Raw genomic sequence first — 57,671 nt, 5'->3', positions numbered from 1 at the left:
TGCTTACTATTCAATTCGACTTGCTGTCAAAACCAGTCGACCCCATTTTTATTTTAAAAAAAAATTGAATTTTGAATTTGCAAAGATATGTTTTTTTTGTCGATTTTTTGGTTAGAATTTTAGATAAAAATGGTAAACTCAAAAGCTATTCGTCTTCCAATCGAAATGGATAATCACCAAATAATACAGACAATTTTCGGATATTGTAGGTGTTTCTTGTAAATTTATTAGACAAAGCAATTAGCGTTACTTTTTCTTTTGGTAAAGTTATAAATGCCGAAGTGTTACCATGCCACCATCCATTATGAAAATAAAAATTTTGTCCTGTGTCCCAGTTTATCATTCTAATTCCAAGTCCGTAATTCTTTGTGCCTTTGCGTTCGTTACTGTAACCTTTGTAAACTTGGGCAAGTAGTGCTGGTTCTAAAAACGATGGAGAATATCGTGCTCTGTCAAATTTCAGCAAATCACGAGGAGTGGAATAAATGTTTTTGTCACCATAAATAGCATCAAGATAATCCATTCCAATTTCCACTTTATTGCCTTTGTAGGATGGAGCAACTGTTTTTCTATCGGTATCATAATCCATTACAAAGGTATTTTTCATGCCGAGTGGCTTGAAAATAATTTGCTTCATCGCTTCTTTGTAGGTAAGTTTGGTGGTTTTTTCTATAATCAAAGCCAACATGGCATAATTAGTATTACAATAGGTAAAACGTGAGTCGGTTTTATATTCTAAAGCTATTTTTTTTGTGGCCATGATGGTCAATAAATCTTGATTAGTAAGTATTTTATGACTGTCCCAAACTTGGGGATCGCGATCTGTAAAATAAGCATAACTGCGCATACCGCTTCTATGATTGAGTAGTGTTCGTATAGTTACATCTGGATAAGGAAACTCCTTGAGAATGGTAGTTACTTTTTGGTTTAAATCGATTCTTTTTGCGTTAACCAATTTTAGAATTGCTGTTGCAGTCAGGACTTTGCTGACCGAAGCTATATGTAGTGGAGTTTTGCTTGTGATACGAGTTTTGTCTCTAAAGTTGGCATAACCTTCATATTTTTCGTAGATAATTTGACCGTTTTTTGCCACGAGAAAACTACCATTGGCACTATTATTCCAGTTTTTTGTATAAAAAGAATCGATACTTCTTTTTTTAGAGTCGATGTAATCGGCTGTAAGTTTGGGAGTTTCATTCTGTAAAGGTTTCATTTTTGGCAATGCATTTTTTGGAAGTTGAGCATCGCTTAAAGCCACTTTTTTCTCTTTGGAACAAGAACTAAAAACCAAAATCAATACGAGTATTTGTAGTATATTTGCGCTTTTTATAAAATTCATTTTTTTGTAGGTCTAAAAAAACAAATATATTGAATCAATCCTTCTTGGGTAATGTTATTTATAATTTTAAACACTATTTTATTAACATTAATAAAGGGTTTATTGACATTTTCTTTTTTTATAATTATTTTAAAATATTATTTCTAATTCATTAAAAATGTTATATTTGTAACAATAATTACATTTAAAGTTATATTAAAATAAAAAGTAGTACAAAAAATGAAATTCGGAATTATAAAAGAAAGAAAAAGTCCACCAGATAGACGAGTTGTTTTCTCTCCAGACGAATTGGCACGATTGAAACAGCAATACCACGAAGCGATAATAAAAGTAGAGAGTTCCGATATTAGAGTTTTTACAGATCAGCAATACAAAAGTTTTGGTATTGAAGTTACAAATGACATTTCGGATTGTGATATTTTATTTGGAGTAAAAGAAGTTCCAATTGCCGATTTGATTCCTAATAAAGCGTACTTCTTTTTTTCGCATACCATAAAAAAGCAAACTCACAACAGAAAATTGTTGCAAGCTATTTTAGAAAAAAACATTGACTTGTACGATCATGAAACCATAGTTGATGCGCATAATCGCAGGCTTATAGGTTTTGGGAAATATGCTGGAATTGTAGGTACATACAATAGCATTCGTGCTTTTGGAATAAAATTTGAATTATTCAAGCTGCCAAAAGCAGAAACACTTTCCGGGAAAGAAGCTTTGATTGTGCATCTGAAACGAGTTGTACTTCCACCATTAAAATTTGTAATCACAGGAACTGGAAAAGTGGGCAACGGTGTAAAAGAAATGCTTGACGCGATGAAAATTAAGGAAGTCTCGGTCGAAAATTATTTGGCAAAAAATTACACGCAACCGGTTTACACGCAAATTGATGTTTTAGAATACAACAAACGAGTTGATGGAAAAGTATTGGATTTCAATGATTTTTATCAAAACCCGCAGGAATACACCTCTGATTTTGAGCGATTTACAAAAGTTTCAGACATTTATATCACGGGTCATTTTCATGCCAATGCAGCACCAGCAATTTTGACTCGAGCAATGCTTCAATCCAAAGATTGCAAAATAAAAATTGTTGCTGATATTTCTTGTGATGTCAACGGACCAATCGCCTGTACCGTAAGAGCATCCACAATTGCAGAACCTTTGTACGGTTATTTGCCGAGCGAAAATAAGGAAGTAGATGTGTTTCATCCAGCAGCATTAGTAGTGATGGCGGTTGATAATTTGCCCTGTGAACTGCCAAAAGATTCTAGCGAAGGCTTTGGCGAAATGTTTATGGAACATGTAATTCCAGCTTTTTTTAACGGCGACAAAGACGGAATTCTGCAACGTGCTAAAATGACCGAAAACGGTAAGCTTACCAGTAATTTTTCTTATTTGCAGGATTATGTAGACGGAAAATAATTTAATTTTTTATTATAATCGAAAGCTTCTGCATGGTCAGGGGCTTTTTTTTTATATGATTTATATTCAAAAATTGTGATTATATTTGAAAATAAATCCTCACAATTTGAAAACCAAACAATTTATAGTATTCCTTTTTGGCTTGATGACACTTCAGTTATATTCACAGGAGTTGCTTCCTTTTGTTGAGAATTATAGCAAATCAAATTACCAGGGTGATAATCAGATTTGGAATGTTGCACAAGGAAATGATGATGCGATGTATTTTGCTAACAATCATTATTTGTTGCGGTATGATGATGTGAAATGGGAAAAATACCTGTTGCCGAACAAAACCATAATTCGTTCTATACTGATTGATGGCGACAAGATTTACTCTGGTTCTTACAAGGAATTTGGATATTGGTTTCGAAAGGACGGAAAGATGGAGTATGTTTCTATTTCGGATAAAACCAATGTTTTTGACGAGAACGAAAATGAGGAAATTTGGAAAATTTTTAAGCTCAATAACAAAATTTATTTTCAATCCTTTAATGAAATTTTTCTGTACGACGGAAAAAAAATAAAGAAAACCACACTTCCGTTTCTTATTTCCTATTGCTTTGTTGTTGATAATCAACTCTTGATTGCATCGGTTGGAAGTGGAGTTTATAAAATGAATAATTTGAAACCTGAAAAGGTAAAAGGCTGGGAAATTTTAGAAAATAATATTATACATGCCATAGAAAAACATGAAAACCAAACATTTGTTTTTACTCAAAAAAACGGCATTTATATTGCAAAAAATGGTACTTTGAGTACTTGGAATAATCCATTAAACGAAATTTTAAAAAAAGGGATTATCAATGTTGCTAAGTTTATAAAAAACGATAAACTTGTAATTGGTACAGCGAGCAAAGGAGTTTTTATTTTTGATTTAAATAGCAATACTTATAAAAACATCAACAGAAATAATGTGTTGATGAACAACTCCATATTAAGTATTTGTCAAGACAAAGAAAATGATTTATGGCTGGGTTTAGACAACGGTATTGCTCATGTTGAGGTCAATTCTCCTATCTCTATTTTTTATGATAATTCTGGGAATTTAGGCTCTGTATATTCGGTAGCAACTACTCCAAAAGGCTATTTGATGGCTTCTAATCATGGTATTTTTGAATACGATAATCATAGCCTTTCCTTGATTTCAAATACACAAGGACAAGCTTGGAATATTAGCAAAATAAACAGCAAATATCTCATAGGTCACAACGAAGGCACTTTTGTTTATGATAACGGTTCATTCTCAAAATTGAATACGGTAAATGGAGGATGGAATTTAACAAAAAGCAGCATCAATAATTCTTATTTGCAAGCAACTTATAGTGGTGTTTTAATTTATAATGATAGTAATGATTTATCTCAAAAAATAGTTGTAAAAGGACTTTTGAAACCCATAAAATATGTCGCTCAAAATCGAAAAAATGAAATATGGGCAGCCGATAATTACCGAGGTTTGTATCGAATTTTATATAATGACAATTACGAAACTACTAAAGTAGAGAATGTTACACAGCGTTGTAAAATCACGAATGATTTTAGCGTAAAAATATTTGAATTCCGCAATGAAGTTCTTTTTCTAATACATAATTCTTGGTACACTTACAATCCGATTACCAATCAATTAGTAGAAAATCAATTGTTTAACACCAATTTTAAAAACGTTTCGGATATTGTTTCTATTGATGAAAATCATTTTTTGGTACAACAAGAAGGGCTTTTGTATCATATTTATGCCAATGAAAACAAGTTTATTTGGAACAGCATTCAAGAGAAATATTACAAAGGAAAAATCATTAATGACAATTTAAAAATTTTCAAAAATCGAGATAATTATTTGCTAAATTTAGATGATGGCTTTATTTCGATTCAATCAAAATATAAAAATAAGCAAAGCACGAATATAAAAATTGAAGCTTACAATAACGATAATTTAGTTCAAAACAAATCAAAAATTAGCTACAATTCAGAGTTGCGGATAAATGTAATTTCAGGAATATTTGGAGCTACAAAACCCAATTTGTTTTATAAAATAGATGATGGTACAGATTTTATTTCTGTAAAAGAAGGCTTAATCGTTTTAAACAACTTGAGCAATGGTTCGCATGATGTCGCTATTTTTTATCACGATGGATTGAGCTACACAAAAATTTCAAATTTCAAATTTACAGTGGCAAAACCTTGGTATTTTTCATTTTGGATGATTCTGCTCTATCTCGTCGTTATTGGAGTGATTTTATACCTTTATTATAAATGGAATAAAATGCGTTACATTCAAAAATTAGAATTGCGTGAGGAAGAATTAAAACATCAGAAAAAAATTCTAGAAATGGAGTTGAAAGCCGAAAATGAATTGAATACTCAAGAATATGAAAAGCATATTCTAGAAATCGAAATACAATCAAAATCATCAGAAGTTGCGGGTAAATCGCTCTCGATAGCAAAGCAAAGCGAAATGATTGAGAATATTCAAGGAATTTTAGACAATGAAACCGACTTCAATAAGCTAAAAAGTGAAATTAAAAAAGCCATAAAAATTAACGCTGTAAACAAGCATGAATGGGAAACTTTTGAAACAAATCTGAATCAAATTCACAATGAGTTTATAATCAATCTTTCTAAAAAATATCCAAACCTAACCTCAAAGGATATTAAACTTTGTATCTACCTAAAAATGAATCTGTCTTCGAAAGAAATTGCACCAATGATGAATATTTCTTTTAGAAGTGTAGAGTTACACAGGTATCGTTTGCGCAAGAAATTAAACCTTGTTCAGGATGAAAACCTCTCTAAATTTTTATTAACTGTATAAATAGGTGGTTTTTTTTATGGATACTATTTTTTTTCTAGTAGTTTATTGCAGAATCACAACACATCATTACTACATCATTTAGTCAAACTACATCATTTTAGTACAGCTTAAAACACCTTAAATCATTGATTTTATCAATAATTTCGGTACTTTGATGTATTTATGTAGTAACTGTATTTAACATGTAGCAACGCAGTAATACTATAACTTCGTTCTACTAACTTTAACAAATTATTAATTTATGAGAAATTTTATTTTTAGCTTTTTAGCACTCATTTTACTTCCAGCCTATATGTCTGGTCAAGTAATTAAAGGAAAAGTATTAGATTCCAAAGGCATAGGAATTCCTGGCGCAATTGTCGTTGCAGCAGATTCTAAAACTACGGCTGATACCGATTTTGATGGAAATTTTAATATCAATGCCAAAGTGGGAGAAGTATTAAAAATTAGCATGATAGGTTTTGATACTTTATCTGCAACCGCATCTTTGGACGCAATAACAATAACGTTGCAAGAATCTAAAGACATGGAATTGAAAGAAGTGGTTGTCATTGGGTACGGAACACGAAAGAAAGCTGACAACACTGGAGCAATTTCGCAACTTTCGGCTGCAGATATAACTAAATCTAAAGTCCTCAATGCCACACAAGCCATACAAGGTAAAGCGGCTGGTGTCCAAGTTATTGGAACCGATGTTCCAGGAAGTTCACCGTCACTTATTATTAGAGGAATTGGAACTTATGGCGCAGATAGAACACCACTATATGTTGTTGATGGTATACCAACCAAAAATATTGGAAACATAAATTCTAATGATATTGCGTCATTTGATATTTTAAAAGATGCTTCCTCGTTAGCTATTTATGGAAATCAAGCTGCAAATGGAGTTGTGATTATTACTACCAAAAAGGGAAAAGGAGATAAAACTACTGTTGAATATGATGGTTTCTACGGAGTGAGAACGCCACTTAAAACAGTTAAAATGGCTGGCTCAAATCATTTTGCTTACTATTCTGATGTTGCTGAACAAAACACTAGATTCTCTACAGATCAATTGTATAATACAAATTGGTTCGACGAAATCACTAGATTAGGTACATATTCATCAAACAATTTGTCATTATCTGGTGCTTCCGAAAAAATCAACTATTTGTTTAGTTTGAATTATTATGACGAAAAAGGAGTTCTTGACGGATTGAATTTTCAACGTTTTACTTTTAGAAACAACAACGATTACAAAATTTCTGATAAGTTTAAAATAATGCAAACCGTGAGTGTATCTTTCTCTAAATCTACACCAAAACCATTATCAGCTTTTACAGCTGCTTACAAACAATCGCCTTTAGTTCCTGTTAGATATCCTAACGGAAGATGGGGAATGCCTATTATTGGTACAGATGGACAAGCTTCTACAACTGGTGCTTTGTTTAACAATGTAGGAAACCCAGTAGCGCAATTAGAATATTTTACTGAAGAACAAAAAAGTTTATTATTTCAAGGAAGCCTTGGTGCTGAATACAAAATCTTTAAAGAATTGAAATTCACCTCAAGACTAGGTGTTGAGTATAATAATTGGAAAAAATTTGCTTACACACCATCACGTGAACTTTGGTTAGCGGCAGATCCAACAAGAGATGTGGCAAATTATTCTGCTTCTGAACCTACAAACGAATTGGCAACTGCAAGAAGTGATTATTTCAATTGGAATTTTGATAACTTTTTGACTTATAATAAAAAATTTGCTGACATTCACGACGTTGAAGTAACACTAGGTATGTCTGCTCAAGAATGGGGAAGTAAGGAAGAATTAGAAGTAAAAGGAAGAAATGTTCCTGAAAATTCTAATTATTGGAATTTGAATTTATCAAACTCTCCGTCTAATAATGTAGTTACCAAACACGTTATTGGAAACCAAAAAAACTTAATTGGTTATTTTGCTCGTTTTCAATATTCATTAATGGAAAAATACCTTTTGACTGGGACAATTCGTAGAGATGGTTCTTCACAATTTGGTGCTGATAACAAATGGGGTAATTTTCCGTCATTTGGTTTAGGCTGGGTTGTTTCTAAAGAAGATTTCTTGAAAGACAGCAAAGCAATAAACTACTTAAAACTTCGTGGAGGTTGGGGAAGATTAGGAAATCAAAATGTGCCTATTAATCAACAAACATTTAGTACAGGCAACGGATTAGGATATGATTTTGGAGGATCACTTTACTCCGGAACGACTATTGGTGCTTTTATTGACCCTACTTTGGGTTGGGAAATCACCCAAGAAACTTCAATAGGTTTAGACTTTAAAACAGTAAATAATAAATTATCGGGATCAATTGATTGGTATGATAAAAACACATCAAATGTAATTCTAAATGTTACACCGCCACTTACTGTAGGTACAGGTTCAACTCCAGCACACGCAGGTGAAATTACAAATACAGGATTTGAAGTTGCCTTGAGATGGGACGATAAAATTGGCGAAGATTTTAAATATTGGGTTGGTGCTAATTATTCTAATAATAAAAATGAAGTTTCTAATGTTTACAATCCATTAGCAATAAAACAACAAGGCGGAGGAATAGGTAACGGACAATATACCAAGCAACTAGCAGAAGGACAACCATTAGGTAGTTTTTATTTATGGGAAGTAGCTGGATACGATGCTTCGGGAAATTTTACGTATTATGACAAAGACGGTGTTATCACTTCTACACCAGCTGAAACAGATAGAAAATTCTTTGGTTCCTCTTTGCCAACCTATTATTATGGTGTAAATCTAGGTTTCCAATATAAAAATATCGATTTCTCTGTAGATGGATATGGAGTTGGCGGAAACAAAGTTTATAATGGCAAAAAAGCACAACGTTTTGGTAACGAAAACATCGAGGCTGCTATTGCTACAGATTTTTGGACCACTACAAATACCAATGCAGGAAATCCAGCACCATTTAATTCAGTTCCATTATCGTCAAATTATTATTTAGAATCTGGCGCTTATTTTAGAGTAAACAACATCACTTTAGGCTATACTTTACCAAAAGTATCAAGTGCTATCTCTTCTTTGAGAATATATGCCAGTGCTATAAATCCATTTATTTCTCAAAAATTCACAGGATATTCACCAGAACTGAATAATGATGGCGACCCAATGGGAATGCAAGGAATAGAGCTTGATGCCTATCCTACATTGAGTTCATTCATTATTGGTGCTAACTTAAAATTTTAATATCATGAAAAAAATATTCATACCCATAACTTTAGTAACTATTGCACTATTTTCAAATAGTTGCTCTAATGATTTCTTAGATGTTCCTCCAACGGAGAACATAGCCGAATCTGATTTATTAACTATTTATAATAATGATGCTGGTGCAAAAAGTTTTGTGACCGCTATTTATAGCAAATCACTCGACTGGAACATGAGTTCGTTCTCATGGAACGGATTATCAAGTATGACCTCTGACGATGCTGATAAAGGATCAGATCCAGGTGATACTGGAGCAGATAAAGACAAATGCGATGCACTAACTCTAGATGCAACTTCACTATCTGCACAGGAAGTTTTCGAGGCTAATTATCAAGGAATTAGTAGAGCAAATATTGCTTTATTATACCTTCCAAAATTAGATAAAGCTAACGCTGCTCTAAAAACAAGATTAACTGGTGAAGCAAAATTTCTTCGCGCTTTGATGTACTTTAATTTGGTAAGATGTTTTGGCGGTGTTCCTATTGTGGATCACGTTCCAGTACCATCTTCTACCGAAGATACTGATATGACACTTACTCGTAAATCTAAAGAAGAAGTGTATGCATTTATTGTAGCTGATTTATTAACAGCTATCGATGCGTTACCTGAAAAATCTGGATATACAGTTGCAGATTTAGGTAGAGCGACTAAAGGTGCTGCACATGCTTTACTAGCAAAAGTATATTTATATCAAGGCAATTGGCAAGGAGTTAAAGCACAATGTGCATTAGTAACAGGATATAATTTAACACCAAATTATGCTACAATTTGGAGAGAAGCTGGAGAAGACAATATAGAATCTATTTTCGAAATTCGAGGTTACGGTGGAAACCCTTCTCAAGGAATAGAAGGTTATATGGTTTCACAAGGAGCAAGAGGAACAAGTGGTTGGGGTTGGGGTTTCAATACACCAACAGCAAATTTGGCTAATTCTTATGAAGTTGGCGATCTTCGAAAAGATGCCACCATTGTTTTTGCTGGAGAAACCATGTGGGACGGAAGAGTAGTTTCGCCACTTGTTGCCAATCCAATGTACAACGAGAAAGCTTATGTTAGCAATACTGCAGAAGCGTTCAATGGTGACTGGGAAACAACAAAAAACATTCGAGTTTTGAGATATGCTGAAGTATTATTGATGCAAGCCGAAGCTGCCAACGAAAGTGGTTCTGGAGATGTAATTGGCCCTTTGAATACTATCAGAAACAGAGCTGGTTTAGCAAATACAACTGCTACTGGTCAAGTAGGATTAAGAACTGCAATTAGAGCAGAACGAAGACACGAATTGGCTTTTGAACACGACAGATGGTTTGATTTAGTGAGAACTGGTCAAGCACAAAGTGCTATGGCTGCTGATGGAAAAACTTTTGTAGTTGGAAAACATGAATTATTCCCGATTCCTCAAAAATTCATTACTCAAGCCGCAGGAAAATCAACTCAAAATCCAGGTTATAATTAAAAGGCCAACAACTTCAACCCTTTTTTTAAGGGTTGAAGTTTAAGGCAGTTTGGTTTAAATATTATAAAAATAGAATCCAAAAATGATTAAAATATCAATCTTATTTGCATTTTTCCTATTTACTGGTTGCGATTCTTCTGGGTCGAAGCCAAGTGGGCCAGTTGTTGTTCCTCCAGTAGAAGTTCCTGTTGTAAAACTCACAGACGAAGAACTGATGGATTTAGTACAAAAACAAACCTTCGCTTATTTTTGGAATTATGCGCAACCCAATTCTGGAATGGCACGAGAGCGATACCATCCTCAAGACCCAACTTATGACGAACATATTGTTACAACAGGTGGTTCAGGTTTTGGTTTAATGGCTATAATTTCGGCAATGTCTCGAGGTTATATCAGTAGAGATCAAGGCACAGAAAGGCTCAATAAAATTGCTAATTTTTTGGCAACTGCTGATCGTTTTCATGGAGCATGGTCACATTGGATAAACGGAAACACAGGACAAGTTATCCCTTTTGGAACTAAAGATAATGGTGGCGATTTAGTTGAAACCTCATTTTTAGTAGCTGGAATGATAACCGTTCGTGAATATTTAAAAAATGGCACAACCAGCGAAAAAGCTTTGGCTCAAAAATTCGATGATCTTTATAAAGGAGTCGATTGGCAATGGTACACTAACGGTCAGAATAAATTATTTTGGCATTGGTCTCCCAATTATGCTTGGCAAATGAATTTTCCGCTCGAAGGCTATAACGAATGCTTGATAACCTATGTCATGGCTGCAGCTTCGCCAACACATCCAATTGCACCTATTGCTTATCACGAAGGTTGGGCGAGAAGTGGCGCGATAGTTTCGGCTAGAACTAAATACAATTTGCCATTGATTTTAAAACACAATGGTGCAGAAGAATTTGGTGGTCCATTGTTTTGGGCTCATTATTCGTATTTAGGTTTAGACCCACATCAATTAACTGATCAGTATGCTAATTATTGGGATTTAAATTCAAATCAAGTCAAAATTGATTATTTGTATTGTGTTGCAAATCCTCTAAGCTACAAAGGTTATGGCGCAAATTATTGGGGATTATCTGCATCATATTCTAGAAATACTGATGGAACAATAGGGTATGACTCACACATGCCAAGCAACGACAAAGCAGTTATTTCGCCAACAGCGGCAATAAGTTCGATTGTTTATACACCTATAGAATCTAAAGCGCTCATGCGTAATTTATATGAAAATTATAATAAAGATACTTGGGGAGTTGCTGGATTTTATGACGCACACAGTCAGCAATACAATTGGTCAGCACAACGCTATTTAGCTATAGACCAAGGACCAGAAATGGTCATGTTAGAAAATTACCGATCCGGTTTAATTTGGCAATTATTTATGAATGCTCCAGAGGTAAAACAAGGTTTGATTACTCTTGGATTTCATTCTGGTAAATACGGATTTTAAAAAAAAGTAACTATTAATTATTAATTATTAAAAATTTAAAATATGAAAAATAGTATAAAAATAAGCTGTCTAATGGCAGTGATTTCTTTGCAGTTATTCACAAGTTGTTCCGATAATGTTGACAGCAATGAGCCGTTACCTTATCCGCCAATTGGTGGATATGAGACTTCTGATGATATTGCAAAATCTAATTTAATTGTAAAATTAGGTTTTGAAGACAACATTAATGATGCTTTTAATGGTGCTACTGGCGGAGTTGCAACGAATGTTACCTATGTAGAAGGCGTAAAAGGAAAAGCATATAATGGTACTTCAACAAGCTTTGTGGGTTATAGCGCATCAAGTGCAAAACTTATTGGTTTAAAAAGTATAACTAGTTCAATGTGGATTAAAACTTCGCCTGGTTCTGGCGCTCAATGCTTGTTTATGTTACCAAAAACATCCGATTTTTTTGGTAATATTTTTGTGTTAATTGATGGTTCTAGTAACGGAAACATGAATTTAAAAGTTCATATTCAAAAAACGGGTGCTGATTGGAGTGGTCAATGGATGGAACATGTTGGCAATAATGCTTTACCAAATATGTATGGGGAATGGAAACAATTAGTTTGGACTTATGATGCCACAACATCTAAATATAAAATGTATGTAGACGGAGAAAAATTAAACCTTTCGGATGGATTTACAAATAGATATGCAAGTGATCCATCAAACGGAGGATTGCCTTTAGGAGGTTTAGTTAATTCGGATGCTTCCAAATTTGTTATTGGAGGTTTTCAACAGCATTTAGGAGCACCATGGGGAACTCCAGAACCTTGGATGATACCATACACGGGTCTAATGGACGAATTTAGAATTTATGATATAGCACTTTCTGATGTAGAAGTTAGATTTTTGTATAAACTAGAAAAAAGTAAAAGATAGTATTTTAACTAAAAACAGACAGCCAAATTCGTTACTATCTGTTTTTAAAAGAAAATAAAAAATGAAAAACGGACTCATCATAGCTCTTTTATGCTTTTCACTTATTGGCTACAGCCAAAAAAAAGCTACCAAAAAAGAAATTAAAATAAAGCCAAAAGCCGAATTCGTAGCCGAATTAATGTCAAAAATGACTGTGGACGAAAAGATTTATCAAACCGTTCAATTCACTTCGGACGGAACAGTTACGGGTCCAAAATCTGGCGATAATTACATTACCCGAATCCAACAAGGAAAAGTGGGTTCTATTCTTAATGCTACTGGTGCCAAAGCAACTAGAGAAATCCAGCGCATTAATCTAGAAAACTCAAGATTAAAAATTCCGTTGCTTTTTGGTCACGATGTCATTCACGGTTACAAAACGATTTTTCCTATCAATCTTGGTATGGCTTCTTCTTGGGATCCAAAAGCAGTAGAACTTGCCGCTCGTGTAGCCGCTACCGAAGCTTCGGCTGGCGGTGTTCATTGGACATTTGCACCCATGGTAGATATTTCAAGAGACGCCAGATGGGGAAGAGTTTCCGAAGGTTCGGGCGAAGATAGTTTTTTAGGAATTCAAATGGCTGTTGCCAATGTCAAAGGTTTTCAAGGCGATGATTTGTCAAAAAACAACACCATTTTGGCATGCACTAAACATTTTGCTGCTTATGGTGCAGCCGAAGCAGGTAGAGACTACAACACCGTTGATATGTCCGAAAGAGTTTTGCGAGAAACCTATTTACCCGCTTTCAAAGCTACGGTTGATGCTGGTGTAAAAACTTTTATGACATCGTTCAACGAAATTGCTGGTGTGCCATCAACTGGTAATAAATTTTTGTTGCGTGATGTCCTAAAGGGAGAATGGGAGTTCGACGGAATGGTCGTTACGGATTATACAAGTATCAACGAAATGGTAGCTCATGGTTTTGCTTTAGACAATAAAAATGCTGGTGAGTTAGCTATGAATGCTGGTGTCGATATGGATATGGTTGGTGGTGTTTACATGAATTATCTAAAACAATCGTATGATGAAGGCAAAGTTACATTAGCCGAAATTGATGATGCTTGTAAGAGAATTTTAGACGTAAAATACGATTTAGGTCTTTTTGAAGATGCTTATCGATATTCTGATGAGAAAAGAGAAAAGGAAACAATTTACAAACAGGAGTTTTTAGATGCAAGTCTTGAAGTGGCTAAAAAATCATTGGTTTTATTAAAAAACAGCAACCAGATTTTACCTTTAAAAAACAATCAAAAAATTGCATTCGTTGGGCCATTAGTTAGTGATGAGTTTAATATTATAGGTTCTTGGGCAGCACTTGGCGAGCGTGATGGTTTTGCAACAAGTGTCAAAGAAGGTGTTACAAATTTTCTTGGAAAGACTGCAAATATAACATTTGATGAAGGTGTAGAAATTCAAAGTTCCAACAGAGATTTGATGCAAAAAGCACTCGAAAACGCAAAAAAAGCCGATGTAATTGTAGCCGTAATGGGCGAAAGAGAAAACATGAGTGGCGAAGCAGGTTCGCAAACCAATATTGATTTGCCAGGATTACAAAAAGAGTTTTTAGCCGAATTAAAAAAACTTGGAAAACCTATAGTTTTGGTTTTAATGAACGGAAGACCACTCACATTGACTTGGGAAAACGATAACATGGATGCCATTCTTGAAACTTGGTGGTCAGGAACTCGTGGTGGTGATGCCATTGCACAAACTCTTTTTGGAGCCAATAATCCTAACGGAAAATTACCTATTACGTTCCCTAGAAACGTGGGGCAAATACCTTTGTATTACAATCATAAAAACACGGGTCGCCCGTATTTAGGGATTTCTGACCCAGAGCAAAAATACAAATCTAGATATACAGATGTTGATAATAGTCCACTATATCCTTTTGGATTTGGGTTGAGTTATACCACTTTTGAGTATTCAAATTTGAAAATTTCTTCGGATAAAATCAAGTTTAACGAGAAAGTAAAAATTACTGTAGATGTCAAAAACACTGGAAATTACGATGGTCAAGAAGTAGTGCAACTTTATGTTAGAGATTTAGTGGGTTCAGTAACAAGACCAGTAAAAGAATTAAAAGCTTTTGAAAAAATTGATTTAAAAAAGGGAGAAACACGAACAATAACGTTCGAGATTTCTTCCGAAGATTTAAAATTTTATACTATTAATATGAAAAACGAAGCCGAAGCGGGTCAATTTGATGTGTTTGTGGGAGGAAGTTCGAGTACCAATAGTAAGGTTAGTTTTGAGTTGAAATAAATTTGGTTTATTTGTAGTTGTCCCTTCGGTATTTATGTGGTTATTTATGCCGAAGGGTTTTTTTTGCAAAAAAGTAGATTTGTTAAACATTATACTATTAATAAGATAAGATTTTAGTTATATTCGTTAGTTTTAAAAAAGTCAAATACCATGAAACATTTTTTTTATCTTTTTTTTGTTTTTGCAATAAGCTTCGGTTATTCGCAAAGCATTCAATCGCCATCAAATACCATTTCGGTAAATTTTAAGTTATCAGCTTCTGGACAACCTTCTTATGCTGTTAATTACAAAGGAAATCCAGTAATTTTAGAAAGTACCATGGGTATAAAACTAAAAGGCAAATCAGCTTTGGATGCTAATTTTGAGATTGTAGATTCAAAAACAAGCACTTTTAATGCCTCTTGGAAACCCGTATTAGGAGAACAAGCCAGTATTGTAAACCATTACAATGAATTAATCATCGCGCTTCATCAAAAGGAAACCAATGTGAAAATCAATATTATTTTTAGAGTTTTTGATGAAGGAGTTGCTTTTAGATATGATTTTCCAAAACAAATGGAATTAAATTATTTCATTATTTCGGATGAGGTTACTCAATTTAATTTGACCGATAATCACAAAGTTTTTTGGATTCCAGGTGATTTTGACAGTAATGAGTATGTTTATAATGAAACTAAATTTTTGGAAATTGACAACGAAAAAATAGAAATGAACAACGGTATTGGAGTAAAATCAATACCCGGAAAATATGTGGTGCAATCGCCATTAATGATGAAGTCAGCCACAGGAATATACCTTAATGTTTTTGAAGCTGCGGTGGTGAATTATCCCGTAATGCACTTAAACGCAGATGTTACAAATTATAAATTGACTGCCAATTTAGTTCCAAACGCTATTGGCGATAAAGCGTATTTGCAAACGCCTTGTGTGTCGCCTTGGAGAACGATTATGGTTAGTGATGATGCGAGAGATATTGTTAGTTCTAAAATGATTTTGAACCTAAACGAACCTTCAAAAATAGACGACACTTCTTGGATCAAACCAATGAAATATGTGGGAATCTGGTGGGAAATGCACGTAGGAAAATCAACTTGGGATTATGCAGGTACACAAAACGCCACGAATTTTTCTACAATACCTGTAGCTTCTGGAAGACACGGAGCAACAACCGAAAACACAAAGCGATACATTGATTTTGCTGCCAAAAATGGTTTTGATGGTGTACTTGTAGAAGGTTGGAATACAGGTTGGGAAGATTGGAATGGTAACTGGAAAGAAGAAGTTTTCGATTTTATAACACCTTATCCTGATTTTGATTTAGCAGGAATTACGGCTTACGCCAAAGAAAAAAACGTTAAAATGATTATGCATCATGAAACATCGGGTTCCGTTGCAAATTACGAACGCCATTTAGACCGCGCATTAGAATTGATGAAAAAATACAATTATCCTGCTGCAAAATCAGGTTATGTGGGCAAAATTATTCCGCGAGGCGAATTTCATGACGGACAAACTATGGTCAATCACTTTAATTTTGTTGCCAGACGATTTGCAGATTACAAACTAATGGTCAACTCACACGAGTCTTCAAGACCAACAGGTTACAGCAGAACCTATCCAAATTATATCGCAGCCGAAGCAGCGCGCGGTAATGAATTCAACGCTTGGAGTAATGGAAATCCACCTATGCACGAAACTATTTTGCCATTTACAAGACTTCTTGGCGGACCAATGGATTACACACCTGGTATTTTTGAAATAAAACGAAGCTACTATGACAAAACCAAAACAGAACAAGTTCATACTACGCTAACAAAACAATTGGCGTTGTACATAACAATGTATTCGCCCCTGCAAATGGCAGCTGATTTAATAGAAAATTACGAAAAATACCCGGATGCTTTTCAGTTCATCAAAGACGTTGCTGTAGATTGGGACGAAAGCAAATACATAGAAGCAGAACCTGGAGATTATCTCACCATTGCCCGAAAAACTAAAGGTGCGGCAACTTGGTTTCTTGGAGCAATCACAGATGAAAATGCTAGAAAATCAGAAATAAAATTAGATTTCCTTACCAAAGGTCAAAAATACAAAGCCATTATTTATGAAGATGCAAAAGATGCCGATTGGGAAAAAAACCCAATTGCTTACAAAATTCGCACTATTGAAGTAACTAATAAATCAAAAATCAATTTAAGCTTAGCTCCAGGCGGAGGAACAGCAATAAGTTTTGAACCAATAAATTAAAACCCAAATCAATCAAAATACTATGAAAAAAACTTTTTTTGCACTCCTATTTTTAAATGGATTTTTACTATTTGCTCAAACAAATGACGAAAAAATCATCAAGGAAATCTATAAATCCGCTTTGACAAATTCAAAATGTTACTCTTGGCTGGATTATCTTTCTAACAACATAGGTTCTCGATTATCGGGTTCCGCAAGTGCCGAAAAAGCAGTTTATTACACTAAAGCTGAACTTGAAACTTTGGGCTTTGATCGCGTTTTTCTTCAAGAAGTGATGGTCCCAAAATGGGTTCGTGGAGAGAAAGAAGTCGCTTATATTTTAGACAATAAAATTAAAACTAACATTCCTGTTTGTGCACTTGGTGGCTCAATTGCTACTTCAAAAAACGGACTTACTGCCCAAGTTATTGAAGTAAAAAGTATTCAAGAATTAGAAAGCCTTGGCGATAAAATAAAAGGAAAAATCGTGTTTTTCAACAGGCCAATGCAACCAGATAATGTTGAAACATTTGTTTCTTATGGTGGATGTGTCGATCAAAGATATGCTGGAGCAAAAGAGGCATCTAAATTTGGAGCCGTAGCTACAATTGTGCGATCCATGAATATGCGTTTAGACGATTTTCCGCATACAGGCAATCAAAGTTATGGTGATATTCCAAAATCGCAATATATACCAACAGCAGCAATTAGTACAAATGCTGCTGAATTGTTGAGTAAATCTTTAAAAAATAATCCCAATTTAAAATTCTATTTAAAACAATCATGCCAGCAAATGGATGATGTTTTGTCCTATAATGTTGTAGGAGAATTAAAAGGAAGCGAACATCCTGATAAAATTATGGTTGTAGGCGGACATCTTGATTCTTGGGATCTTGCCGATGGTTCTCACGATGATGGAGCAGGCGTAGTGCAAAGTATGGAAGTAGTAAATATTTTTAAAAACATGGGTTATAAACCAAAAAACACGCTTCGAGTAGTGCTTTTTATGAATGAAGAAAACGGTTTAAGAGGCGGAAAAAAATATGCAGAACTATCAAAAAGTAATAATGAAAATCACATTTTTGCATTAGAAAGTGATTCGGGTGGATTTTCCCCAAGAGGATTTTCTTTTGAATGTGATGCAGCTAAACTAAATAAAATTTCGAGTTGGAAATATCTTTTCGAACCCTTCTTAATACACAGTTTCACTATAGGACATAGTGGTGCGGATATTGAGCCAATTGCTTCAAAAAACATTATAAAAGCAGGATTACGCCCAGACTCACAACGCTATTTTGACCATCATCACGCTGCAAACGATACATTTGATGCCGTGAATAAAAGAGAATTAGAGTTAGGTGCTGCAACAATGGCTTCATTACTATATTTGATAGATCAATACGGAATAGAATAAGATTTCTTAATTTGTATAAAAAACAGCCTTTAGAGATTATATTTCTAAAGGCTTTTTTATTTATAGTGAAATCATTTATCTAAAAGTATTACTTTTTAAAGGGATATTTTTTCAAATAACTCAAATATCTCCAACCCCATTCTAATGGTCCGAAATGAAAATATTTCAACCATATTGGACTTAAAATCAATTGGAAAATCCATATAGAAAATACGACATACAAAAGTTCGTGTCTTTGTAGTTTTCCAAACATTCCGAAACCAACACCTGTAAAAATAAATATTGTAAAAACAGAGTGCATAACGTAATTCGTCAATGCCATTTTACCCACAGCAGCGAGACTTTGTTTTAGCCAATTTAAAATGGTTAGTTTGCATAAAATCATTATTGAAGCTACGTGTCCAATAGCGACAGTTGTCTTTCCTAAATAATAGGTTAGATATGATTTTGAAAATCCCATATATGAAAAGTTACTTTTAATGATTAAGTTGATTTCGTAATAATTAATCATCAATCCAATACCATAACTAAGTAAAGCCATTAGACTATAAAAAGTAAAAGATTTCTCTGCAGATAATATATTCAATTTAAAGAATGCTATTCCTAAGAGCATCATGCTCAATACATCCCAAACATCATATCTATAAGGGTCATTTTCATTAGAATCTGTGATTATAGGAGCCAAAAAAGCAACAACATCAAAATAACCTTTATGCATGTTGGTTTCATTTTCTTTAATAGCTTCAGGAGATTTTTCATATTCTATTTTTCCCCATTTATCACTAGCTTCTTTTAGTTCTTTGGTTAACTCTTTCCCTTCCAATTTATACTGTTTTGCAACAGCAACTTGATCTACTAATTTTAAATCATCATTGTATCTGCTAAATTCCCATAAAGTACCAATTGAAATTAATAGAGCTGAAATGAGTATTAATTTTTTAGGGGCCATTTTTCTGAAAGAAAATAACAAAAAACCCATTAATGCATAGTTGTATAAAATTTCACCAACCCACAATAATAAATAGGAATGAATCAAACCAAAAACCAATAGCCAAGTCAATCTTCTAAAATAGATATTGGCAGCTTCGATTCCTGCTCCTTTTTTTTCAAGACGATTGAGGAGTACAAACATTCCTACACCAAACAATAATGAGAATAAAGAACGCATCGTACCTTCAAAAAACATATTGGTAGTAATCCAAGTATAAAGATCCCAACTTGTAGCTCCGCCTGAAACTGTTGGATTATCGTAAGCTCCTGAAAGCCCCATTCCATTAATATTCATTAGTAAAATGCCAAATAGAACAATGCCTCTCATTACATCTAAGGAATAAATCCTGTCGGAGAGTTGTAACGGTGTAAATAAACTTTCGGTTGTTGTCATTGTTTTTTATTTAGATAGTTGTTATAATTTAACCCGTTGGGTGTAATTAGTTTTTAATGATAATTTTACGTCTCCCGAAGCTTCGGGACGAGTGATTTTCTCCCGAAGCTTCGGGAAGAAAATCGTCCTTCGGCTAGCTCAGGATGACAGAACTAGAAAAATTTCGTTAAAAACGATTCTCGATACCTGCCTGTGGCAGACAGGCATTTTTTGTTCCGTTTTACTCCCGAAGCTTCGGGACAAAAAACACTCGAATAGACGTTTTTAATAATTGCACCCAACGGGTTATAATTTAGTCTTTTCATTGTAATTTTTTAATTTTAACATGGGTTGCTTTTTGGCGTAAGTCAGACTTCGCCATACCCATTCTATGGGTCCAAAATTAAAATACTTGAGCCAAATTGTACTTCCAATGATTTGAACGATCCAAATAAAAAATCCAAATAGGGTATAATATACCGTTCCAATTTGTCCCATATAACCCATTCCTGCTCCAAGGAAAACAAAATTTCCTATTAGTGAATGAAAGATATAATTAGTAAATGCCATTTTGCCAACAGGGGAAATAAGTAATAATACTTTGTGACCAATAGTGGTTTGAAAACTCATCATTAATAAGCCAACATAAGCCAATGCTAATGGAACTACTCCAATTGCATAAAAAATAGTTTCAAACCAACCATTTATTTTTAAATCGAAATAATCATCCTCAAAATTTGACATATAAAACGCCAATTGATAATTTGCTGGTAATCCAATGAGTAATCCTAGACCTATAACCCAATAGATTATTTTTTTGTTTTGCTGTACGTTTTTGTAAAAATCAGTCCGTCCAATTAAATATCCAATCAGGAACATGCCCAATACTTTTGGAATTCTACTCACAAATAATAAATAGCCGTAGCGATAAAAGAAACCAGCCATATTCCTTTTGAGATGATCAAACCAGCCAGCGTGTTGCATAAATTCCATTCGTTTGACTTTACCGTCAATTTCTGTTAGTTGTTCTCGTATGGTATTACCAGTTTGATATAATATTTGGGTAGGAAAAGTCAGCACCGGAAATAACATTTTTAACCCATACAATACTATTGGTGATAAAATGAGAAGCACACTTGTAATAAGTATTGTTTTATTTGAAAATTTCCGAAAAAGTAATAAAATGAAACCTATTAAAGCATAAAAGAAAACGATATCTCCCATCCAAATAAGTAGGTGCATTGCCCCAAGTAATAACATGAAGTACAGTCTCCTTCTAATTGTAGAAACCGGATTTACACCAATTTCAGCTCCTCTTTTTAACTGTAAAGCAATTCCCCAACCAAATAATAAACTGAAAATAGTATAGAATTTCCCTTCGATAAACATATGGTGCAAAAACGTCATGGTGTTATCCCAACCTTCCAAAATCCATGCACTTGAAATTTTAGCGCTTTCATCAAAAAAACTAAAGCTTCCTAAATTTGCAATGAATATTCCAAGGATGGCAAATCCTCGCAACGCATCTAAAAATATTTCGCGTTCATGAGTTTTAATTGGGGTGTTATTTGTTGTCATTACTACTCTTTTTGTTATTAGACTTTATCCATAAAAACAAAGGATATGAAAGTGCTGTGATAATGCAAATGGTTACAAAACTTTTTTGGTCACTGTAAGCAAACCCACAAAACAGCACAATTGAAAACAATAGCATCACTATAGAAGTATAAGGATAACCCCAAGATTTGTGTGGTCTTGGCAAATCAGGTTCTGAGATTCGGAGTTTAATTAAGGCGCAATACACCAAACCCCAAACAATAACTGCCATAAATGTTCCTAATAAAAACAGCACTTCAAACGAACCAATTAGAATCAAAAATAAAGTAAAAGTAGCAGAAATTAAAAGTGCCACAATTGGAGTTCCTCCTTTGTTTACTGTAGTCCCTTTTTGAATAAAAAAGCCATCCCGACTTAATCCAAATAAAATTCTAGAAGGGATCATCATAAAAGCATTCAGAATACTTATTAACGAAAATATAGCGATAATAGTTACAATGATGGCGCCATTTTCTCCAAACACAACTTTGGCAACATCCGAAGCGGCTAATGGCGAATTGGCTAATGAAGCTATTGGCATTACATATAAAAATGCCATATTAATAAGTACATAAATCAACATGACAATTATAGCACCAGTATACAATGATTTCGGAATGTTTTTACTTGGATTTTCGTCTTCTTCGGCAAAAAAACTTCCTGCATACCAACCATCGTAAGTACCTAAAACCATTTGAAGGGATTTGAAAAAACCAATGATTCCTCCAATTTGTAAAGCTGTAGCGTTTTTTTCAATAGGATTTATTTTCACACCACTATACATAAAACAGGCTACAATCAATGCTACAAATAAAACCACTTTGATAACACTCGTTATTTGTTGCATTATACTTCCGTTTTTTATACCGCTAGAATGAAGGATGGTAAAAGCAATTAAAAAGGCAATAGCGATAACAGTAGTTTGGTTTTCCAAATTTGGAAATAAAATAACTAGGTATTCACTTATTACGATACAGAAAAAAGCAGGTGCAATAGCATTGGCAATGTAATCAAACCATCCCGTTACAAAACCCGCGTAATCTCCAAAAGCACGTTTGACATAATTGTAAGAACCTCCTGCTTTGGGTAGCATCGTAGCCAATTCGGCATACGAACCTACACCAATCAAGACGTATATTCCACCCAGAATCCAACACCCAATGATGAGCCAATAATTATCGAGCAATCCTGCGATGGCTCCAGGAGTTCGTAGAATACCAGCGCCAATAGTACTTCCTACCATAATGGCGATTCCAAAACTAAATCCGAGTGCTTTTTTTAATTGGTTGGGTTTTGTGTTTTTCATAGTGTTTGTTTTTGGCTAAAGTCAGTTTTTATTAACCCTAACAGGGTTTAAAACCCTGTTAGGGTTCTGTTGTTTTACAAATAACTCAACCACCATTTTTCTTTGTGTGATTGTTTATAATTATCGAATTTTTTACACAACGGATAAAGCAATACTATAACAATAATCCAAACGAGATACACCGTTATTAAATTAAATCCATACCCTTTCAAAGCTTCTACTCGTGTAATAAATTTAGGCAACACCAGAGCTTGCCAACCAAATCCTGTAAAATAGGCAGCAAAAGCGGCAAATAAATGTATCAGATAAATGTGAATGATATAATAGAAAAAAGGAACTCTCCCAAACACACAAAAGAAATCGACTACCTTACCTTTTAGTTTTTCAGCATTCGCTAAAAAGAGAAATGTTCCTCCTAATGTGATTAATAAATATAATAACGATGGCGGATATTTACTGATATTGAAAATTGACATTAGTGTTTTTGATGTATTGCCGTAATTAGTCCATTTCACCGGATCTCCATACGAATTGAGAGCAATAAGTATAAAAAAAAGTGCAAGACTGCCTAATCCTAAAGCATTTAATAGTCGCTTTCTTTTTTGAGCATCAAACGAACTATCGTAAAGTGAACCAAAACAATATCCCAACGACATCACGGCAATCCAAGGCAATAACGAGTAGGCAAAAATAACCGTATGTCCTTCTATAAATTCAAACTTTTGTCGTTCGTGAAGGATTGCCCAAAAGTAACTACCACCAAAATGGATGTTATCTAACAAATTGTGTCCAAAAATAATGACCAAACTAAACGCCAGAATTAGTTTTTTAGGAAGATGAATTAAACCCGCCAAAACAATCATACTGATACCTAAAGACCATATTACTTGCAAACCAATATGGGTGAAATTTAAATCGAATTTCCAGCCGAAATTGATGATTACAATTTCAATAAAAACCAACCAAAGTCCGCGTTTGAATAAAAAACTTGATAACTCATTCAAAGGTTTTCTTTTCCCAATCATAAAAGCCGAAGTTCCAGCCAAGAAACTAAAAGCCGGAGCACAAAAATGCGTTATAAAACGTGTCAAATAGATTGGCCATGTGGTTTGCTCAGGATCAGTAGCGTCAAAAAAGAAAGCCGAATAATGAAAATAATCTCTTACGTGGTCGAGCGCCATAATAACCATTACCAAACCTTTTAATAAGTCAATGGATTGTATTCTAGGTTTTGTAATTGTTGTCATAATTGATTTATTAGAATTATTTTGGTTGTGTAATTTGTCGCTATAGGATTGTATTTATTCCGAGTTTTATTTAAATTTTCACCGGAGTTTATATCGATACAGGCAACTCCCACCATTCTCAGAAGGAAGTTTTCCAGCAGTCCAGTACAGGTAGTCGCCATTGTCATCAATAGCTGTATTCGAAGTAAATTCTGGAGTTTGAATGTGAGCTAATAAAAGCCCTTTTGGAGAAAAAAACCAAACTCCACCGCAACCCGCAGCGATTATTACACCATCTTTAGAAACGGCCATTCCATCCCAAGCCTTTGAACCAAGTTTAGTTGAAGGAATCATATGATCATATACTTTCTGGATGTCAAAAAAGTTAACGGATTTAACTATATCCCCATTATTATCTAGTTCATAGCACAACAAACTTTGCCTATTAGTTACGTATAGGAATTTGTCATTTGGTGCTATTCCAATCCCATTAGGTCGGCTCAACGTGTCAATTAGTAGTTTTGCTTTTCCTTTTTCATATTTAAAAACCCCATTAAAGGACAACTCTTTTTCGGTATCTGAATCACCATCTTTCAACCCCAAAGGTGGGTCTGTAAAATAGATTATTCCCTTAGAGTTGATGGCAGCATCATTTGGACTGTTAAATTTCTTCCCTTCGTAATTTGTTATGAAGTCGGTTATTTTTTTATTCGATTTAGGATTAACTATTTTACCAATCTGTCTTTTTGTTTCATTAGTTACATTAACATTCCCCTGCATTAAAAGCAAATTACCATTCGCATCAAGCAATAATCCATTTGCATATCCAGAAGGCTCAAACCACAGGGAAAGCCCTTTCTTTTTATTCCAGAAATAAATTTTGTTTTCATTCATTTCAGTGAACAAAAGACCGTTTAAAGCTTTTACCCAAACTGGTCCTTCTAGAAATCTTTTGTCTGACACTATTTTTTCGATTTTGTTTTTACTTGAAAAATAATTTTCAAATTCCTTCGAAAAAACCAAAAGTTCAGGAAATGTGAGATTCTCTTTTTGCCTTACAGAAGCTATATCTTGAGCAAAAGCACTTTGCATACTGATACAAAAACAAATGATCGGTATTATTTTTTTCATTTTAAAAATTGTTTTTTAATAAAAATAAACTAGAGACTAAAGGTATATGTAAATTTTACAAATAACTCAACCACCATTTTTCTTTGTGGTTTTGCGAATACACCTCACAATTAACCTGTGCAATACTGCTTAAGGTTGTAGTGAAGAATATATTAATCAAAACAACTACTTTTTTATTCATACCCTTTGTTTTTTATCTTTTATTAACCAATAAAGATTGAAAAATAGCAACGGGATCAACCATACAAACACATCAGAAGCCAAATATGCCGTTGATTTATTTGGAAATAAATAATAGAATACGTCCATACAATAACCATCAATTACTCTCACGGTAACGAAATAAGCTGCACAGATAAAGCTACTGATCATCATTCTTTTGTGCAGCTTTATTTTTAGTTTTTTAATAAAATAAAATGCAATTATTATAAACAGCAGCCATAAACTGGTTACAATAAATTGCGATGGCCTGCAGTCAATACACCAGGTTCTGGGAATGATTATATACAAAGTTGTAATACAGAGTAGGGAGGAAAGAATATAAAGCTTACCAGTGATACGATGGAAGGAAATGTATTTATTGCGTATTGAGGGTGTGAATTGCAATATGGCGGTGCAATAAACAACAATGCCAGCAAAAATATGCAGCGCAAAAATGCTGTTGTCAAATGTAGTGTTGCTTCCCCAATGTTTTAAAGTATCATTAGTCAGGTATGCGTATTTCGGAATCAGTTTATATAAAAAGAACCCAAAGAAGGCGAGCCAAAAAAAGGCGATGGAAATTTTCTTTAGCATTTATTGTTTGTTTTGATTTATAAAATTTTTATTTTTTATTTTAACAACTCCGACAGAGTTCATCCCGAAACTTCGGGACTATCGGAGTTATAGTATTCACTTTTCTACAAATAACTCAACCACCATTTTTCTTTGTGGGCTTGTTTATAATTATCGAACTTTTTGCACAAAGGATACAGCAATACAATAACTCCAATCCAAACCACATAAACCACCCAAAGCGGATATCCAAAACCTTTTAATGCTGGCACTTCTGTCATCCAATCTTCTAAAATCATGCTCTGCCAACCAAATCCTGAAAGCTCGGCAAAAAGTAACGCAACAAGATGTATAAGATACAGATGCAAGATGTAATAAAAAAACGGAACTCGCCCAAAAGTGCTAAAAAAATCAACCACTTTGCCTTTTAATTTTTCGGCGTTTGCTAAGAATAAAAGAGCAGTTCCCAAAGTCATTAATAAATACAATAACGATGGCGGATATTTAGAAGGATTAAAAAATGAAATCAAATCTTTTGCTGTTGTTTCATAATCTTTATATAATACTGGATCACCATATACATTTGTAAACCTCAAAATAATAAATGCAACAATTGCAGAAATTCCTATAAGATTGAATAGTTTTTTTCTTTTATTACTATCATACGATGAATCATAAAAATTACCAAAATAATACCCTAACGCCATTACAGCAATCCAAGGAATTAAAGGATATCCAACTATAAGTTCAACTCGATCTGTTAGTTGGAAAATACCAAACTCGTGAACAATAGACCAAAGCAAATTGCCTTCGTAATGAACTGAATCTAAAAGATTGTGACCCAAAATGAGCAGTAAACTAAATCCTAAAATAAATTTTCGAGGAAGATGAATTAATCCAGACAAAACAATCATACTAATTCCTAATGACCAAATAGTTATTAAAAAGAGACTTCTAAAATAAATATCAAAAAACCAACCAAAATTAACAATAGTCAATTCGATAAAAACCAACCAAAGTCCACGTTTTAAAAGAAAACTAGACAATTCAGCTTTCGTTTTTCTTTTTCCAACCATAAACGCTGAAGTTCCTGCTAGGAAGCAAAATGTTGGCGCACAAAAATGCGTTATAAATCGGGTAAAGAAAATGGGCAACGTACTTTGATTTGGATCTGTTGGATCAAATATATAAGCTGAGTAATGAAAATAATCTCGAACGTGGTCGAGCGCCATAATAACCATTACTAAACCTTTTAGCAAGTCGATGGATTGAATTCTGGAATTTGTTAGTGTTGTCATGATTTAGTTTATTAATTATTTTGGCTAAAGCCATTTTGATTTGTATTTTTTACAACCAGTTTAAACCCGTTGCAATTGATGTTTTCATTTTAGTAACCCTAACAAGGGTTAAAACCCTGTTGGGTTGTAATGTTTTACAAATAAGGCAACCACCATTTTTATTTTTTATTATTTGTTATCCATAGCAATTGTTTTTTTAAATCCTGGTCTTTTTCCTGTATTTGCATAACGCCAAACCCATTCAAGCGGACCCATTTTAAAATAGGTAAGCCAATAGTATGACCAAGCCAACTGTAAGCCACAAAGTGTCAAGGCAATAAAAATGGAAATAGACGGTCCGATCTTTAAATACAAGCCAAAGCCCGATCCAAAAAAAACAACCCAGAGAAATACAGACTGCATGATATAATTAGTCAAAGTCATTCTTCCGGCTGGTGCAAGAATTGATAAAAAACGGTTCCAGCTTGGGCGCAGACTCAACAAGGTTAGCGTGCAAATATACCCCAGCGAAATTAGCAACACTGCAATGCTTACCAGAAAATCTTTAAAAGCATATATAATTATGTTTCCATTAATCCATTTATGCTCTAGAGCTGCATTCATAAAAAGGTTGCTTCCCTGAATAAAAAACCCCAAACCCAATCCCCAAAGTACAAATCGCTTCAACAATTTTGTATGCATTTCTGGATTTTGTAAATAATTTTGTCTGCCAACACATATACCAATAAGAAAAATTCCAGTAACCGGTACGAAATAATACAATAGGTAAAACAAATTATATCGAGATGTTGCATCGAAATTATTAATACGGAAATTCTCCCAGTATGAAGTTGACATAAAGGCTTTTTGAAAACTCAACAAATCTGGATAATCTCCAAATAAATTTATTTTATACACAATCGAAACAATAGTGGCAATAACAGGAACAATGATGTTTAGAAATAAACCCAAAATCAAAAGTGATTTAGATGACCATTTATAAACTAAAAGTAAAAATAAACCACCAGCAGCATAATAGCGTAGAATATCGGAGCCAAAAAGTAAGTGTCCATGCAATAAACCGAATGTCATAAGAATTGTCAATCTCCACAAAAAGGCACGTTTAAAAGGTTTTTTATGATGTTCCGCACTTTTGAGTTGGATAAAAAAGGATATTCCAAACATAAATGCAAATAGTGTTCGAGACTTATCCGTAAAGAAAAAATCGATTGTAGGACCAACTATGGCGTTTATTTCTGGAAATGGCATTAAAGCCTTTTGTTCTGGAGAAGCATAAAGCCAATGAAGGCCAACAGCAAAATGAACTATCAGAATGCCCATCAAAGCCATACCACGAAGGATGTCGATGGATTGTATTCTCGAATTTGTTAGTGTTGTCATAAAAAAAAAAAATTTTTTTAAAACTGAAAATAAATAAATGAGCTACCACTTTCTTGTGCCCAAATCAAGAATAAGATTAAAATTGACCAAACAATTCCTAACGACCACCACGACATTTTGTGCGCCACATCAAGCACTTTAGTATCGCGCATAAACCAGTGAAATAGTACAATTGCTGGAACAACAAAGGCTACTTTTAGAATAGCTAATGTGGTTAATAATGGATTGCCATCAGTTGCAATTCCGAACATGGATTGCAGCATTAACCATGATTTTCCAAAGGAATCCGCTCTGAAAAATACCCAAGTGATATTGATTAACATAAAGGTTAGTAAAGCATAGAAAAAACCAACCCATTGATTGTTTTGTTTAAGAGTATCATTAGTTTCAGTTCGTCTGTCTCTAAAGAATTTTTCTACCCACAAATACAATCCGTGCAATCCGCCCCAAACTACAAATGTCCAATTGGCGCCATGCCAAAGTCCGCCCAAAAGCATGGTTGCCATTAGTGCAAAATAGGTTCTAACTGCACCATTTCTGTTCCCACCAAGCGGAATGTATAAATAATCACGCAACCAACTGGATAGCGTAATGTGCCAACGTTTCCAGAAATCAGAGAAACCAATTGCTGCATACGGATAATTAAAATTTTGTGGCAACACAAACCCAAGACATAATGCCACACCAATGGCACAAGTAGAATAACCCGCAAAGTCAAGAAATATTTGACCCGAAAATGCCAAAACACCAATCCAAGAATCGAGTGTTGGCAAAATAGCAGCGGAATCAAAAACTGCATCTGCGGTTGCCGAAAGCATGCTATCTGCCAAAACTACTTTCATAAATAGTCCAAGTGATAGCAGTAAAAGTCCATCCATCATTTGTTTTCGTGATGCAATTCGAGGTGTTTCAAATTGTGGTACTAGTTGTGGCGGACGAACAATTGGTCCAGCGACAAGGTGTGGAAAAAACGTTACAAATAAAGAGAAATCGAGCATTGATTTTACCGGTTCGCTTCGTTTTTTGTACATATCAATCGTATAACAAAGTGTGGTGAAGGTGTAGAATGAAATCCCCGCTGGTAGAATAATATTAGGTGTTGCTGGATTATAATCAAAACCAATAACGTTACATAAATTCACGAAATTTTCGAGTAAAAATGTACCGTATTTAAAGAAAACCAACATTCCTAGATTGCCAATTAAACTCAAAACCAGCAATAGTTTTTTCTTATACTGATTTTCTTGAGTATACAAAGCGCGACCCACATAAAAATCGACAATGGTAGAAAGCCAAAGCAAGAGTATAAATGGAGGATTCCAAGCAGCATAAAAAATATAACTTGCTAATAACAGATTGACTTTTTTAACTCTCCAAGTGAAAGGCAAGTTGTGCAAGAATAGCATGATTATAAAAAAGACGATGAAAGTATAGGAGTTGAATACCATGATGAGACTATTTTAGTTGATTATTTTTAGGATTTGAAAGCTTCCAACCTTTGTCTTTTTCGAGAATTGTTATAAAATGTTGAGTGAAAATTTCAGCATCGGGTTGACTTAAATGCGAAAACTCTGGACAAATAAAATGGTCAATTGCTGGATAATCCAGAAAATGAATTCCCGGACAATTGGTGTAAGTAAGCAATTTATCCCAGTATTTTTCTCTAGGAAAAGCCTTTAATTCTCCTTGTAAATAACCACCACTTGATGGAGTTCGAACAAATAAAACTTCGCCACCACGAGATTTGATTTTGTCGGTTGCCGTTTTAACCGATTTGAATATGGCTGCCAATTCAGCTACAGGCATTGGTGGCGCACCTTTTCCTAGACTAGCAAAAAATGCCCAATTGGCTTTGACTTTGTTTTGTAAAGTAGTATTAGTCAAGAATTCTGGTGTCATGTACATTTGTCTTTCAAAAGTGTTGTGACTGAACTCAATAGGGAATAATGGCATTACAAATACACCTGGACGACTTGGAATTTCGAGCGCATCTAATTTAGCATTGAGTGAAAAGTAATCTTTATTTAGAAAAACAAATTGAGATTCTAATGGTTTGTTCAAGAAAAAACTCGCCCGTTGCGCTGGTGTTCTATCATGATAGTATTTTATGTTTTTGATTGGATTTTCCGTATTTGGTGGTGCATTTGAGAAAAACAAACCTTCGGTTACATCTACGATTAATCGTCCTTTAAAATTGGGATCATTGGCTAAATCTTCTAAAGCTGGTCGTGGTGAACTGCCTTCAATGGCTAATTCTACAGCATGAATATTAGTTATTGTTTCCCAAGTAGGAATGTCTAAATCAAATTTAATTCGAGAGGAACCAATAAAAACTACAGCATCATCAAAAGGTTCATAGACCATGGCTCTTTTATCTGACCATAACGCTGGACCATCATCATAACTAATAGGAATGCCTTTATTTCTCAAAGAAATTTCACAAAATGCAGTGGTTATCACTACAATAACTAGCATTAAAAGCGCCGATTTTAAAAGTGTTTTGTTTTCCATAAGTTTTTTATTTTGGTTTTCAATTTTTTTATTTTATTTTAAAGCATTTAAAATTAAGTATTTAACGCATTGGTTTTATATTGGCAGTAGTGTATTTTTTCTTTGCATTAATTAAACTTAATTCCTATCATTAAAAATACTGCACCTAGAATAAGTAAAACAATTACAAATGGCATAATAAACTTTATCCATGCCTTGTAACTAACATTTACCATAGTGAGTGCAGGAAATACTGAACCTGTTGGAGTAATTAAATACATGATTCCAATACCATATAAATAAGAATTGACAACTTCTCTGCCAGGAATGTTTAATAAAATTGCTAATGCTCCAATAATTGGCATGGTTAGCACTGCCATACCAGATGATGAACTAACAGGAATGCTAAAGAAAAAATAAAATAACATTATCAATATAATAAATAGCATTGGATAAAAATTCACCACCACATTAGATGCGTAATACAAAATAGAATCACTTACCATTCCTTCGTTCAATACGATGGTTACACCGCGAGCCAAACCTACTATGATCGCTACGGTAAGCAAGGATTCCATTCCCTTAGTAAATTCAGAAACAAATGACTTCTCATTCATTCCCTCGATGAGGGCAACTAAAATGGCAGAGCCTAAAAACAAAGCAGACATTTCTATACACCACCAATTAAAAAAAACGATTCCAACAATCATACTCATAAAAGTGAGAAAAAATAAAAGTAGAAACGCTTTTGTTTTTAATTCTAAGGTTATTGTTTCGTTTTTGGGTACTATATGTAAATCAAAAGAAGAGTTGACACTTCCATCTATTTTATAGACTAATGAAGCAGTTGGGTCTTTCTTTATCTTGTCTGCATACCGCAGTAAATACCAAATGTAAATGGCTGTAGAAATAAAAAAAAATAAAAGTCTTTCATAAAAACCATCCAACCAGTTAATGCCAAGTGTATTGCTTGCAATTATTGCAGAAAATGGATTTGAAAAACTGGCAATAAAACCAACCATAGTTCCACCAAAAACAATAGCCAAAGGCACAATCAAATCATAACCTGCTGCCAAAAAAACAGGCACTAAAATAGGATAAAACACAATGGCTTCAACATCCATTCCGTAGGAACCACCCAAAAATGAAAATATAAAAGTTAATATAATTATTAGCAGTCGTTCTCTGCCTTTCATGCTGTTTGCAAGGTATTTTACACCTGTCAGCATTGCCCCGGTTTTATTAAAAATTTGCATGAACCCACCAATGATTAAAATAAACAACACGATGTCAATACTATCTATAATCCCTTTTATTGGTGCTTTCAATACATCAATAATACCTTGTGGGTTTTTTGCACCTTGTTGGTAGGTATTCGGAATCGAAATGGGCTTTTTAATATCTCCCTTAATAAATTTTTCCAACGGTATTCTGATGAAAAGACTGTCTAATATTTTTTGTGTAAGGGGTAACGAAACTGTATTTGTTTTTGAGGTAATAACAAAAGCTTTATTATTTTCGCTTGTCAATTTGCTGTATTGTCCAGCAGGTAAAATCCATGTACTGATAGCTGCTAGAATGATGACTATCATCATAAGGGTAGTAGCTGTTGGTAGTTTAATTTTTTTTATCATTAAGTTTTTGTTATAATTTCGAATATATTTACTGCTCTTTTCTATTTTTAATTTAGGTAAATTTGTTTATAAAATGCTTAAAATTAATTATTTAATATTTCAATTTTAACAGTTGTTTAATTACTTATTAACTAATTCCTTGTTAATTATTTATCTTACTTCAAAAACCTATTTCGCATTTTCATAAATGGTTTTTCGATGCTGTAATGAAGAATTAAGGAAATGGTAACGCAAAATATCATAGACGATATAAATGTCAAATTGCTGTCTTTTGCAATTCCAAAATCAAATAGTAATTTTTGTGTTAAAAGAATAACTCCCATGTGAATCAAATACAGCGCATACGAAAGTTCGGCAATTTTGGTGAGTGCTTTTGATTTCCATTGGTATAAAAAACTAGTTGGCATAATAGCTCCTAAAACCATACATCCAAAACCAATAGAAACCATTGGAAAGCTAAAAATGCTTCTTCCAAAACCAATACCGTTAATAAATAGAAAATAAGCGATGGTTAAAATCAGTAAGCCAACAGCAATAAATCCGTTGGCATATTTTGATAATCGGGAAAAAAGCGAAGGCAAATAGTTGTACAATCCAGCAATGGAAACTCCAACTAATAATCCGTCTAATCTGCAATAGGTAGGATAATAAATGGTTTCTATCCATAGTGCTCTGTTTTCTAAACCGTTACTTTGTGGAATATAAATTTCATACCAGCAATACATCCTGATAAGAAAACCTGCTAGAAATAAAAAGATAAGCAGCAAATAGGTGTTTTTTAGATTGTCTATTTTTAAAAGCAACAACAAGGTTATGGGCAATACCAAATAAAAATGTTCTTCTACACAAAGCGACCACACTACGCCAAAGGCACGATGGGTTTCAAAATCGGTGAAAGCTAGATTATGGGTAAAGGTCAAAAATTTCCAAAGTGGAGGCAATAATTGGTCACCGCTTAAAACTGGAAATATAAAATATAACGCTAGTACAAAATAGTAAATAGGAATAATTCTAAAAAACCGCTTGATGTAGAACTCTTTCATTGAAAAAGAGCCATCTTTTATAATTTGTGCAAACAGTTGCGATGCAATTAAAAATCCACTCAACACAAAGAATAAATCAACGCCTGTCCAACCAAATTTTACTATATCAGGAAACCAAGCAGGATGTGGAAACCATCTGGGATAATGAAAAAGAATTACCATAATGATGGCAAAGGCGCGTAAATTATCGAGTCCGTAAAATTTTTGAGGAGTTGTCGTCATATACTGTAATTTATTGCTTTTTGTCTAGTTTTACTGGTTTAATTATTTTTAACTATTTAGCTTCTGCATCTGCTACATTCTTGGTGTCTAAATACTGCTGAAAAGCAATCGCTTTCGTGTCTTTAAGTGTCCAAAGATGTGCTACTTGCGCATCATAAGTGGCACCATTTTTCTTTAATTTAGCTTGGTAGCGTAAAGTGGCAAGCACTTTATTGTTAGACATTTCATGCAACTCAATATTAACCAGATTAAAATATTCATAATCTGCGCCAATACGAGCAAAAACGCCATTCAAAACTGCTTGTGGACCGATATAAGGATTTCCATCAGCATACTTATTTCCTTCGGCTTCGTTCCAAACTACTTTTTCATCTAAGGCAGCGAGAACCGTTGGAATATCGCCCACGGCAAAAGCAGCGTAGAGCGTTTCAATTGTTTTAATATTATTTTCGTTAGTCATTTTCTTGATTTTTTTAAAATTATTCGCTTACTCTAATTGGTTTTTGGCTTTCCTGTTTGTTTTAATTTTAATTCACGCTATTTACTTCAATCCAATAACCGTTTGGATCTTGGAAATATACTTGTTGTATTCCGTCGGCTCTCATGGTAATTTTATTAATAATACCTGGCCAATCAGAGTAAGTGATGTAACGATCTTGTAGTGTTTTGACAAAACTGTTAAAGTTAGTTGTCGACAGTGCAAAATGAACCGCTTTATTGATCACAACAGGATCTTTTAGAATAGAAATTAGGTGTAATTCTTTGCCTTCGCCAAACGAGAACCAACGAATGCCTTCTATTTTGGTTTTATTAGTGATTTCCTGTAATCCTAAAACTTCTTTGTAAAAAGTAGCTGATTCATCTAGATTTTTTACGGATAATGCGATGTGGTTAAAAGTAATGTTTGTTGTTTCTTGTGACTGAACGATTCCAAAAAATGAAATTGTAATAAAGAGTAGCATTGTTTTTTTCATAATCATATTTTTTTAATTTTTTATTTATTTCTTGTTCCAACTCAATACAATTTCAGTAATGAGTAATGGAATTGTCCAACAAAACCAGATTACTGTTGGTCCTCTTTCTACAAATTCTGGCATTAGGTTTTTTACGATAGTTAATTCATTTAGCCAACGAAAAGTTACAAAAGCAAAAGTCACTACATAGCTTCGAATCATCCATTCTTTGTGTTGTTGAATATGTTTTCTCCTTACTGAAATGTATGCCATTGATGCAGTCGTAATCCAAGCAAAAGCCAATCCTTGTAATCCAAAAGCCCAAGCAAAGTTGACTTGTATTGAACTTGTCCAAGCCAATGAAGTTGAAGATAGTGTCCCGATTAGAATTGCGGTTAAGTATATTCGTCCCGACCATCTATGCACTGTTAAGTATTTATTTCTAAATGCTTTCCAGAATTGAAAAGGCCCAAGAACTAATGCTAAAAGTCCGCATGAAATGTGCCCTATTAAAGCCCATTTAAAATCCCAGTAATGCCCAAAAGTTTCTTGTTCAAATCCAAAATAGGGCAAGGCATCTTTAATGATAAATTTCCCTGCAAACAGAATTAAAAATAGTGTAAAACCTAATCTCAAATAGGATTTAGGTTTTGTGAATGCGAAAATGTTTGATTGATTCATTGTTTAAATTTTATTTGTTGATTGGTTGTTTATAATTTTCTTGCAGCCATACCTCCAAGTATTAACCAAGTATCTTTGTGTTTTTTCCATGTATGGGTAAACTTGTAGGTTTCTTTTCGAACTACTATATTTTCTTTGTTAGTCCAAATTTCATCGGTATCATAGAATACGATTACAACATCACCAATAGCATTTATTGCTTTTTTGTATAATGTGTAGCTAAAAAGTTGCGTAGTATTTTCATGCAATTTTGGAATCCAAATCGCTATTTTGGCATTATTTGAAACACCATCACCAAAACTTGGATAACCTATAAAATCATTATGCCATAATTTTTTATAGGATATCGTGTCACTTTTCTGCACATATTCCCAATATCGTTTTTCCATATCCCACACTTCATCTTCAAGTATATCTTTAGTTTGTGCTAATAATGAAGTACTGCCTATTAATGTAAGGATTAGGGATAGCGTGAGTTTTTTCATTTATTTAAAGTTTATTTGGTTGCTAATTTGCTTACTCATATTGGTTTTTGGCTTATCCGTTATATTTTCAAATTGATTTTATAAGTTTCATTTAAGTTTGTAGTAACTCACAAGGCATGACGCACAACAAACTATTTTCCTCGTCTTACGTTCATTCCAAAAGTCGTTTGAACAGCATTGTACCATTCTTCATCAGTTTGTGCATTCCAATCAACCCATTGCTCATCTGTCATAGATGCCCGCCATCCTAAAAATGGAATTGCAGTTGGTCCCACAGGATGTTTTAATTGCCAAGTAGCACTATTTGCAATTTCAAGCATTGCATCGGCTACTAAAGAAGGTGGTGTTGGTTGTTTGAGCGTTTCTTCGAACATAGCTCCAAAACGAAGTACCTGTGGATATTTAGAGTTACTATCCACACTAATGTCTTGAGCCATTTTTGTGTCAATGATTCCTGGTTGTACCAGCGATACTCTAACATTAAATGGTTTCACTTCTTGTGCCAATGATTCTGTAAGAGCCTCTAAGGCATACTTGCTGGCACAATACGCACTTAAAGGTGTACAGGCAATTTTTCCTGAAACCGAGCCAAGGTTAATAATACAGCCCTTTTTATTTTCTCTCATTTGAGGCAGTACTGCTTGAATGCATCTGATGACACCAAAATAATTGGTCTCCATTATTGCTTTAAAATCAGTCAATGGCAATTCTTCAATTGAACCATGTCGCTCAATTCCTGCATTGTTTACCAATACGTCTATGATTCCATACTCTTTAATAATAGTTTCAATGCAATGTTTCACTGATTCATCTGAATCAACATCCATTTTGTAAATTATGACTGTCAAAGATTCGTCTTCAATATGTTTTTTTAAAGATGCTGCAGCTTCAAGATTTCTCATGGTTGCAAAAACTTTATAGCCTTCACGAGCAAATGAAAGGACAGTTTCAAAACCAATGCCTTTATTTGTTCCTGTAATTAATACTGATTTCATTATGATTTAATTTTTTATTGCCTACTATGTTTAGGTTTCGGCTTTCCGTTTTTTTTTTTACTACAATCCTGTCAGAGTTTGAAACTCTGACAGGGTTGAAAATTTTATTATTGCCCAACACTATTCACTTCGATCCAATAGCCATTCGGGTCTTGAAAATACATTTGTTTAATTCCATCCGCTCTCAACGATACTTTATTGGGAGTTCCAGGCCAATCCGAATAAGGGATTTTTTTGGCTTCCAATGTTTTCACAAACGCCTCAAAGTTTTGGGTTGATAAAGCCAAATGAACTGCTTTATTAATCGTAACGGGTTCCTTAATTATGGATACTAAATGCAGTTCTTTTCCTTCGCCAAAAGAGAACCAACGAATTCCCTCTATTTTGGTTTTATTGGTGATTTCTTGTAAGCCCAAAACTTCTTTGTAAAAAATTGCCGATTCATCTAGATTTTTTACTGATAATGCTAGATGATTAAAGGTAAAATTTGGAGTTTGTTGTGCTTGAATTATTCCGAAAAAAAAAAGAAAAAGTAGCGGTAAAATTGTTTTCATTTTGATGAATTTTTAATTATTGTAATTATTCAAAGTTTCTTTTACGGGTTTAAACTGAATTCCTAAATCTTTTTTAGCTAAATCGTTTTTATAAATAATGATTGGTTTTTCTAATGGTTCTTGATGATTGAGCAACAAATTCAGATCTGATATTTTATAGGTTTCGCTCGTCAATAAATAATCTTTTCCGTGTAATCCCATTGTAGTTGCGGTTTTATAAGTTGCAAAAGCAACATCTTCAACATCTACAATAGCAAACGAAACATCGTTGTCGTATAATGCTTGTATGAAATCGTCGGGTGCAATTTTGTTTTTGATTAAATATTGCAAACCGCTGGAAGTACTATCTTCTCTATTGGACATTGATTTTCCCATAACCGTTACGGGCGAAACAGAACTAATTTCAAAAGACAGATTAGGATTTTCTTTGATGAATTTTTCTACTACTTGGTTTGCCATAAACTTGGCTTGGCAATACGGATGACTTTCGGGACTTGTAAATCGAGTATCGTTTTCGTCAAAAGTATCTGTGCCATTTTTAGTTCCTGCTGGCATTGGAAAATTAGTGTTCCAAGCCGCAACTGAGGCAACAATAACTACTTTTTCAATTCGTGGTGATTGGCTAACTACATCGAGAAAATTTTCGGTTCCTTTTATAGTTGGGTTGAATAATTCGGTTTGTACATCTTCAAAATTTAATATAAAAGGCGTTCCGCTGTGAATAACAATATCACAATCAGAAACAAAATCCTGCAATGCTGCTTTGTCCATAACATTCAATTCGCTGATGTGCAAATTATCTGAATGGTTAAACGCCATCAAATGTTGGTATTTATCTTCCCGAGTAATATCAGTTGCTGAAACTTTTACAGCAAAATTATGGTCTAAAAACGCTTTGGTGATGTAGCTTCCAATGAAACCAGAACCACCTATGATTCCTACTTTTTTCATTTTTAATTCAGATTAAATAAACCTCACAATCTCGAAGTTTCGGGATTGTGAGGTTTGGAATTAATAATTATTTATTTTGTTACTCTAACGGTTTGCAGATTTACAATGGGTAGCTTTTTTAACACAACTATTTATTTTGTAGCAACTGCAGGTAAACTGGTATTCCATATATTGCTATATATTTTCCAATCTCCATTTTCCTTTTTCCAAATATTTATGTACTTTCCTTTGTCAACTATATTATTTTCTCCATAACGTAAATAATATTTGCCTTCATCGATGAGGTAATCTTCATTACCAAAAAAAGAAGTGGATTCTTCTCTAAATTCTTTTATTTCGTAGTTTACCCATTCTGAATTAACCACTGCAATAGCTGCACGTCCAATTACAGCATCGGAATTTGGTGGGTATGCTTTTGCATCCTGAGTGAAGATGTGATTCAGATAAGCAGTGTCTTTTGTAATATGTGCTTGTGTAAACTTGTTCGTTTTTTCATCAATAATTTTTTTCATTGCTATTGAATCAAATACCGAAGCAGTGCCTTTATCAGAGATTTTAGAAGTATTGTTATTGTTTTTGCAACTAACGGTTAATAATCCAGCAAATAGGAATGCCAGAAAAAAAATGGAATTATTTTTCATTTTAATTAACTTTTTGTTAAACCTCAAAGGTTTTTAAAACCTTTGAGGTTTTGAATTAACAATTATTTTGTTGCAGTATAGCTCAAATCAGTTCTAATATAACCCGTCATTGGATCGTAACGTGAAATGCTTTGGAGCAAATCATCCATTAGTGGTTTGATTTCTTCGCCTAATAATTTATTATTTTCAGTTGATTGTATAGCATGCGCTTGTTCGTCTTTTGCAGATACTGCAATAAGAAAATATTCACCTAAAGTACCATAACCACTATGATAGACTCTGAAGTACATTTTAGAACCTTTTTTGGCATAAAGATCTTTTATGGCTTTTATTTTTGCTCCAACACTAGCTGCGTTCGAAGGTGTTACATATAAATAATGGTATTTTCTATAATTATTACCTTCTTGTGCAGCGTTTGCACCTTCTGGCATATAAGTAAGACTTTCGATACGATTAATCACATAACTGCCATGTCTGTCGTAGCATTTATTAAAACGAGCAAGAAGTGCTTGATAGTTTTCTTTCCCCATTTTATCCGCTAACGGACTTGAAGAATCTGTATCTAATGCTGCCATGTTAGTAATAGTTTCGAAAGACAAATAGGTACCGTTGTCTAATCGTATCGTTGTGAAATCGGCGTTTTGTAAATTGTGTTTTTTACATTCGGCTACATATTCTTTAGAGACGCTTATGTATTCTTTTTCCATAGATGGTTTTACATAGTCTGCATGGATCGTGAACATTTGGTTTTGTGCAGTTACTGTAAATGTTGCTACTAACAATAATGATACTGCTAATAAAGTTTGTTTGATTGTTTTCATAATTATTTGGTTTAAAAATTAAATTAAAATAAGTTTGTTTTTTTAGTGCTATTTATTTGGAACTTAAATCAGCACGGTAAAAAAGTAATTCGCTCCATTGTTCATTGATATACTCTTTAACATTATCATTGTAAATTCCCCATGAACCTTTACCATGAATTTTTTCGAAAGCATCCACAAATGATTTTCTAAAACCGTCTGTTTTTTCTTTTAATCCTTGTTTGTATCGTCTTGCAATTGCAAATTGAGGCGCACCAGAAGCGTTGACTTCATATACCGCAGCCGTTATACCTTGTGCTTCCCAAGCAGCTTTTAATTGTTTTATCATTGTAGCAACTCTGTAAGAGTAACCCATTTTAGGATAAACATGTGTAACTTGTACTTTATCCGAGTAATCCCCAATAGCCACTGTGCTCAGCGAATCGATATAAACAGAATATCCGTGAGAACTTCTATCAGTTAAATGGATGGTTACACTTTTGTGCCAGTCGTTGTTGTGTTCTATATTGATATCGCCACGAACGTCTTCTGATTCCCACGTTTTTGGTCCTTCAACAATGTGAAAACCTCCAGCATCTGGTCCGGATTGAATTTGAAACACGCGCCATTTATTATCACCAGTGTGGTACTTTTGAGCATGAGTTGCGAGTGCTTTTTCAAATTCGAGTTGCTTGTCTACTTTTGGAAAAACTCTACTTGTTGAAATTACATTTTTGGTTTGGCTTATGCTCACTAATGGAATAAGCATTAAAAGCAGAAATAGGGACTTCATCTTTAATTCTGAAATGTTTTTCATGATTATTAGTTTTTATGGATTAGATAGAATTAACTATTAATTCTAATACTAAATAACTGATAATCAAAAAGAATACAAAGTGAGTTAGGACGAAACGGGTCAAAAAATGTCCGAAGAGTATGATTTATTTATCGGAGGGAAATGAATAGAGGATAGAAAAAAGAATGTAGAGTGTAGAACAAAGAAAAGGGAGTTGCACCGACACGTAATTCATAATTTAAAATTCGTAATTCTTTAAGCCGCTTTCATTTTAAAATCAAAAATAATAGTAGTTCCGTTTTGACTTTCTTCGGTCATTGTGCCATTGAGCTGTTGTGTGAGTAGTGATACGAGTTGCCCACCAAATCCGGTTCCATAAGTAACGCCTGATTTTCCAACACCATTATCTGATACCTCGAGATGAAGTATGTTTTCGTGTTTGTGAAGTTTAATAGTAATTATTCCTTTAGCGTCATCTGGAAATGCGTATTTGACTGAATTGGTCAGTAGCTCGTTGACTATTAATCCCAACGGAACAGCGGTATCAATATCTAAATCTAGGTTTTCCATAGCAAGTTTTAAAACAACGCGTTGTTCAACTCCAAAACTATCAAGAATACTTTCAGTAAGATTTAGAAAATAATCTTTCATTTCTACTGCGCCTAAATTTGTGCCTTGATACAATTTTTGATGTACGATGCCAATAGAGTTCACGCGATTCTGACTTTCGGTCATAGCATCTTTAGTATTGGGATCATCAATTTGAGACGATTGTAATGCGAGTAAGCTCGAGACTATCTCTAAATTGTTTTTCACCCTGTGGTGTATTTCTCTGAGTAGCAATTCGTTTTCTGCATTTTTAGAATCGAGTAAAATATTTTTGGACTCCAAATCATTATTAAGTTCGGCTAGTTTAATGTTACTTTTTTGTTTTAAGTTATAATTCCAATAAGACCACGCAAGTAATAGTAAACCAATGAGTATAGCAATAATAAATATAGTTTGTAGGTTTTGTTTTTCGATGAGTTTTTTATCTTGTTTAAGTAAATCTATTTGTAACTCATTCTCTCTCAAACCTCGTTCGTTTTGCTCTTTTGTATAAATCAAAGCTTCCTCGAAATAGTATTTATACTGTGCTAAAGCGTTTACTAAATCTCCTTTTTGATTGTAGGCTTTGGCTATAAATGACGTCATATCGATAACACCTTTACGATTTTTCATAAACAAGTAGCCTTCTTTACTTTTTTTATAATTGCTTATTGCCAAGTCATATTTTTTTTCATTCAGGTATAAATCGGCTAATATTCCGTAAGCATAGGGTTTAACATTATTGTGATTGATTTTGTATTTTTCTAAAATCACTAGAGCTTTTATGATATTATTTTTTCCTTTATCATATTGCTTTGGACTAATAATTGTGTCGCCTTTGAGCGGATATGTGACTAAATCTCTTCCAGAAGTAACGTAATACCAAGCATGATTTTGTGGTTTCTGGATGTGTTTTAAAAGCAATTCGATTTGATTAGAATAATGACAAACAGAATCCTTACTGTAAAAATCAAAGTATCCTACGAGTGATTTGTAGATTGGAAATAACTCTAATGCATTATTTTCTATGCCCTTTTTTTCATAATAGGAACGGCTTTTAGATAAATAACTATAGGCTAAATTTTGTTCTTCTTCAAGATGACATCTTTCGTAAAAAGTGCCTTTATCTTTCATAACTTTGGCAAGCAATTCTGGGGTTTTAAAATCTTTTGATAGTAATAATGCACTGGAAAACAGCTTTAATGCATTTTTTTTCTCTCCTAATTCCTGTTTAATAAATGACCAGTTTATTAGATAATTATATTCTAAAAATTTATTTTGTTTGTTTTCAGGTATTTTTTTTAAATAAGACCAACCTACAAGCGCAATAGAATCCATGCTGTGATAGGAATTATAAATTTGTAAAACATTGTTTTGTTGCAAATACGATGTTGCTAATTCTTCATTATACTTAGAAGGATTTGTTTTGAGTAATGCTCTTGATTTTTTAAAATAATAATCGGAGCTGTCATGATTGTATTGAGGCATTTCTTGGAACCAAAGTGCTTTGTTTTGAAGTGTTTTACTTAGTTCGAATAGTTTTGCTACGGAACGTTTTTCGATAATACGAGATTGAGCAAATCCTTTACTAATACTAAATAGAAAAAAAAATAGTATTAATTTTTTCATAAACAAGGAATTAGAAAAATTATACTTTTTGAATGTGTTGTAGTAATTCTCTCTTTAAATCTGCACTCAACGGTATGGCTTTTTTGGCAATAACCACATGGCTTGTGGCAATCTCGTCAATGTGTGATAGATTGACAATAAAGGAGCGATGAATTCGCTTGAGTGTATTAGTGGTTAATTTTTCTTCAATATCTTTGAGTGTCATTACCATTAAATGTTCTTTGTCTTTACAATGAATTTTGCAATAATTACGTTCTGCTTCAATGTATAGAATATCATTAATATTGACCTTAACCATTTTGTCATGGCTGCGTACAAAAATGCAATCACTCAAAATAAAAGGCTCTACAGACTCTGATTCAAAGTTTTTTTCACGTTTTTGTTCTTCTTGAATACGAGCAAAAGTCAACTCAATCGCACGTTGTAAATCTAATTTTTTAAATGGTTTAGAAATAAAAGCATACGGATTAGTAGTTTTGGCTCTATTGAAATGAGCTTCGTCTGAGTTTGCAGTCAAATAAATAACGGGGATTTTATATTCTTTTTGAATTAATTGCACTACCTCAATACCATCTAAATCGCCTTTTAAATTAATATCCATTAAAAGTATATCGGGAGTATGTTCTCGAATAATGGGTAAAACTTCTTCTGCTCTTGGAATTATTCCCGTTACTTCATATCCCAAATGAGTGAGTTGCAAGGAGATATTTGCAGCTATAATCATTTCATCCTCAACAATTAAAATAGAATTATTTTTAAGCATCAAAATATATTTAGAAGTATAATTTGTATAAATAGCTGATTTGCTTTGCTCTGGGGATTAACGAAAGTAATAAAAAAACAAATAGGATAGTATTTATTTTCTTACTAATTTACCTTTTATCAGCTAACATATTTTTTTCTATTTTTGTAACACATAATTTAGCAAAATGTATAAACTTATTATTCGTCCCATATTTTTTTGGTTTGACCCAGAGAAAGTGCATTATTTTACCTTTTCAATAATTAGACTTGTATCTAAAATACCAGGATTTTCAGCTCTTTTTAGGTTTTTATACCAAGTAAACGACCATCGTTTGGAAACAGAAGTTTTTGGATTAAAATTCAAAAACCCTGTTGGACTTGCTGCAGGATTTGATAAAGATGCAAAACTATATAAGGAGTTATCAAATTTTGGTTTTGGTTTTATTGAAATTGGAACACTCACACCAATAGGACAGGAAGGGAATCCAAAAAAACGTTTGTTTCGATTAAAAGAAGATGCTGCCATAATAAACAGAATGGGTTTTAATAATGGTGGAGTTCATGAAGCCGTTCAGCGGTTAAAACAAAATACTGGTGTTTTGATAGGCGGAAACATTGGCAAAAATAAATTAACTCCCAATAGTGATGCAATATCAGACTACGAAAAATGTTTTGATGCTTTGTTCGACTACGTCGATTATTTTGTAGTCAATGTGAGTTCGCCAAACACTCCAAATCTTCGAGAACTTCAAGATAAAGAACCACTTACACAATTGTTGCAAACCCTTCAGAATAAAAATATAAAAACCCAAAGCCCAAAACCCATACTTCTAAAAATCGCTCCTGATTTGACTAATGAGCAATTACTTGACATCATTGATATTATCAAGGAAACCAAAATTGCGGGTGTTATCGCAACTAATACCTCCATTGCTCGAGAAGGATTGCAATCTGAAAATAAAACTGAAACTGGCGGATTATCCGGGAAACCATTAGCAAAACGCTCCACAGAAGTCATCCGATTTCTGTCCGAAAAAAGTAACAAAGCCTTCCCAATAATTGGAGTAGGAGGAATACATTCGCCAGAAGATGCAATCGAAAAGTTAGCAGCTGGAGCGAGTTTAATACAATTGTACACCGGATTTATCTATGAAGGACCAAGTTTAGTAAAGGCAATCAATAAAAAGATTTTAGAAAATCAATAAAACCTTTTAAACTTTTTTACCTTTGAGTTTCTATGGAAGCAATAAAAATTATAGAATGTCCACGTGATGCTATGCAAGGCATAAAGACATTTATTCCTACTGCTCACAAAGTAAATTATATTCAATCTTTACTTGCTGTAGGCTTTGATACTATCGATTTTGGAAGTTTTGTTTCCCCAAAAGCCATTCCACAAATGCAAGATACTGCAGCTGTTTTGTCACAATTAGATTTATCAAAAACCAGGAGTAAACTACTCGCTATTATTGCCAATACACAAGGCGCAATTTTGGCATCACAATACAATGAAATTCAATATTTGGGTTTTCCATTTTCTATTTCGGAGAATTTCCAAATGCGTAATACCCACAAAACCATAGCCGAAAGTTTAATTACTTTGCAAGAAATTCTAGAAATCGCAGATAAAAGCAATAAAGAAGTTGTGGCTTATTTATCGATGGGATTTGGAAATCCATATGGCGATCCTTGGAATGTCGAAATAGTAGGCGAGTGGACCGAAAAACTGGCAGCAATGGGTGTGAAAATTCTTTCTCTTTCGGATACTATTGGGAGTTCGACTCCTGATGTTATTGCCTATTTATTTTCGAATTTAATTCCAAAATATCCCAACATCGAATTTGGCGCACATCTTCATACTACGCCAGATAAATGGCTCGAAAAAATTGATGCTGCATACGGTTCAGGTTGCCGTAGATTTGATGGCGCAATACAAGGATTTGGTGGCTGTCCAATGGCAAAGGATGAATTGACAGGCAATATGCCAACAGAAAAACTTCTAAATTATTTAACTTCTAAAAACGAAAATACAAATAGTAACGCAATAAGTTTTGAAAACGCCTATAATGAAGCCTCATTATTATTTAAAACCTTTCATTAAAAAGCAATAAAACAACTATGGTTTCGTTATATATTCCCCAAGTCAATGAATTTATGAATAAATTTTCAGCAATAGTGTTTCTTTCCATTTTGACTTTATCGTGCTCCAGCGATTTAGATTTTAATCAGGTCAATGATATTAAAATAGAGCCTGTTATAGTAGCAAATTTAGCTTCTTTTGAAGTTCCTGCGAATCAATTAGTTTCCGGTGGAGTTGAGCAAACATTTTCAATAGCAGCATCGAACTTTGATGTTTTTCGTGATACTTTTTTTAAAGATAATTTGCAAAGAGCTGATCTTTTCTTTGAATTTAATAATACAATAAACAGAGCTTTTTCTATAAGTGCAGTATTATTAGACACAAATGAAATACCGCTTTACACTATTAATTTTGCAATTCCTGCCTATACAGGCGGATCAAATTTAGTAACCTTTTCAGATGTTTTTCAAAACGCAAAACTCGATTTATTGAAGCGAACTGCTAAAATTTCATTTAATCTAACCCTTCTACCTGGACCAATATTAAGCGAAAACAGTACAGGAAGTCTAAAATTACGTTCAAGTGCCACTGTTTATTTAGTGATACAATGAGAAAATCACAACTGTTTTTTTGGATATTTGTAACCTTAAATTGCTTTTCTCAAAACAAGCAAATTCTGTATAATTTCACGGCTGTACCTCAATCTTTGTTGACAAATCCGGGTTCTGATTTTAAATATCGAGTGTATGTTGGTATACCGTTATTGTCTGGTATATCAGCAAATATAGGATCTAGCGGTTTTTCTGCCCATGATTTATTTGCAAATGATGGAATTGATTTTAATGTAAAATTGCGAAATGTACTCGATGCAGTTTCTAGTAAGGATAAAGTCTACCTAAACGAACAACTGGAACTATTTAATGGTGGTTTTAAAATAGGCGATTGGCAAAAAGGAGCTTATCTCTCTTTCGGTTTGTATCAAGAGTTCGATATGTTGACTTATTTGCCCAAAGATCCTGCAATAGTAGCCTTAAACGGAAACAGAGATTATATAGGTAAAATATTCAATTTAGGAGATTTAAATGCAAAAGCCGAAATGCTCTCCGTGTTTCATCTTGGATATCATAAAAATATTAGCGAAAAATTAATTGTAGGCGTAAGAGGCAAAATTTATTCGAGTGTTTTTAATGTTTCCTCCACAAACAATTCTGGATATTTCTATACCATTCCATCAACAAACACTATTTATGAACAGGTTATTTCAGCAAATATCCTTGTAAACACGTCCGGATTATCAAATTATACTAATGATTACAGTGGGAATGCAAAAAGTGATATTTTAAAAAAAATGTTGATTGGAGGAAATTTAGGACTCGGTTTCGATGCTGGTTTTACTTATTATCCCAAAAAAAATATACAAATTACCGCCAGTATTCTTGATGTAGGATTTATAAAACATTCAAAAGATGTCGAAAGTTACTCCTACAAAGGGTATTATAAATACGATGGAATTGCACCAAATTTTTCAGATCCAAATTCAACACAAGACGTATTTCAAGAATTTAAAGATGCCATTCCTTTTGACACCATTGCTTCAAAATACAACACTTGGCGACCTATAAAATTAAATGCTTCCGTACAATACTCTTTTGGCGATGGTCGTGATTCAAGTTGCAATTGTCAAGGAAATAATGCTGAATTTAAAAACACAGTTGGCGCACAATTGTATGTCATGTCAACTCCGCAAACTCCATTCGTGGCTTTAACAACTTATTTCAGACGCAAATTTTTAAAAGGACTTGAAGCAAAAGCAACATACACACTCGATACTTTTTCCTATAAAAACATAGGATTAGGAGTTTCGACCACCATCGGGAAAGTCAATTTTTATATCCTAGCAGACAATCTTTTGGAATATCGTGATGTAAGCAAAGCAAAAAGCCTTTCCTTTCAATTTGGGCTCAACGTTATTTTACGCGATAAAAGCAAATCCGATTAAAACAGTACTAAATTTTTTTTTCGAAACTTATCCAGCCCTACATTTCAAGCTCTCACTCAAAACAACATTTTTCTAAAGTTTTAAAATAGCTTCCTTTGGTCGCTTTTTAAACCCAAGAAAAATAGTTATTTTTCCCTTCGAGGCTTTGCATTACGGTCTGGGTTAGGGTTGCAGTTTTAAAATCAAAATCTGGTTTAACATAAAAAACTTCTGACTTCTTGCGTTTCGTGGCTTTCAGAAGTTGGGTTCCGAAGCATCGTGCCCCAATTTTTGTAAGCAACTGTTATAATCCGTTTTTATTTATATATGTCACTTGTTTACTTGTGTTAATTTATGTTACTTTGTGTGAAATTATGAATTATGGATAACAATTTTTTAACCGTTGATGATGTTGCTAAAACATTAAAAATCACAAGACAAACTGTTGCTAAATATATACAAAAGAAAGAGTTAAATGCTGTAAAAATTAATAAAAGTTATAGAGTTTCTTATCAGGAATTTGAAAATTTTCTCTCAAATAATTCTATGGTTTCAGAACCTGAAACTTTATATTTAAAGAAAAGTCGTAATTGTTATTTAGATTATGAAGGTAAATCTAACGAAATTGAAATACTAAATTACAAACCTTTAGGTTTTTTGAAAACTATTAATGAAGAAAATCAAAGTTTTTCAAATAAAATGATTTTTGGCGATAATTATTATGTTTTAAAAGCATTATTGCCAAAATATAAAAATAAAATTGATTTAATTTATATTGATCCACCTTTCGGAACAGGTTTGAATTTTTCAAATATTGAAAATGACCTTGCTTATTCTGATAAATTGGTAAATAGTGAGTTCTTGGAGTTTATAAGAAAAAGACTTTTTTTATTACGAGAATTTATGGCAGAAAGTGGAAGTATTTATTTGCATATTGATAAAAAGATTGGTCATTATGTCAAAATTGTTATGGATGAAGTTTTTGGTTACGAAAACTTTATTAATGATATTACAAGAATAAAATGTAATCCTAAAAATTTTTCTAGAAATGCTTATGGTAATTATTCGGATATGATATTATTTTATGCGAAAAATAGAGATAAAAATATTTGGAATGAAATCAAAGAACCTCTTACAAAAGAAGAGGAAATAGATAGTTTTACAAAATTCCATCCTGTTTATGGACGATATACAACAAATCCTATCCACGCTCCGGGAATTACAATTGACGGCGATACGGGAAAGGAATGGAAAGGAATTCTACCGCCAAAAGGACGACATTGGAGATATAGTAGGGAAGAACTTACTAGATTGGACGATTTAGGTTTGATTGAATGGTCTGAAAATGGAAACCCAAGAAAAATGGTTTTTGCAAATGAACATAAAGGAAAAAAAGTTCAAGATGTTTGGACCTTTAAAGATAAAGGACTTTCATATGTTGAATATCCAACACAAAAAAATCACGATTTATTAAAAAGAATTATTTTAAATTCTTCAAATAAAGATTCTCTTATTATGGATTGTTTTGCAGGTTCAGGAAGTACACTTTTAGTTGCAAATCAATTAAAAAGAAATTGGATAGGCATAGATAATTCTAACCAATCTTTCGATGTAATAAAGGAAACCTTTAAAAAAGAAAAAGTTAAAAGTAATTTTTATGAATATGTATCTATTGATTAAGAAATTGTCCGAAATACTCCTCTAATAATAATGCACTAACAATATCGTATTCAGATTCTTGAATGTTGACCGCTTCTTTATTATTTACTAAACGATGGTTGATATTAAATAATGACCAAGGAAAACCATCTACAACACCTATTCTAATTACGTTTCCTCTTTGATTTCTACAGAATTTTAGAACTTCTTGCACTTGTTTTTCTTGATTTCCGCCTGGTTGTCCAATCCATTTAGCTTCACCAATTATTAATTGATTGTTTACTTTTGCAATTAAGTCAGGTCTTTTGTCTAAATTTTGATGAAGAATTTCATTAATGTATTGTTTACCAATTTCTTCTGAAGCGTCAAGAATGCAAATTCCGTTTGTTGACTCTTGAAAACGATTTAAAGGTAAAAGGGTAAATCTCTGTCTTAACCAAGCATTAAACATTGGTCCCATTGTAGTATTTAATTTTGGAGCTGACTCGAGTCTTACAACAGTTTCTTCTGCTGTCATAGAATATAAAGAATTTGCAATTCTTTGGATTTGAACGGGATTATTATCATTACAACCTTCTATGTTTTTAAGTAAAAACCAAATTGGGTCTTCGTAAGGAAATTTAGTTAATTCTTTAAGAATTTGTATTAATTCGTTTGTTCTTCTTGATTGATGAGCATTGATTATTCTTCTTCTCACGTTTGCTTCAAGTCGTTCTGGTGATGCAATTTGAAAAGGATAAACGTCAAGAATTTGGTCTAAATAATTTGTGTCTTTAAATAAGTTTATACTTTTTAAAACCCATTCATTTAATTGTTCTGGGCTGTTTTCTATATCAATCGTTCTCTCCATAATTTTATTAAATGCCAGCAAGTTAATAAAAATTTCTAACAGTTAGGTTTTTTCAGAAAATGGCAAATAACTACTAACTTTTACTTATATTTGCACGCAATTTAACTACAACTACAAATTGCAATGGTAGCACACAACTCAAAAATTATTGGCGAAGGATTAACATACGATGACGTATTATTAGTTCCTAATTTTTCAAACTTACTTCCACGCGAAGTCAGTATCAAAACAAAATTTTCCAGAAATATAACACTCAATGTTCCTATCGTTTCTGCAGCAATGGACACCGTTACCGAAAGCGCAATGGCAATAGCTATGGCACAAGAAGGCGGAATTGGCGTTCTGCACAAGAACATGACCATTGAGCAACAAGCAGCCAAAGTACGCAAAGTAAAACGTGCAGAATCTGGAATGATTATCGATCCAGTTACTTTACCTCTAAATTCAACTGTAGGCGATGCAAAAATGTTGATGAAAGAACACGGAATTGGCGGAATTCCTATTGTGGACGAAAACGGAAAATTAATAGGAATTGCAACCAATCGAGATTTACGTTTCGAGAAAATAAATTCACGTTCCATACTCGAAGTAATGACTTCTAAAAATCTAGTTACAGCAGCAGTTGGAACTACATTGCAAGAAGCCGAAGGGATTTTGCAAGAAAACAAAATCGAAAAACTACCCGTGGTTGACAGCAATTATAAATTAGTTGGGTTAATTACTTTTAGAGATATAACCAAATTAACACAAAAACCAAACGCAAACAAAGATAAATTTGGTCGTTTACGCGTTGCAGCTGCACTTGGTGTTACCGCTGATGTTCTCGAAAGAGCAACAGCATTAGTAAACGCTGGAGTTGATGCCGTAATTATTGATACCGCTCACGGACATACCAAAGGTGTTGTTGATGTATTGAAATTAGTAAAATCAAAATTTCCCACTTTAGATATTATTGTTGGTAATATTGCCACACCAGAAGCGGCTTTGTATTTAGTCGAAAACGGTGCCGATGGTGTTAAAGTTGGAATTGGTCCAGGATCAATTTGTACCACTCGAGTTATTGCAGGTGTTGGTTTCCCACAATTTTCTGCTGTGCTCGAAGTAGCTGCAGCCTTAAAAGGTTCGGGAGTTCCAGTAATTGCCGATGGCGGAATTCGTTACACAGGCGATATTCCTAAAGCAATTGCTGCAGGTGCAGATTGTGTGATGTTAGGTTCACTTCTGGCAGGAACAATGGAATCTCCCGGAGAAACTATTATTTTCGAAGGCAGAAAATTCAAATCCTATCGAGGAATGGGTTCTATTGAAGCAATGGAAGACGGATCAAAAGACCGATATTTTCAAGATGTCGAAGACGATGTCAAAAAATTAGTTCCAGAAGGAATCGTAGGTCGAGTTCCTTATAAAGGAGAATTGAACGAAAGCATGCAACAATTCATAGGTGGACTTCGTGCCGGAATGGGCTATTGTGGTTCAAAAGACATTCCAACTTTACAAGAAACAGGACGATTTGTTCGTATTACCGCCAGCGGCATCAACGAAAGTCATCCACATAATGTGACTATTACGAAAGAAGCTCCAAATTATTCGAGGTAAAATAATAGAAAGGTTAAAAATACAAAAGGTGCATGGATTGATTCATGCACCATTTTGAAATAATTTTAAAATAGAATTTTAGTTGGTTTAAATCAAATCGAAATTTATTATAGAGTCAATATATTTTTTTTCAAATCGAGTGTAATCGTTTTGCGGATTTAATAAGTTGGAGATTTGGTTAGCCCGAAACATTCTATTAAACACTTACTTTGTAAGTACAAAACAATGTGTAAATTCAAGACCAAAACCCCAATTTTTGCAAACCGCTGTTAGCGATAGTGCTTCAATTGTCGTTATTTTCTCAATTCTAAAAGCATATCTTTTGCATTTCCATTATTTGAGTTTAATTCTAAACTTTTCTCATAGTGTTTAATAGCCAAATTTTTGTCGCTTTTGTTCATATAAGCTTCTCCTAAACTGTCAAAAGCATTTGCAGATTTTGGAAATGCAAAAATATTCATTATGAAAAGTTTAATTGCTTTGTCATAATTCTTTTGAGCTAAAAATTCGTAACCTTTTGCGTTTAAAATGTATTCTAACATGTTTATGTTAGCAGGTCTTTTATTATAGCTTTCTTTACCAGCTTCAAGGCCTTGACTCGAAATTATTTCAATTAAGTTTTGAGAATATTTTTGATTGACTTCATTGTCAGCAATAGGAATGATTGGCTTATAATTTTTATCAAATATCATTTTGGATAACTCAAAGTTCAATTGGTCAAAGTTTGTTTGATGTGACTTATTTGAAAGCATAATTAGTGTTACACCCTCATCAATATATCTCATAAAATCGGCATAAAAAATATTGTTTGTTCCATTGTGCCAAACTCGGTTTGTCTTTCTATTTGTCTGTGAAACGTCCCAACCATATGCATATATAGTGTTGTAGTTTTCTTCTGTTCTTATTTTTGGATGATATAATTTTTTTTTCGCCTCTGTTGATAATACTTGTTCACCCTGCAATGCTTTATGCCATTTATACATATCTTCTGTTGTGGAAAATACTCCGCCATTTCCTTTTAGATGCCAATAAGGTGCGTCAATATCCCAATTTTTATCATTTGATTTCCCCCAAACTTTGCCATCTCTGTAATAACCAATAGCAATTTTATTAATGTTAAAATTAGGTCTTGAATATCCTGTTGTTTCCATTTCAGCAGGTTTCCATAAGTTTTTATATAAATAATTTTCGTAAGTAGTTCCTGAAACTTTCTCAATGATTATGGCTAATAAACTATAACCAATATTGGAATAAGAAAATCTTGTTCCACTTTCAAAAAGCAAAGAAGAACTCATTACTTTATCAATGAATTCAATTTGACTTATTTTATCAAAGTCGCTACCAACGTTGCTTTTTAGTCCTGATTGGTGTCTAAGTAAGTCGTGTATGGTAATATTTTCTTTATCCTTTGGTAGATTTTCAAAATATTTCGAAATTTTATCAGCAGTTGATAATTTATCTTGCATTTCTAATTTTAATATAGCGGTTGCAGTGAACTGTTTTGTAATAGAACCTGTGCTAAAAATTATTGTTGGATCGTTTTTTATTGAATTTTCTTTATCACTGAAACCATATCCTTTTGAAATGACTTTGTTCCCGTTTATTTCAACAAGTACAGTTCCAGAAAACCCAACTTTTTCTAGTTCGGTTAGATAGGTGTTAATTCGTTTCGTTTTTTTTGTGCTATTTTTTACTTGTCCAAATGATATTGCACAACATAGCATAATCATTACTGTGAAAATTATTTTCTTTTTCATTTTTTCTTTGTATTAATGTGATAAGTATTAATCTAAACTAAAAAGGTCATCAACTTTACAATCCAAAATTTTAGCAAGTTGTAAGCCTAACTCTAATGATGGAAAATACTTGTTGTTTTCTATAGCATTAATTGTTTGCCTTGATACTTTCAATTTTTTTGAAAGGTCATCTTGTGTGTAGTTAAATTTAACTCGATACATTTTCAATTTATTATTCATCTTTAACTTTTATAATGTTGGTATAATTTGAATTTAAAGATCAAATTGAAAAATAGAATAATCATAAATAAGTTAAAGACTAAAACATAATAAAATGTAAGTTCATATATCAAAATATTTGCAAGAATAAGAATGCCATAGTTAAGATAAAGTGATAACGTTAAACTATCAGATCTAAGTTTTGATATCAATTCATCTTCGACAATTTCTTTACAAAAAGAATTGACTAAACCAGAAACAATAATTAAGGTTGCTAGTATTTCATCAAGCAAGCCATTTTTAATCCAGTGAAATCCATTTGAACCAATGATGTTTTCTGTATGTTCGGTTATAATAGTTTTTTCAAAGGAAAATAATGAGTAAACTTTTGTAACAAGTAATTCATCATATTTGTCTGTGAAAAGTAAATAAAGGGAAACAGGAATAGAAAGGTAGAATACCCAGCCTGAAATCTGTTTAAATTTGTGATTGAAAAGTAAATTCATATTTATAATTTTTTACAAATGTAAAATATTTTTTACTAAATGTATGCTATTTTTTACATTTTTTTTAAATTAATTGTTTATATATATACGTAAACTATTATTTTAATTGTCTTAGATGTATGAATCTGCGTGGGAATTACCGCTAACGTTCTTGCGATACAATCAGTTTGGGATTAAGGAAGCATAATCTTTTGGATTTTTCCACTCGAGCGATAGCGAACAAGCGAAGTAAATCACCCCAAGTACAAATCAAACTTTGAGTATAACTTAGAACTCAAATCGCGTGTAAGGGCTGTTACCGCTAGTTTTTATTCGTCGTCAAACTCAATCCATTTTTTTTCAAAGTAAACATTTTCCATTTCTTTTCCATAAAGGATAATTTTTGCGACAATGAATTCTTTCTCTTTTTTTAAAAATTTTGCTTTGTGATTTTTGTCTAATTCATAATACGCTCCAAGCGGTAACACAAACGGATTGTTTTCCACATCCGCAGTAAAAGAAGAAATCAAAATCAGCTTTTTTGAGTTTATGTTTGGTATTTCATATCCAAAAATTCGATGATCTAGGTATTTGCTTGAAGTTATCCAAATTAAACTATCTGTTTTTGATGCTATTAATTTGTTAACATCTTTTCCAGATACTTTTATCATTTTTTCATTTGTGTTATGAATACTGTCAAGATTTAGAAAATTACTTCCTATTTCAGTATTTAATTTAGGAAATTTTACAATTACTTCAGTTGTTTTTTTACAACTTACAATTGTCATTAAACAAATGTAAAATAGAATTTTTCTTTCCAAAGTTGTGTATTTCTAGAAGTTGCTATTGTAAAACGTTTATTTCGCAATCAAATTATTAGTCGGAAGTGTAATATTTTTTACAAAGATTAATCCATCGTACATTTCTGAAAACTTTTTTTGATGCAAATTATTTTCTTTTGGATTAAAACCTCCACCACCTATTACTATTTGTTTTGTCTCCCTTTTGAAGAAATCCGAGGAATTACCATCTAATGCTTTAGACATATCAATAAAGTAAATTTCGTCCTTTGCTTCAATAAGTGTTTTGGCATAAGTTTTGGCAAATGGTTCCTTTAATTCAACTTTTTTCCAACTTGGTTTTTCGTCCTTGTTGGAAAAATATCCAGCTTGTGTCCCTGTGCCAAAATCAAACCCTACACTATAATAATCGTTTTTATAATATTCTTTTAAATATCTGCCTAAATTATAAATCTTTCGTGTGTTATAATTTCCAGCTTTAAAATTATTAATATGTTCGTTATGAGCCCAAATAAAAGCTTTTCCATTTTTTGATTTATTTTCCACTATCCATTTAACGTTTTCGTACATCTTCAAATCTCTATCTTGACTGTAATGATTTTGTACGTAATAGGTGTATTTCGATATATAATTCAAGGCTCTTATTACTGAATTGAACTCATCAATATTCTCCTTTTTTAGACTTTTGCTAAAATCGAGTATAATATTCTCAATTTTTTTTAGTTTAGGAATTTGAATGTCTGCCCAGTCAGACTTACCTGTGTATTTCACTTCTTTTTCTACACAATTGTCAACTACTAAAAGAAGTTCTTCACTTACAGGAATAGTATACTTTTTTACTAAATTTCGTATTTCCAGATTAATATTTTTTACCACTTGAATGTCCATACCATAAAAGCGAATTTGCTCGTCCTTAGTTTTTTTAAGGTTATAATTCCTCATCCATTCCAAAAGATTGACCACTTCTTTACAATACCAAAATCCGATGCTAAAATTGTTTGCAATAGTTTCTACATTTCCTTTTCCACCAGAAATCCATTCGTTTATTCCAGCCTCTGAAGTGTATGAATCTTCAATAATAAACACTTTGATATCTTGGGTTTCAACCAAATATTTAAAGAATTTAGCCTTTATATCGAAAAATTCTTTTCCTTGATGAGTTGCTTCTCCGAATCCGAATATTTTTGAATGCGCAAACTTCTGGGGTAAATTATTATTGAATATCGTAAGGTTAGTATCTGCATTTGCATCTTCAATTTTTATTGCATTTTCATCAATCCATTTTACAGCTTTTTGATTTTGTGCATATGTATGAAAAAAAAAAAAAAAGTAATGGCTGAAATAAAAATTCTCATATGCGTAATGTTTGTTTTTAAATCTCAACCAACGTCTCGTTACTACAGCGGGTTTGGGACTAAATTATGCCTATTCTTCGGATTTTGCCAAATGGCCCAAATACAAAACCAACTTTCCATTAAGCGAATTGCCCAAATTGCTTGTAGCGTGTGCTGGTGGCAGTTAATTTTTTTACGATTCAATATCCAGCGTTAGTATTATTTCTCCATTTTTTGTTTTATAAACGTTAATAGAAGATAAAACTAAATCAGCAATGTCGTGTCCCCAAATTCCATATTTTCCATTTGTTTGATTTCTATTATACATAGTTGTTCTCTTGTCAATTGGAGTTGTTTTTATAGTTGCGGTATTTTCTTCTTCTTCAAAAACTTTGTAATAATGATTACTAATTTCTAATAGTAATTGTTCTCGTGAAAATCCTTCGTTTGAAGTTAAAGTAAATTCATATTGATTCGTTAAAGGATAATCAATTATAATTTTTATCAAAGATTGTTTTATCACAATTTTTTCTTTTTCAACTAAATTTGGAATATCCTGTTTCGGATTTTCTAAACTTGCCCAAGGTATAAATCCATCTGTATAATCTTTCTTATTTTCTGTTTTAATATTAAATTCAATTGTATAAATTAAATCTCCGAGATTAACATATTGTTTCTCCATAGATTTTTTTTCATTTTCTTGGATAAATTCAATAGGATCTTTTGTTTCCGCATTTAAATTTGACTGTTTCTTTTGTTCTTTACAACTAATTAATGAAATTGTTAGAATAAGTAAAATGTGTTTTCTCATATTATTTTTTCTGTAATTTATGATTATCTTTTGAAGGTTAATGTCTGCTTTTTTTGTCATACCCTAAAATACGTTGACCTTTTTTAGGGTTAATATTGAATTCAAATTTAGACTTAATTGCCGGAAGATTGATAAGTTTTTTAAAAATTTCCCTACGGGTTTTAAAAACTTATCAACATTCCTACGACGCTAAAGCAGGAGTT

The 57,671-nt window shown here is 33.1% G+C and carries 48 protein-coding genes and 1 other RNA gene (1 of these 49 running past the window's edge); 15 read left to right on the top strand and 34 right to left on the bottom strand.

Annotated features, from left to right (window positions below; genetic code table 11):
- Positions 1-44, bottom strand: a transfer-messenger RNA (tmRNA) gene (gene ssrA, locus RMO53_RS09075); it reaches 353 nt to the left of the window's first position.
- A 101-nt stretch (positions 45-145) separates the two neighbouring features.
- On the bottom strand, positions 146-1,339 hold the full coding sequence (locus tag RMO53_RS09070) for a serine hydrolase domain-containing protein (protein WP_310379857.1): 1,194 nt from the start codon (positions 1,337-1,339) through the stop codon (positions 146-148).
- A gap of 219 nt (positions 1,340-1,558) precedes the next feature.
- Between RMO53_RS09070 and RMO53_RS09065 the strand changes: the two genes are divergently transcribed.
- The 9 genes from RMO53_RS09065 (at position 1,559) to RMO53_RS09025 (ending at position 18,640) form a co-directional block, all read left to right on the top strand.
- Positions 1,559-2,761, top strand: a complete 1,203-nt coding sequence (locus tag RMO53_RS09065) for an NAD(P)-dependent oxidoreductase (protein ID WP_310379855.1) — start codon at positions 1,559-1,561, stop codon at positions 2,759-2,761.
- A 106-nt stretch (positions 2,762-2,867) separates the two neighbouring features.
- Positions 2,868-5,612 (top strand): two-component regulator propeller domain-containing protein, encoded by a 2,745-nt coding sequence (locus RMO53_RS09060; RefSeq protein ID WP_310379853.1) that lies wholly within the window; start codon positions 2,868-2,870, stop codon positions 5,610-5,612.
- 241 nt (positions 5,613-5,853) lie between these two features.
- Positions 5,854-8,835, top strand: a complete 2,982-nt coding sequence (locus RMO53_RS09055) for a TonB-dependent receptor (protein WP_310379851.1) — start codon at positions 5,854-5,856, stop codon at positions 8,833-8,835.
- A gap of 4 nt (positions 8,836-8,839) precedes the next feature.
- A complete protein-coding gene (locus tag RMO53_RS09050; protein WP_310379849.1) occupies positions 8,840-10,312 on the top strand; it encodes a RagB/SusD family nutrient uptake outer membrane protein in 1,473 nt (490 codons plus the stop codon).
- Between the two features lie 82 nt (positions 10,313-10,394).
- Positions 10,395-11,771, top strand: a complete 1,377-nt coding sequence (locus RMO53_RS09045; protein ID WP_310379847.1) for a glucoamylase family protein — start codon at positions 10,395-10,397, stop codon at positions 11,769-11,771.
- A gap of 42 nt (positions 11,772-11,813) precedes the next feature.
- On the top strand, positions 11,814-12,695 hold the full coding sequence (locus RMO53_RS09040) for a LamG domain-containing protein (RefSeq protein ID WP_310379845.1): 882 nt from the start codon (positions 11,814-11,816) through the stop codon (positions 12,693-12,695).
- A gap of 61 nt (positions 12,696-12,756) precedes the next feature.
- Positions 12,757-15,000, top strand: coding sequence for a beta-glucosidase BglX (gene bglX, locus RMO53_RS09035; RefSeq protein ID WP_310379843.1), 2,244 nt, complete (start codon positions 12,757-12,759; stop codon positions 14,998-15,000).
- A 150-nt stretch (positions 15,001-15,150) separates the two neighbouring features.
- Positions 15,151-17,247: a glycoside hydrolase family 97 protein gene (locus tag RMO53_RS09030; protein WP_310379842.1), complete on the top strand. Its 2,097-nt coding sequence runs from the start codon at positions 15,151-15,153 to the stop codon at positions 17,245-17,247.
- A gap of 22 nt (positions 17,248-17,269) precedes the next feature.
- Entirely contained in the window at positions 17,270-18,640 is a 1,371-nt protein-coding gene (locus RMO53_RS09025; RefSeq protein ID WP_310379840.1) for a M28 family peptidase, read from the top strand.
- A gap of 88 nt (positions 18,641-18,728) precedes the next feature.
- Here RMO53_RS09025 and RMO53_RS09020 read toward each other — a convergent pair whose 3' ends face one another.
- The 25 genes from RMO53_RS09020 to RMO53_RS08905 form a co-directional block, all read right to left on the bottom strand.
- On the bottom strand, positions 18,729-20,024 hold the full coding sequence (locus tag RMO53_RS09020; protein ID WP_310379838.1) for a DUF418 domain-containing protein: 1,296 nt from the start codon (positions 20,022-20,024) through the stop codon (positions 18,729-18,731).
- A gap of 285 nt (positions 20,025-20,309) precedes the next feature.
- The gene (locus RMO53_RS09015; RefSeq protein WP_310379836.1) at positions 20,310-21,581 is read right to left on the bottom strand and encodes a DUF418 domain-containing protein; all 1,272 of its coding nucleotides are present in this window, start codon (positions 21,579-21,581) and stop codon (positions 20,310-20,312) included.
- Entirely contained in the window at positions 21,568-22,905 is a 1,338-nt protein-coding gene (locus tag RMO53_RS09010; protein ID WP_310379835.1) for an APC family permease, read from the bottom strand. Before RMO53_RS09010 ends, RMO53_RS09015 begins: the two co-directional genes overlap by 14 nt.
- 74 nt (positions 22,906-22,979) lie before the next feature.
- Entirely contained in the window at positions 22,980-24,152 is a 1,173-nt protein-coding gene (locus RMO53_RS09005) for a heparan-alpha-glucosaminide N-acetyltransferase domain-containing protein (RefSeq protein ID WP_310379834.1), read from the bottom strand.
- 78 nt (positions 24,153-24,230) lie between these two features.
- Complete coding sequence (locus tag RMO53_RS09000; protein ID WP_310379832.1) at positions 24,231-25,262, bottom strand: SMP-30/gluconolactonase/LRE family protein; 1,032 nt, start codon at positions 25,260-25,262, stop codon at positions 24,231-24,233.
- A 55-nt stretch (positions 25,263-25,317) separates the two neighbouring features.
- On the bottom strand, positions 25,318-25,443 hold the full coding sequence (locus RMO53_RS08995; protein ID WP_310379829.1) for a hypothetical protein: 126 nt from the start codon (positions 25,441-25,443) through the stop codon (positions 25,318-25,320).
- The gene (locus RMO53_RS14460; RefSeq protein WP_409024829.1) at positions 25,440-26,057 is read right to left on the bottom strand and encodes a DUF2306 domain-containing protein; all 618 of its coding nucleotides are present in this window, start codon (positions 26,055-26,057) and stop codon (positions 25,440-25,442) included. The genes RMO53_RS08995 and RMO53_RS14460 overlap by 4 nt, the downstream gene beginning before the upstream one ends.
- A 104-nt stretch (positions 26,058-26,161) precedes the next feature.
- On the bottom strand, positions 26,162-27,334 hold the full coding sequence (locus RMO53_RS08990; protein ID WP_310379827.1) for a heparan-alpha-glucosaminide N-acetyltransferase domain-containing protein: 1,173 nt from the start codon (positions 27,332-27,334) through the stop codon (positions 26,162-26,164).
- Between the two features lie 168 nt (positions 27,335-27,502).
- Entirely contained in the window at positions 27,503-28,714 is a 1,212-nt protein-coding gene (locus RMO53_RS08985) for a DUF418 domain-containing protein (protein WP_310379825.1), read from the bottom strand.
- Between the two features lie 17 nt (positions 28,715-28,731).
- A complete protein-coding gene (locus RMO53_RS08980) occupies positions 28,732-30,162 on the bottom strand; it encodes an MBOAT family O-acyltransferase (protein WP_310379824.1) in 1,431 nt (476 codons plus the stop codon).
- A 7-nt stretch (positions 30,163-30,169) separates the two neighbouring features.
- Positions 30,170-31,225, bottom strand: a complete 1,056-nt coding sequence (locus RMO53_RS08975) for a hypothetical protein (protein ID WP_310379822.1) — start codon at positions 31,223-31,225, stop codon at positions 30,170-30,172.
- A gap of 107 nt (positions 31,226-31,332) precedes the next feature.
- Complete coding sequence (locus tag RMO53_RS08970; RefSeq protein WP_310379820.1) at positions 31,333-32,838, bottom strand: YfcC family protein; 1,506 nt, start codon at positions 32,836-32,838, stop codon at positions 31,333-31,335.
- Between the two features lie 155 nt (positions 32,839-32,993).
- Positions 32,994-34,103, bottom strand: coding sequence for an acyltransferase (locus RMO53_RS08965; protein ID WP_310379819.1), 1,110 nt, complete (start codon positions 34,101-34,103; stop codon positions 32,994-32,996).
- Between the two features lie 52 nt (positions 34,104-34,155).
- Positions 34,156-34,563 (bottom strand): nuclear transport factor 2 family protein, encoded by a 408-nt coding sequence (locus RMO53_RS08960; protein ID WP_310379818.1) that lies wholly within the window; start codon positions 34,561-34,563, stop codon positions 34,156-34,158.
- Positions 34,564-34,630: 67 nt separating this feature from the next.
- A complete protein-coding gene (locus RMO53_RS08955; RefSeq protein ID WP_310379816.1) occupies positions 34,631-35,077 on the bottom strand; it encodes a VOC family protein in 447 nt (148 codons plus the stop codon).
- 24 nt (positions 35,078-35,101) lie between these two features.
- Entirely contained in the window at positions 35,102-35,737 is a 636-nt protein-coding gene (locus RMO53_RS08950) for a DUF2306 domain-containing protein (protein ID WP_310379813.1), read from the bottom strand.
- 29 nt (positions 35,738-35,766) lie between these two features.
- Positions 35,767-36,222 (bottom strand): nuclear transport factor 2 family protein, encoded by a 456-nt coding sequence (locus RMO53_RS08945; protein WP_310379812.1) that lies wholly within the window; start codon positions 36,220-36,222, stop codon positions 35,767-35,769.
- A gap of 131 nt (positions 36,223-36,353) precedes the next feature.
- Positions 36,354-37,217, bottom strand: coding sequence for an SDR family oxidoreductase (locus tag RMO53_RS08940; protein WP_310379810.1), 864 nt, complete (start codon positions 37,215-37,217; stop codon positions 36,354-36,356).
- Positions 37,218-37,324: 107 nt separating this feature from the next.
- A complete protein-coding gene (locus RMO53_RS08935; protein WP_310379808.1) occupies positions 37,325-37,771 on the bottom strand; it encodes a VOC family protein in 447 nt (148 codons plus the stop codon).
- Positions 37,772-37,783: 12 nt separating this feature from the next.
- Positions 37,784-38,722, bottom strand: coding sequence for an NAD-dependent epimerase/dehydratase family protein (locus tag RMO53_RS08930; RefSeq protein WP_310379806.1), 939 nt, complete (start codon positions 38,720-38,722; stop codon positions 37,784-37,786).
- 131 nt (positions 38,723-38,853) lie between these two features.
- Complete coding sequence (locus tag RMO53_RS08925) at positions 38,854-39,363, bottom strand: nuclear transport factor 2 family protein (protein ID WP_310379804.1); 510 nt, start codon at positions 39,361-39,363, stop codon at positions 38,854-38,856.
- A gap of 62 nt (positions 39,364-39,425) precedes the next feature.
- Entirely contained in the window at positions 39,426-40,184 is a 759-nt protein-coding gene (locus RMO53_RS08920) for a hypothetical protein (protein ID WP_310379802.1), read from the bottom strand.
- Positions 40,185-40,236: 52 nt separating this feature from the next.
- Entirely contained in the window at positions 40,237-40,980 is a 744-nt protein-coding gene (locus RMO53_RS08915; RefSeq protein ID WP_310379800.1) for a hypothetical protein, read from the bottom strand.
- Between the two features lie 234 nt (positions 40,981-41,214).
- Positions 41,215-43,176 (bottom strand): sensor histidine kinase, encoded by a 1,962-nt coding sequence (locus RMO53_RS08910; RefSeq protein ID WP_310379798.1) that lies wholly within the window; start codon positions 43,174-43,176, stop codon positions 41,215-41,217.
- 19 nt (positions 43,177-43,195) lie between these two features.
- Entirely contained in the window at positions 43,196-43,939 is a 744-nt protein-coding gene (locus RMO53_RS08905; RefSeq protein ID WP_310379796.1) for a response regulator, read from the bottom strand.
- 166 nt (positions 43,940-44,105) lie between these two features.
- On the opposite strand from RMO53_RS08905, the gene RMO53_RS08900 reads away from it, so the two are divergent.
- The 5 genes from RMO53_RS08900 to RMO53_RS08880 all read left to right on the top strand — a co-directional run bounded on the left by RMO53_RS08900 (position 44,106) and on the right by RMO53_RS08880 (position 49,658).
- On the top strand, positions 44,106-45,125 hold the full coding sequence (locus tag RMO53_RS08900) for a quinone-dependent dihydroorotate dehydrogenase (RefSeq protein WP_310379795.1): 1,020 nt from the start codon (positions 44,106-44,108) through the stop codon (positions 45,123-45,125).
- Between the two features lie 32 nt (positions 45,126-45,157).
- Positions 45,158-46,021: a hydroxymethylglutaryl-CoA lyase gene (locus RMO53_RS08895; protein WP_310379794.1), complete on the top strand. Its 864-nt coding sequence runs from the start codon at positions 45,158-45,160 to the stop codon at positions 46,019-46,021.
- A 53-nt stretch (positions 46,022-46,074) separates the two neighbouring features.
- Positions 46,075-46,611 (top strand): hypothetical protein, encoded by a 537-nt coding sequence (locus RMO53_RS08890; RefSeq protein WP_310379792.1) that lies wholly within the window; start codon positions 46,075-46,077, stop codon positions 46,609-46,611.
- Positions 46,608-47,999 carry a DUF5723 family protein gene (locus tag RMO53_RS08885; protein WP_310379790.1) on the top strand — a complete coding sequence of 464 codons (1,392 nt, stop codon included), beginning with the start codon at positions 46,608-46,610 and terminating at the stop codon, positions 47,997-47,999. Before RMO53_RS08890 ends, RMO53_RS08885 begins: the two co-directional genes overlap by 4 nt.
- A gap of 360 nt (positions 48,000-48,359) precedes the next feature.
- Positions 48,360-49,658, top strand: coding sequence for a DNA methyltransferase (locus tag RMO53_RS08880; RefSeq protein WP_310379789.1), 1,299 nt, complete (start codon positions 48,360-48,362; stop codon positions 49,656-49,658).
- Here the strand turns inward: RMO53_RS08880 and RMO53_RS08875 are convergent.
- On the bottom strand, positions 49,648-50,487 hold the full coding sequence (locus RMO53_RS08875) for a hypothetical protein (protein WP_310379787.1): 840 nt from the start codon (positions 50,485-50,487) through the stop codon (positions 49,648-49,650). The genes RMO53_RS08880 and RMO53_RS08875 overlap by 11 nt on opposite strands.
- Before the next feature lie 123 nt (positions 50,488-50,610).
- On the opposite strand from RMO53_RS08875, the gene guaB reads away from it, so the two are divergent.
- On the top strand, positions 50,611-52,083 hold the full coding sequence (guaB, locus tag RMO53_RS08870; RefSeq protein WP_310379785.1) for an IMP dehydrogenase: 1,473 nt from the start codon (positions 50,611-50,613) through the stop codon (positions 52,081-52,083).
- Positions 52,084-52,376: 293 nt separating this feature from the next.
- On the opposite strand, the gene RMO53_RS08865 is transcribed toward guaB, so the two are convergent.
- The 6 genes from RMO53_RS08865 to RMO53_RS08840 form a co-directional block, all read right to left on the bottom strand.
- The gene (locus RMO53_RS08865) at positions 52,377-53,840 is read right to left on the bottom strand and encodes a serine hydrolase (protein ID WP_310379783.1); all 1,464 of its coding nucleotides are present in this window, start codon (positions 53,838-53,840) and stop codon (positions 52,377-52,379) included.
- Between the two features lie 27 nt (positions 53,841-53,867).
- Positions 53,868-54,041 carry a helix-turn-helix transcriptional regulator gene (locus RMO53_RS08860; protein ID WP_310379884.1) on the bottom strand — a complete coding sequence of 58 codons (174 nt, stop codon included), beginning with the start codon at positions 54,039-54,041 and terminating at the stop codon, positions 53,868-53,870.
- Positions 54,042-54,061: 20 nt separating this feature from the next.
- Positions 54,062-54,544 carry a hypothetical protein gene (locus tag RMO53_RS08855; RefSeq protein WP_310379781.1) on the bottom strand — a complete coding sequence of 161 codons (483 nt, stop codon included), beginning with the start codon at positions 54,542-54,544 and terminating at the stop codon, positions 54,062-54,064.
- Between the two features lie 308 nt (positions 54,545-54,852).
- A complete protein-coding gene (locus RMO53_RS08850; RefSeq protein WP_310379779.1) occupies positions 54,853-55,311 on the bottom strand; it encodes a hypothetical protein in 459 nt (152 codons plus the stop codon).
- Positions 55,312-55,380: 69 nt separating this feature from the next.
- A complete protein-coding gene (locus RMO53_RS08845; RefSeq protein WP_310379778.1) occupies positions 55,381-56,706 on the bottom strand; it encodes an erythromycin esterase family protein in 1,326 nt (441 codons plus the stop codon).
- A 144-nt stretch (positions 56,707-56,850) separates the two neighbouring features.
- Complete coding sequence (locus tag RMO53_RS08840; RefSeq protein WP_310379776.1) at positions 56,851-57,468, bottom strand: hypothetical protein; 618 nt, start codon at positions 57,466-57,468, stop codon at positions 56,851-56,853.
- Positions 57,469-57,671 lie beyond the last annotated feature (203 nt).

This window comes from Flavobacterium sp. (assembly GCF_031409475.1).
In the GTDB taxonomy this organism is placed as follows: Bacteria; Bacteroidota; Bacteroidia; order Flavobacteriales; family Flavobacteriaceae; genus Flavobacterium.
Note: the sequence above shows the minus strand (reverse complement) of the source record. Positions and strands in the feature narration are given on the sequence as shown.

Coding starts and splice junctions, on each gene's coding strand:
- RMO53_RS09070 (WP_310379857.1), bottom strand. CDS start 1,339: ATGAATTTTATAAAAAGCGCAAATATACTACAAATACTCGTATTGATT.
- RMO53_RS09065 (WP_310379855.1), top strand. CDS start 1,559: ATGAAATTCGGAATTATAAAAGAAAGAAAAAGTCCACCAGATAGACGA.
- RMO53_RS09055 (WP_310379851.1), top strand. CDS start 5,854: ATGAGAAATTTTATTTTTAGCTTTTTAGCACTCATTTTACTTCCAGCC.
- RMO53_RS09050 (WP_310379849.1), top strand. CDS start 8,840: ATGAAAAAAATATTCATACCCATAACTTTAGTAACTATTGCACTATTT.
- RMO53_RS09045 (WP_310379847.1), top strand. CDS start 10,395: ATGATTAAAATATCAATCTTATTTGCATTTTTCCTATTTACTGGTTGC.
- RMO53_RS09040 (WP_310379845.1), top strand. CDS start 11,814: ATGAAAAATAGTATAAAAATAAGCTGTCTAATGGCAGTGATTTCTTTG.
- bglX (WP_310379843.1), top strand. CDS start 12,757: ATGAAAAACGGACTCATCATAGCTCTTTTATGCTTTTCACTTATTGGC.
- RMO53_RS09030 (WP_310379842.1), top strand. CDS start 15,151: ATGAAACATTTTTTTTATCTTTTTTTTGTTTTTGCAATAAGCTTCGGT.
- RMO53_RS09025 (WP_310379840.1), top strand. CDS start 17,270: ATGAAAAAAACTTTTTTTGCACTCCTATTTTTAAATGGATTTTTACTA.
- RMO53_RS09020 (WP_310379838.1), bottom strand. CDS start 20,024: ATGACAACAACCGAAAGTTTATTTACACCGTTACAACTCTCCGACAGG.
- RMO53_RS09015 (WP_310379836.1), bottom strand. CDS start 21,581: ATGACAACAAATAACACCCCAATTAAAACTCATGAACGCGAAATATTT.
- RMO53_RS09010 (WP_310379835.1), bottom strand. CDS start 22,905: ATGAAAAACACAAAACCCAACCAATTAAAAAAAGCACTCGGATTTAGT.
- RMO53_RS09005 (WP_310379834.1), bottom strand. CDS start 24,152: ATGACAACAATTACAAAACCTAGAATACAATCCATTGACTTATTAAAA.
- RMO53_RS09000 (WP_310379832.1), bottom strand. CDS start 25,262: ATGAAAAAAATAATACCGATCATTTGTTTTTGTATCAGTATGCAAAGT.
- RMO53_RS08995 (WP_310379829.1), bottom strand. CDS start 25,443: ATGAATAAAAAAGTAGTTGTTTTGATTAATATATTCTTCACTACAACC.
- RMO53_RS14460 (WP_409024829.1), bottom strand. CDS start 26,057: ATGCTAAAGAAAATTTCCATCGCCTTTTTTTGGCTCGCCTTCTTTGGG.
- RMO53_RS08990 (WP_310379827.1), bottom strand. CDS start 27,334: ATGACAACACTAACAAATTCCAGAATTCAATCCATCGACTTGCTAAAA.
- RMO53_RS08985 (WP_310379825.1), bottom strand. CDS start 28,714: ATGACAACACTAACAAATTCGAGAATACAATCCATCGACATCCTTCGT.
- RMO53_RS08980 (WP_310379824.1), bottom strand. CDS start 30,162: ATGGTATTCAACTCCTATACTTTCATCGTCTTTTTTATAATCATGCTA.
- RMO53_RS08975 (WP_310379822.1), bottom strand. CDS start 31,225: ATGGAAAACAAAACACTTTTAAAATCGGCGCTTTTAATGCTAGTTATT.
- RMO53_RS08970 (WP_310379820.1), bottom strand. CDS start 32,838: ATGATAAAAAAAATTAAACTACCAACAGCTACTACCCTTATGATGATA.
- RMO53_RS08965 (WP_310379819.1), bottom strand. CDS start 34,103: ATGACGACAACTCCTCAAAAATTTTACGGACTCGATAATTTACGCGCC.
- RMO53_RS08960 (WP_310379818.1), bottom strand. CDS start 34,563: ATGACTAACGAAAATAATATTAAAACAATTGAAACGCTCTACGCTGCT.
- RMO53_RS08955 (WP_310379816.1), bottom strand. CDS start 35,077: ATGAAAAAAACAATGCTACTCTTTATTACAATTTCATTTTTTGGAATC.
- RMO53_RS08950 (WP_310379813.1), bottom strand. CDS start 35,737: ATGAATCAATCAAACATTTTCGCATTCACAAAACCTAAATCCTATTTG.
- RMO53_RS08945 (WP_310379812.1), bottom strand. CDS start 36,222: ATGAAAAAACTCACGCTATCCCTAATCCTTACATTAATAGGCAGTACT.
- RMO53_RS08940 (WP_310379810.1), bottom strand. CDS start 37,217: ATGAAATCAGTATTAATTACAGGAACAAATAAAGGCATTGGTTTTGAA.
- RMO53_RS08935 (WP_310379808.1), bottom strand. CDS start 37,771: ATGAAAACAATTTTACCGCTACTTTTTCTTTTTTTTTTCGGAATAATT.
- RMO53_RS08930 (WP_310379806.1), bottom strand. CDS start 38,722: ATGAAAAAAGTAGGAATCATAGGTGGTTCTGGTTTCATTGGAAGCTAC.
- RMO53_RS08925 (WP_310379804.1), bottom strand. CDS start 39,363: ATGAAAAATAATTCCATTTTTTTTCTGGCATTCCTATTTGCTGGATTA.
- RMO53_RS08920 (WP_310379802.1), bottom strand. CDS start 40,184: ATGAAAACAATCAAACAAACTTTATTAGCAGTATCATTATTGTTAGTA.
- RMO53_RS08915 (WP_310379800.1), bottom strand. CDS start 40,980: ATGAAAAACATTTCAGAATTAAAGATGAAGTCCCTATTTCTGCTTTTA.
- RMO53_RS08910 (WP_310379798.1), bottom strand. CDS start 43,176: ATGAAAAAATTAATACTATTTTTTTTTCTATTTAGTATTAGTAAAGGA.
- RMO53_RS08905 (WP_310379796.1), bottom strand. CDS start 43,939: ATGCTTAAAAATAATTCTATTTTAATTGTTGAGGATGAAATGATTATA.
- RMO53_RS08900 (WP_310379795.1), top strand. CDS start 44,106: ATGTATAAACTTATTATTCGTCCCATATTTTTTTGGTTTGACCCAGAG.
- RMO53_RS08895 (WP_310379794.1), top strand. CDS start 45,158: ATGGAAGCAATAAAAATTATAGAATGTCCACGTGATGCTATGCAAGGC.
- RMO53_RS08890 (WP_310379792.1), top strand. CDS start 46,075: ATGAATAAATTTTCAGCAATAGTGTTTCTTTCCATTTTGACTTTATCG.
- RMO53_RS08885 (WP_310379790.1), top strand. CDS start 46,608: ATGAGAAAATCACAACTGTTTTTTTGGATATTTGTAACCTTAAATTGC.
- RMO53_RS08880 (WP_310379789.1), top strand. CDS start 48,360: ATGGATAACAATTTTTTAACCGTTGATGATGTTGCTAAAACATTAAAA.
- RMO53_RS08875 (WP_310379787.1), bottom strand. CDS start 50,487: ATGGAGAGAACGATTGATATAGAAAACAGCCCAGAACAATTAAATGAA.
- guaB (WP_310379785.1), top strand. CDS start 50,611: ATGGTAGCACACAACTCAAAAATTATTGGCGAAGGATTAACATACGAT.
- RMO53_RS08865 (WP_310379783.1), bottom strand. CDS start 53,840: ATGAAAAAGAAAATAATTTTCACAGTAATGATTATGCTATGTTGTGCA.
- RMO53_RS08860 (WP_310379884.1), bottom strand. CDS start 54,041: ATGTATCGAGTTAAATTTAACTACACACAAGATGACCTTTCAAAAAAA.
- RMO53_RS08855 (WP_310379781.1), bottom strand. CDS start 54,544: ATGAATTTACTTTTCAATCACAAATTTAAACAGATTTCAGGCTGGGTA.
- RMO53_RS08850 (WP_310379779.1), bottom strand. CDS start 55,311: ATGACAATTGTAAGTTGTAAAAAAACAACTGAAGTAATTGTAAAATTT.
- RMO53_RS08840 (WP_310379776.1), bottom strand. CDS start 57,468: ATGAGAAAACACATTTTACTTATTCTAACAATTTCATTAATTAGTTGT.